The sequence below is a fragment of the Acinetobacter suaedae genome (assembly GCF_008630915.1).
GTDB classification, from domain to species: domain Bacteria; phylum Pseudomonadota; class Gammaproteobacteria; order Pseudomonadales; family Moraxellaceae; genus Acinetobacter; species Acinetobacter suaedae.
Genome location: NZ_CP043909.1, coordinates 2651711 through 2709381, shown reverse-complemented (window position 1 = coordinate 2709381; position 57671 = coordinate 2651711). Strand labels below are relative to the sequence as shown.

51 protein-coding genes, 6 tRNA genes and 3 rRNA genes (2 of these 60 running past the window's edge) are annotated in these 57671 nt (G+C 40.2%); 43 read left to right on the top strand and 17 right to left on the bottom strand.

Annotated elements, in window-relative coordinates; all coding sequences use genetic code 11:
- The 6 genes from F2A31_RS12520 to F2A31_RS12495 form a co-directional block, all read right to left on the bottom strand.
- A protein-coding gene (locus F2A31_RS12520) for an organic hydroperoxide resistance protein (protein ID WP_150026639.1) crosses the window boundary here: on the bottom strand, positions 1–431 show its 5' portion. The gene continues 1 nt to the left of window position 1, outside the view; only the first 431 of its 432 coding nucleotides appear in the window; it begins with the start codon at positions 429–431; its stop codon straddles the left edge of the window (only 2 of its three bases are visible, at positions 1–2).
- Between the two features lie 324 nt (positions 432–755).
- The gene (locus F2A31_RS12515) at positions 756–1121 is read right to left on the bottom strand and encodes a DUF4951 domain-containing protein (RefSeq protein ID WP_150026638.1); all 366 of its coding nucleotides are present in this window, start codon (positions 1119–1121) and stop codon (positions 756–758) included.
- 187 nt (positions 1122–1308) lie between these two features.
- Complete coding sequence (locus F2A31_RS12510) at positions 1309–2133, bottom strand: carbon-nitrogen hydrolase family protein (protein ID WP_150026637.1); 825 nt, start codon at positions 2131–2133, stop codon at positions 1309–1311.
- 28 nt (positions 2134–2161) lie between these two features.
- Complete coding sequence (gene gigB / locus F2A31_RS12505) at positions 2162–2683, bottom strand: anti-anti-sigma factor GigB (RefSeq protein WP_150026636.1); 522 nt, start codon at positions 2681–2683, stop codon at positions 2162–2164.
- A gap of 102 nt (positions 2684–2785) precedes the next feature.
- A complete protein-coding gene (gene gigA / locus F2A31_RS12500) occupies positions 2786–3754 on the bottom strand; it encodes an RsbU family protein phosphatase GigA (RefSeq protein ID WP_150027811.1) in 969 nt (322 codons plus the stop codon).
- Between the two features lie 131 nt (positions 3755–3885).
- Positions 3886–4785, bottom strand: coding sequence for an MlaA family lipoprotein (locus F2A31_RS12495; RefSeq protein WP_150026635.1), 900 nt, complete (start codon positions 4783–4785; stop codon positions 3886–3888).
- Between the two features lie 567 nt (positions 4786–5352).
- Between F2A31_RS12495 and F2A31_RS12490 the strand changes: the two genes are divergently transcribed.
- The 11 genes from F2A31_RS12490 to hisG all read left to right on the top strand — a co-directional run bounded on the left by F2A31_RS12490 (position 5353) and on the right by hisG (position 15777).
- Positions 5353–6889: ribosomal RNA gene (locus tag F2A31_RS12490) — 16S ribosomal RNA — on the top strand.
- A gap of 59 nt (positions 6890–6948) precedes the next feature.
- Positions 6949–7025 (top strand) — tRNA-Ile (locus F2A31_RS12485).
- 71 nt (positions 7026–7096) lie between these two features.
- A tRNA-Ala gene (locus tag F2A31_RS12480) sits at positions 7097–7172 on the top strand.
- Between the two features lie 330 nt (positions 7173–7502).
- Positions 7503–10394 (top strand): 23S ribosomal RNA (locus F2A31_RS12475).
- Positions 10395–10635: 241 nt separating this feature from the next.
- A 5S ribosomal RNA gene (gene rrf, locus F2A31_RS12470) occupies positions 10636–10750 on the top strand.
- The 16S, 23S and 5S rRNA genes sit together here with 2 tRNA genes alongside, the layout of an rRNA operon.
- Before the next feature lie 142 nt (positions 10751–10892).
- Complete coding sequence (locus F2A31_RS12465) at positions 10893–11228, top strand: hypothetical protein (RefSeq protein WP_150026634.1); 336 nt, start codon at positions 10893–10895, stop codon at positions 11226–11228.
- A 251-nt stretch (positions 11229–11479) separates the two neighbouring features.
- The gene (locus F2A31_RS12460) at positions 11480–12928 is read left to right on the top strand and encodes an RNA polymerase factor sigma-54 (protein ID WP_150026633.1); all 1449 of its coding nucleotides are present in this window, start codon (positions 11480–11482) and stop codon (positions 12926–12928) included.
- A 171-nt stretch (positions 12929–13099) separates the two neighbouring features.
- A complete protein-coding gene (gene hpf / locus F2A31_RS12455) occupies positions 13100–13441 on the top strand; it encodes a ribosome hibernation-promoting factor, HPF/YfiA family (RefSeq protein ID WP_150026632.1) in 342 nt (113 codons plus the stop codon).
- 138 nt (positions 13442–13579) lie between these two features.
- On the top strand, positions 13580–13831 hold the full coding sequence (gene ibaG / locus F2A31_RS12450; RefSeq protein WP_004637997.1) for a BolA family iron metabolism protein IbaG: 252 nt from the start codon (positions 13580–13582) through the stop codon (positions 13829–13831).
- 6 nt (positions 13832–13837) lie between these two features.
- Entirely contained in the window at positions 13838–15097 is a 1260-nt protein-coding gene (gene murA / locus F2A31_RS12445; protein ID WP_150026631.1) for a UDP-N-acetylglucosamine 1-carboxyvinyltransferase, read from the top strand.
- Positions 15094–15777 (top strand): ATP phosphoribosyltransferase, encoded by a 684-nt coding sequence (gene hisG, locus F2A31_RS12440; protein ID WP_004799890.1) that lies wholly within the window; start codon positions 15094–15096, stop codon positions 15775–15777. The genes murA and hisG overlap by 4 nt, the downstream gene beginning before the upstream one ends.
- Positions 15778–15820: 43 nt before the next feature.
- Here hisG and F2A31_RS12435 read toward each other — a convergent pair whose 3' ends face one another.
- Together F2A31_RS12435 and F2A31_RS12430 are read right to left on the bottom strand one after the other, a co-directional pair.
- Positions 15821–16690, bottom strand: a complete 870-nt coding sequence (locus F2A31_RS12435; protein ID WP_150026630.1) for a sigma factor — start codon at positions 16688–16690, stop codon at positions 15821–15823.
- A 6-nt stretch (positions 16691–16696) separates the two neighbouring features.
- Positions 16697–17128 (bottom strand): carboxymuconolactone decarboxylase family protein, encoded by a 432-nt coding sequence (locus F2A31_RS12430; protein WP_150026629.1) that lies wholly within the window; start codon positions 17126–17128, stop codon positions 16697–16699.
- Between the two features lie 272 nt (positions 17129–17400).
- Here F2A31_RS12430 and hisD point away from each other — a divergent pair, with 272 nt between their 5' ends.
- Positions 17401–18690, top strand: coding sequence for a histidinol dehydrogenase (gene hisD / locus F2A31_RS12425; protein WP_150026628.1), 1290 nt, complete (start codon positions 17401–17403; stop codon positions 18688–18690).
- A gap of 142 nt (positions 18691–18832) precedes the next feature.
- Positions 18833–19918 carry a histidinol-phosphate transaminase gene (gene hisC / locus F2A31_RS12420; protein WP_150026627.1) on the top strand — a complete coding sequence of 362 codons (1086 nt, stop codon included), beginning with the start codon at positions 18833–18835 and terminating at the stop codon, positions 19916–19918.
- An 8-nt stretch (positions 19919–19926) separates the two neighbouring features.
- On the opposite strand, the gene pabB is transcribed toward hisC, so the two are convergent.
- Positions 19927–21270, bottom strand: coding sequence for an aminodeoxychorismate synthase component I (gene pabB / locus F2A31_RS12415; protein WP_150026626.1), 1344 nt, complete (start codon positions 21268–21270; stop codon positions 19927–19929).
- Between the two features lie 513 nt (positions 21271–21783).
- Between pabB and filA the strand changes: the two genes are divergently transcribed.
- The 6 genes from filA to filF all read left to right on the top strand — a co-directional run bounded on the left by filA (position 21784) and on the right by filF (position 29802).
- Positions 21784–22638: a putative pilus system protein FilA gene (gene filA / locus F2A31_RS12410; protein WP_150026625.1), complete on the top strand. Its 855-nt coding sequence runs from the start codon at positions 21784–21786 to the stop codon at positions 22636–22638.
- A 271-nt stretch (positions 22639–22909) separates the two neighbouring features.
- On the top strand, positions 22910–23743 hold the full coding sequence (filB, locus tag F2A31_RS12405; RefSeq protein ID WP_150026624.1) for a putative pilus system C39 family peptidase FilB: 834 nt from the start codon (positions 22910–22912) through the stop codon (positions 23741–23743).
- A 43-nt stretch (positions 23744–23786) separates the two neighbouring features.
- Positions 23787–24893, top strand: a complete 1107-nt coding sequence (filC, locus tag F2A31_RS12400; RefSeq protein ID WP_150026623.1) for a putative pilus system protein FilC — start codon at positions 23787–23789, stop codon at positions 24891–24893.
- Positions 24894–24905: 12 nt separating this feature from the next.
- On the top strand, positions 24906–26570 hold the full coding sequence (filD, locus tag F2A31_RS12395; protein WP_150026622.1) for a putative pilus system OmpP1/FadL family transporter FilD: 1665 nt from the start codon (positions 24906–24908) through the stop codon (positions 26568–26570).
- Between the two features lie 41 nt (positions 26571–26611).
- The gene (gene filE, locus F2A31_RS12390; protein ID WP_407643280.1) at positions 26612–27772 is read left to right on the top strand and encodes a putative pilus assembly protein FilE; all 1161 of its coding nucleotides are present in this window, start codon (positions 26612–26614) and stop codon (positions 27770–27772) included.
- 20 nt (positions 27773–27792) lie between these two features.
- Positions 27793–29802: a putative pilus system protein FilF gene (gene filF / locus F2A31_RS12385; RefSeq protein ID WP_150026621.1), complete on the top strand. Its 2010-nt coding sequence runs from the start codon at positions 27793–27795 to the stop codon at positions 29800–29802.
- Between the two features lie 36 nt (positions 29803–29838).
- On the opposite strand, the gene F2A31_RS12380 is transcribed toward filF, so the two are convergent.
- Entirely contained in the window at positions 29839–30387 is a 549-nt protein-coding gene (locus F2A31_RS12380; RefSeq protein ID WP_150026620.1) for an NUDIX hydrolase, read from the bottom strand.
- Positions 30388–30517: 130 nt separating this feature from the next.
- On the opposite strand from F2A31_RS12380, the gene F2A31_RS12375 reads away from it, so the two are divergent.
- From F2A31_RS12375 to fghA, 7 genes are all read left to right on the top strand, one after another.
- Positions 30518–31123 (top strand): CoA pyrophosphatase, encoded by a 606-nt coding sequence (locus F2A31_RS12375; protein WP_150027807.1) that lies wholly within the window; start codon positions 30518–30520, stop codon positions 31121–31123.
- A gap of 31 nt (positions 31124–31154) precedes the next feature.
- On the top strand, positions 31155–31682 hold the full coding sequence (locus F2A31_RS12370) for a gamma carbonic anhydrase family protein (protein WP_161419651.1): 528 nt from the start codon (positions 31155–31157) through the stop codon (positions 31680–31682).
- A gap of 139 nt (positions 31683–31821) precedes the next feature.
- Complete coding sequence (tsaB, locus tag F2A31_RS12365) at positions 31822–32490, top strand: tRNA (adenosine(37)-N6)-threonylcarbamoyltransferase complex dimerization subunit type 1 TsaB (RefSeq protein ID WP_150026619.1); 669 nt, start codon at positions 31822–31824, stop codon at positions 32488–32490.
- 2 nt (positions 32491–32492) lie between these two features.
- A complete protein-coding gene (locus F2A31_RS12360; RefSeq protein ID WP_150026618.1) occupies positions 32493–33317 on the top strand; it encodes an undecaprenyl-diphosphate phosphatase in 825 nt (274 codons plus the stop codon).
- Positions 33311–34120, top strand: coding sequence for a class I SAM-dependent methyltransferase (locus F2A31_RS12355; protein ID WP_150026617.1), 810 nt, complete (start codon positions 33311–33313; stop codon positions 34118–34120). Before F2A31_RS12360 ends, F2A31_RS12355 begins: the two co-directional genes overlap by 7 nt.
- 193 nt (positions 34121–34313) lie before the next feature.
- Positions 34314–35756, top strand: coding sequence for a C13 family peptidase (locus F2A31_RS12350; RefSeq protein ID WP_150026616.1), 1443 nt, complete (start codon positions 34314–34316; stop codon positions 35754–35756).
- A complete protein-coding gene (gene fghA / locus F2A31_RS12345) occupies positions 35725–36564 on the top strand; it encodes an S-formylglutathione hydrolase (protein WP_150026615.1) in 840 nt (279 codons plus the stop codon). Before F2A31_RS12350 ends, fghA begins: the two co-directional genes overlap by 32 nt.
- Before the next feature lie 30 nt (positions 36565–36594).
- On the opposite strand, the gene F2A31_RS12340 is transcribed toward fghA, so the two are convergent.
- Positions 36595–36870, bottom strand: coding sequence for a DUF2218 domain-containing protein (locus F2A31_RS12340; protein WP_150026614.1), 276 nt, complete (start codon positions 36868–36870; stop codon positions 36595–36597).
- Positions 36871–37052: 182 nt separating this feature from the next.
- Here F2A31_RS12340 and rpe point away from each other — a divergent pair, with 182 nt between their 5' ends.
- From rpe to F2A31_RS12260, 16 genes are all read left to right on the top strand, one after another.
- Positions 37053–37739 carry a ribulose-phosphate 3-epimerase gene (gene rpe, locus F2A31_RS12335; protein WP_150026613.1) on the top strand — a complete coding sequence of 229 codons (687 nt, stop codon included), beginning with the start codon at positions 37053–37055 and terminating at the stop codon, positions 37737–37739.
- A gap of 508 nt (positions 37740–38247) precedes the next feature.
- Positions 38248–38664 (top strand): hypothetical protein, encoded by a 417-nt coding sequence (locus tag F2A31_RS12330; protein ID WP_150026612.1) that lies wholly within the window; start codon positions 38248–38250, stop codon positions 38662–38664.
- Between the two features lie 63 nt (positions 38665–38727).
- Positions 38728–40614 carry a copper resistance system multicopper oxidase gene (locus tag F2A31_RS12325; RefSeq protein ID WP_150026611.1) on the top strand — a complete coding sequence of 629 codons (1887 nt, stop codon included), beginning with the start codon at positions 38728–38730 and terminating at the stop codon, positions 40612–40614.
- The gene (locus tag F2A31_RS12320) at positions 40601–41467 is read left to right on the top strand and encodes a copper resistance protein B (RefSeq protein WP_150026610.1); all 867 of its coding nucleotides are present in this window, start codon (positions 40601–40603) and stop codon (positions 41465–41467) included. The genes F2A31_RS12325 and F2A31_RS12320 overlap by 14 nt, the downstream gene beginning before the upstream one ends.
- A gap of 95 nt (positions 41468–41562) precedes the next feature.
- Positions 41563–42066 (top strand): cobalt transporter, encoded by a 504-nt coding sequence (locus tag F2A31_RS12315; RefSeq protein ID WP_150026609.1) that lies wholly within the window; start codon positions 41563–41565, stop codon positions 42064–42066.
- Positions 42067–42073: 7 nt separating this feature from the next.
- Positions 42074–42616: a hypothetical protein gene (locus F2A31_RS12310; RefSeq protein WP_150026608.1), complete on the top strand. Its 543-nt coding sequence runs from the start codon at positions 42074–42076 to the stop codon at positions 42614–42616.
- A 154-nt stretch (positions 42617–42770) separates the two neighbouring features.
- Entirely contained in the window at positions 42771–43088 is a 318-nt protein-coding gene (locus F2A31_RS12305) for a DMT family transporter (RefSeq protein WP_005081305.1), read from the top strand.
- Positions 43089–43143: 55 nt separating this feature from the next.
- Positions 43144–43632: a methylated-DNA--[protein]-cysteine S-methyltransferase gene (locus F2A31_RS12300; RefSeq protein WP_150026607.1), complete on the top strand. Its 489-nt coding sequence runs from the start codon at positions 43144–43146 to the stop codon at positions 43630–43632.
- A gap of 350 nt (positions 43633–43982) precedes the next feature.
- Entirely contained in the window at positions 43983–45203 is a 1221-nt protein-coding gene (gene argJ / locus F2A31_RS12295) for a bifunctional glutamate N-acetyltransferase/amino-acid acetyltransferase ArgJ (protein ID WP_150026606.1), read from the top strand.
- A gap of 143 nt (positions 45204–45346) precedes the next feature.
- Positions 45347–46411 (top strand): quinolinate synthase NadA, encoded by a 1065-nt coding sequence (gene nadA / locus F2A31_RS12290; RefSeq protein WP_150026605.1) that lies wholly within the window; start codon positions 45347–45349, stop codon positions 46409–46411.
- Between the two features lie 142 nt (positions 46412–46553).
- Positions 46554–46630: transfer RNA gene (locus F2A31_RS12285), tRNA-Pro, on the top strand.
- A gap of 69 nt (positions 46631–46699) precedes the next feature.
- Positions 46700–46776: transfer RNA gene (locus F2A31_RS12280), tRNA-Arg, on the top strand.
- A gap of 34 nt (positions 46777–46810) precedes the next feature.
- Positions 46811–46886, top strand: a tRNA-His gene (locus tag F2A31_RS12275).
- 3 nt (positions 46887–46889) lie between these two features.
- Positions 46890–46966: transfer RNA gene (locus tag F2A31_RS12270), tRNA-Pro, on the top strand.
- 288 nt (positions 46967–47254) lie between these two features.
- Positions 47255–47722 (top strand): DMT family transporter, encoded by a 468-nt coding sequence (locus tag F2A31_RS12265; RefSeq protein ID WP_150026604.1) that lies wholly within the window; start codon positions 47255–47257, stop codon positions 47720–47722.
- Positions 47723–47990: 268 nt separating this feature from the next.
- Positions 47991–49595: a GMC family oxidoreductase gene (locus tag F2A31_RS12260; protein WP_150026603.1), complete on the top strand. Its 1605-nt coding sequence runs from the start codon at positions 47991–47993 to the stop codon at positions 49593–49595.
- A gap of 24 nt (positions 49596–49619) precedes the next feature.
- Here the strand turns inward: F2A31_RS12260 and ntrR are convergent, their stop codons facing one another.
- The 3 genes from ntrR to prs form a co-directional block, all read right to left on the bottom strand.
- A complete protein-coding gene (gene ntrR, locus F2A31_RS12255) occupies positions 49620–50387 on the bottom strand; it encodes an ADPR responsive transcriptional repressor NtrR (RefSeq protein ID WP_150026602.1) in 768 nt (255 codons plus the stop codon).
- Between the two features lie 358 nt (positions 50388–50745).
- Positions 50746–52233: a nicotinate phosphoribosyltransferase gene (locus tag F2A31_RS12250; protein WP_150026601.1), complete on the bottom strand. Its 1488-nt coding sequence runs from the start codon at positions 52231–52233 to the stop codon at positions 50746–50748.
- A 24-nt stretch (positions 52234–52257) separates the two neighbouring features.
- Positions 52258–53136, bottom strand: a complete 879-nt coding sequence (gene prs, locus F2A31_RS12245; protein WP_150026600.1) for a ribose-phosphate diphosphokinase — start codon at positions 53134–53136, stop codon at positions 52258–52260.
- A gap of 336 nt (positions 53137–53472) precedes the next feature.
- Here prs and F2A31_RS12240 point away from each other — a divergent pair, with 336 nt between their 5' ends.
- Positions 53473–54648, top strand: a complete 1176-nt coding sequence (locus F2A31_RS12240; RefSeq protein WP_113997693.1) for a zinc-binding dehydrogenase — start codon at positions 53473–53475, stop codon at positions 54646–54648.
- Between the two features lie 49 nt (positions 54649–54697).
- Here F2A31_RS12240 and F2A31_RS12235 read toward each other — a convergent pair whose 3' ends face one another.
- The 3 genes from F2A31_RS12235 to betB form a co-directional block, all read right to left on the bottom strand.
- Positions 54698–55489 carry a TorF family putative porin gene (locus tag F2A31_RS12235; RefSeq protein WP_150026599.1) on the bottom strand — a complete coding sequence of 264 codons (792 nt, stop codon included), beginning with the start codon at positions 55487–55489 and terminating at the stop codon, positions 54698–54700.
- A gap of 63 nt (positions 55490–55552) precedes the next feature.
- Complete coding sequence (gene betA, locus F2A31_RS12230) at positions 55553–57247, bottom strand: choline dehydrogenase (RefSeq protein ID WP_150026598.1); 1695 nt, start codon at positions 57245–57247, stop codon at positions 55553–55555.
- 80 nt (positions 57248–57327) lie between these two features.
- A protein-coding gene (gene betB / locus F2A31_RS12225) for a betaine-aldehyde dehydrogenase (RefSeq protein ID WP_150026597.1) crosses the window boundary here: on the bottom strand, positions 57328–57671 show its end. The gene runs 1126 nt beyond the window's last position; only the last 344 of its 1470 coding nucleotides appear in the window; the start codon falls outside the window, past its right edge — the gene reads right to left on this strand; its stop codon occupies positions 57328–57330.

Below are 57671 nucleotides of genomic sequence, written 5' to 3'. Positions count from 1 at the left end.
TAAGCAGTTACGACATTAAAATTCACATCGATATTATTGCGTGTCGCATTTGAGTAAGGGCAAACGATATGTGCAGCAGCCACGAGTTGTTCAGCTTCGGCCTGTTCTAAACCAATTAGATATACATTCAATGTAACTTCGATCCCAAAACCATTCGGAATGGGGCCAATCCCAACTTCACCCTCGACATAAGCATCTTGGGTAATTTTTAATTTATCTCGGTTTGCGACAAACTTCATAGCACCTAAGAAACATGCTGAATAACCAGCAGCGAAAAGCTGTTCAGGATTGGTCACTTCACCACCAGCACCGCCCATTTCTTTGGGAACACCTAATTTGACATCCAATACACCATCAGAAGAGGTGGCACGACCATCACGACCGCCAGTCGCTTTTACTTTTGCGCGATAAACAACTTGTTCAAGAGACATAATTCTTATTCCTAATAATACTATTCAATGCTATTTGATCGTACTTGATCTACATTAAAGTACAAGTCAGGAAGCGTTGTGTATCCTGTCATCTTTGGTATGTATGGTTGTAAGGGAGCTTTCTATCTTTTGTAGACTTTTTGGGCTCCTAGTATTCTGGTGCTTCAAAGTTAATACAGAGATAAGCATCAAGAGTTTGAATATTCGGAATTTTATACTTTCAATGTTATCAATCGATTTTTACTAACTTTACTCATCATTTAAAATACAAAAGCATAAGTGCTGAGACTTATGCGCATACCAAAAACTTAACTCAATATTAAATTACCAGAGTTCCGCAATCTTTTTCATAAGGCGAGCACGATAACGTGCTGTTGGATTGTTGGTGCTATTCTGAGCTTCATTTTCATAATATTGTTGCCATGCACGAATCATTTCTAGTGTTGTGCCTTTTTGCTTCATAATAGCCACATCTTCACGTTGAATATAATCTAGACGTTGTCTTGCGCCTTCTGGGCCAGTACCCCAGCCAATAACCCATTGACCAAATGCATTTAATGACAGATTTTGTGGTGTCATAGAGCGGTTGGATATTTGTGTTAACTCTTGGTGTTGAGTTTCCTCTGCAGATGTTGCATGTAGTTGTGTAGTTGCCCCTAAAAATAAAAATGCTGCAATCAATCTAAACATGAATAAAAGCTTAAAATAAAAAAGTGATAGGAATGGGTTATTAAACAAAGAACATTTTACTTGGGTTCTATGTCATTCAATACTTTGTATTAAATCACGATTTGAGTCCTATTCTATAATTGAAAGTTGACCAGTTCAGTCAGATAAAATCTGATCAAGTCTATTGTCAGTATTCTAAAGCAATAAGTTAATAAGTTAATAATCGACGATGTTGCATCAATGGCATTGAGAGACGAACGGTATTTTGTTCTGTTAGATCAATTGCACTGGTAATTAAAGCATGACCTTCAGTGTTCACCATTTGTAGGAGTTGCCCACGACTATCTGTTATTGCTGCATGGCCCCATGTTTGGCGTTGTTGACCATGCCAGCCTTGTTGTGCTGCACCTAAAACATAACATTGGCTATCCATTGCACGTGCCTGAAGTAGCAGTTGCCAATGCAATTGACCCGTCGTATGAGTAAAAGCCGCAGGTGCTGTTAGAATATTAGCTCCTTGTTGGCGTAGCATTAATGCAAGCTCAGGAAAACGTATGTCATAACACACCATAAGACCAATATTACCAAAAGGGGTTTTGGCTACAACAACTTGATCACCTGGCTCAAAAAACTTTGATTCTTGATAGCCGCCGACAGCATCACCGACTTGAACATCAAACAAATGAATCTTGTCATAACGTGCTTCAGTACCTTCAGGACTAATGCATAAACTTACCGTACGAACCCGACCATCAGAAATGATTGAACCATCAGGGCGGTATGGACAAGGAAGAGTGCCAGCGATAATCCAAATCTGATGACGATGTGCTAAATTCTCTAACCGTCTTTGAATACTTTCAAATTGTTCTGCGGTTTGACGTTGTTTACCCGCAGCAAAACAAACAAAGTTTTCTGGAAAAACGATCAGTTCAGCAGCTTGGGCCTTACTTTGTTGAATTAATGATTCGATGACAGAGAAGTTTGATTCAATGTCATCTTGAGAATTCATTTGTGCAACGGAAAGTAGGTTCATAAGCAAGCCTGAATATGTAATTTAACGATCAAGCATTTTGCTTATGATCGTTGTTACTTAAGCAATCTTGTTCTTTTTGCAACTGTTTAACCAGTGGTTCAAACATATTTTGGTTATTTTCATTTAAACGCATCAAGGTTTTATGCGCATCAAGTACTGTGTTTAACATGGCGCTGTGCGTAACTTGCTCATCAGTAAGTTCCAATGTACATACATTAGGATCACCGCAATAATTCAAAATCACAAATACTTGTCCTAAGCCCATACTGTTGGCTAAAGTTGTAATATCTGGATTCGTTGAAAGCATGACGGCTTGTATATGGTGAACTTGCTTAAGTTTTAAACCTAATTTTGCCAGTATGCCTAAAACAGTACTGTCAATAAACGTGGTTTGGGTTAAGTCAACGATTGCACCAACAACATTCTGTTGCTGTTCAATTCGGTTGAGTAGTTTGTCTAGACTTATACAAGAGTGAGCACGCACTTCGCCAATAAGCTTGAAAATATGCGTTCCGTTCAAACTTGCATATTCAACATGACCTGTTGACATATAAATGCCATTTTCAGAGAAAGGATATAAAATTATCCCATAGTGATATTCTAGACACAAGTACTTGGATGCTGATATCTAGTTAAGATATTGATTTTAAAATTAATTCAATCGGCATAAACTTAAGATTGCAATGTCGTCAGCAACATGTTCTGGAGCTTTGAAAGCATTGTTTTGAAGGTGTTCAACCAATTGATTAAATTGGTCATTGAGTCTGCCATCAAATGGTTCTAATGCGCCATCTGAACATAAAATAAAGCGTGCATGAGGGGGAAGGAAGCAATGGTGCTCTTCCACTTCTAGTTCTTCAGTAAGGCCTAAAGGGAAGCTACTAGTGGTTAAAATTTGTGGTGGCTGATTAGGTTCAAAAATAATTGGTGGTGGATAATGCCCAGCACTAGACCAACGAACTTCATGGGTGGCTAAATTTAAAATACCTGCGACCATAGTAATATGTTTTTCGATATTTTCTTGCATCAACATTGCATTAAGCTTTTGGATTAACTGACTTGGTGTTTTTGAACGACCATGGAAGGCTGCCATCCAGGAAGTCAATAAACTACTCGTCACACCATGTCCAGAAACATCAGCAAGATAAAATAAAACCTCATTATCATTTAGACGCCAATAGTCATACCAATCCCCAGATAAATAGGCAGAAGGTTGAAAAAAAGATTCAAACTGATAGTTGGGAAGTTCGATAGGATTCGGTAGTAGGCGCTTTTGTAATTCAGCAGCTGAGGGCAAATCGCGGCTATCTTGATTCCGTTTATATTGCGCATCAATTTTAAATAAGGCTTGCTTGGGATTTTTGGGTAAATTATCCCACATCCAGCCAGCTAATGCTCCCATTTCCCATGCCTGTGCCAATGCTGCACCTTCATGTTCAAAAGCTAAAACGATTGTTGGGAGTTTCCATTGAAAATTTAAAAAATCTTGTACATCAGCAATGGCAATAATTGTTTGATCATATAAATCCAAATCGTGAACTTGAATGACTTGTAGATTTGGTAACTCGGTTAAAGCTTGATCTAAATAAGGTATTGAGCGCGTGGGCTGGATGAAATACATAGACGAATAGTCAATCCTTTGGGTGATCATTTTTTAATTCATCATAGATGAAAGATGACCTAAAACATAGTGTTACTAAGGTCTAAATAACGTAGTAACACTAAAGTTTGTAAAACAATATTATTAATCAATTACTCAGTATCACTATCAAGTGAGGAATCATCATCAAAATCATCTTCACCATTCACAAAAGAAATATCATTCGAATCACCACGTTTTTCCGCGATTTGGAACGCTTTGCGTTGTAAATAGAAGTCGCGAATCATTGAGTATTTATCGCCTTTGAGTGTTTCCTCAAGATCTAGAATTTGTGAACGTGTATCAATAGCTTGTAGTACATTGGTTGACCAATAAATACCTTCTTGATCATCTAATAAGTATTTTTGTGGGCGACCAAAACTATCTGCAGCTAAACCAAAACCATCACGGAATGTACTTGGACCGAAAAAAGGTAACATGACATACGGACCAGATGGGACGCCATAATAACCAAGAGTTACACCAAAACTTTCTTCTTCAGTGTCTAGACCCAAGCGACGTGCGGGATCTGCAAAACCTAATGTTGTTAATGTATTAATAGTGAAACGCCCTAAAGTTTTTGCTGCACGGCTAGGTTTGCCTTGAATGATTTGGTTGACTGCATTCCAAGGTTCTCCTAAATTTTTTCTAAATTGACGATAGGGACTACGTACCGGTTCTGGAACTTTAGCCGTGTACTGTATAGCGACAGGTTTGAGTAAATTACGATCTAGAGCGTCATTAAAGGTAAAGATTTTACGGTTTAAGCCTTGTAGAGGATCTTTTACTTCATCTGGTTGGGCTGCATTTGCATTTACTTTTAAATCATCTTTAGTTAAATGTTTAAGTTCTTTGATTGCTTGAATTGTGGATACTTTTTGAGTTGTGGTTGTTGGCGTTGATTGCACATCTGTGGTTGAGCTTGTTGCGTTTGCCAATTCATTCTGAGCAAATACGGATGAACATGCTCCAGCAGTTAATAACCCAAGCAAGATAAAATTGGAGTAATGCATATAAATCCTTAATCGCTTTGAGCGAAATACTGTCATAAAGTGATTGCGTCACTTAACGCAATAGCTATGTAAAAGAAATACGATTTAATTATTCATCCTTTATTAAAGCAAATTCACTAACAAAATATAAGAAGAAATGTAAATTTGATCTAAAAACGTTCGCTTAGTAATAAAAAGAAAGAAAAGGGGTTGTGTTGTTATGTGAATGCTGTAGAATGCACATCCATCGGCGGTGATGCAGATAAAAACTTGTTGATAAACAAGGATTTGGCTTAAAGTAGTTAGATTCTTGGTGTGATTGATAAGTTGATAAAATATCTAAATTACCAGTTGACTTTAAAGAAATTTAGAGTAATATAGCCGACCTAGCTTGATGATGACGAATCATCGAGAAGATCATTAAGAGAATAGAAGAACAACTTGTGTGGATTTTTACTGGTTGATCGATCGAATATATTTTCATTGATTAATTGGTTTAAATTTCTCGAAGTTTATTTGAGCGAATATTAAGTCAGTAATTGATGAGCCAGAATTGGCACCTTGTCTTAACTAAGGTGCAAATGATTTTAACTGAAGAGTTTGATCATGGCTCAGATTGAACGCTGGCGGCAGGCTTAACACATGCAAGTCGAGCGGGGGAAGGTGCTTCGGTACTGGACCTAGCGGCGGACGGGTGAGTAATGCTTAGGAATCTGCCTATTAGTGGGGGACAACATTCCGAAAGGAATGCTAATACCGCATACGTCCTACGGGAGAAAGCAGGGGATCTTCGGACCTTGCGCTAATAGATGAGCCTAAGTCGGATTAGCTAGTTGGTGGGGTAAAGGCCTACCAAGGCGACGATCTGTAGCGGGTCTGAGAGGATGATCCGCCACACTGGGACTGAGACACGGCCCAGACTCCTACGGGAGGCAGCAGTGGGGAATATTGGACAATGGGGGGAACCCTGATCCAGCCATGCCGCGTGTGTGAAGAAGGCCTTATGGTTGTAAAGCACTTTAAGCGAGGAGGAGGCTTACCAAGCTAATATCTTGGATAAGTGGACGTTACTCGCAGAATAAGCACCGGCTAACTCTGTGCCAGCAGCCGCGGTAATACAGAGGGTGCGAGCGTTAATCGGATTTACTGGGCGTAAAGCGTGCGTAGGCGGCCATTTAAGTCAAATGTGAAATCCCCGAGCTTAACTTGGGAATTGCATTCGATACTGGATGGCTAGAGTATGGGAGAGGATGGTAGAATTCCAGGTGTAGCGGTGAAATGCGTAGAGATCTGGAGGAATACCGATGGCGAAGGCAGCCATCTGGCCTAATACTGACGCTGAGGTACGAAAGCATGGGGAGCAAACAGGATTAGATACCCTGGTAGTCCATGCCGTAAACGATGTCTACTAGCCGTTGGGGCCTTTGAGGCTTTAGTGGCGCAGCTAACGCGATAAGTAGACCGCCTGGGGAGTACGGTCGCAAGACTAAAACTCAAATGAATTGACGGGGGCCCGCACAAGCGGTGGAGCATGTGGTTTAATTCGATGCAACGCGAAGAACCTTACCTGGCCTTGACATACTAGAAACTTTCCAGAGATGGATTGGTGCCTTCGGGAATCTAGATACAGGTGCTGCATGGCTGTCGTCAGCTCGTGTCGTGAGATGTTGGGTTAAGTCCCGCAACGAGCGCAACCCTTTTCCTTACTTGCCAGCATTTCGGATGGGAACTTTAAGGATACTGCCAGTGACAAACTGGAGGAAGGCGGGGACGACGTCAAGTCATCATGGCCCTTACGGCCAGGGCTACACACGTGCTACAATGGTCGGTACAAAGGGTTGCTACCTAGCGATAGGATGCTAATCTCAAAAAGCCGATCGTAGTCCGGATTGGAGTCTGCAACTCGACTCCATGAAGTCGGAATCGCTAGTAATCGCGGATCAGAATGCCGCGGTGAATACGTTCCCGGGCCTTGTACACACCGCCCGTCACACCATGGGAGTTTGTTGCACCAGAAGTAGCTAGCCTAACTGCAAAGAGGGCGGTTACCACGGTGTGGCCGATGACTGGGGTGAAGTCGTAACAAGGTAGCCGTAGGGGAACCTGCGGCTGGATCACCTCCTTAACGAAAGATTGGTGACTGGTAAGAATCCACAACAAGTTGTTCTTCGAAGATGTATCTGAGGGTCTGTAGCTCAGTTGGTTAGAGCACACGCTTGATAAGCGTGGGGTCACAAGTTCAAGTCTTGTCAGACCCACCACTACTGACGAAGTGATGAATAATCACAAGCTGCTAGATAAAAAGATATATCGTTCATGATGATTGTAAGCTGGGGACTTAGCTTAGTTGGTAGAGCGCCTGCTTTGCACGCAGGAGGTCAGGAGTTCGACTCTCCTAGTCTCCACCACGTACTTTACGAAGTACGAGCTAAAGATTACAGAACTTAGTAAGTTAAACGCTTATTAACTTCTGTGATTTATCACAGTTTACTGCAAGCTGACGAGGCTGTAGTTAATCATTAACAGATTAGTAGAATTGAGTCTGAAATAAATTGTTCACTCAATTCATTCGAAAGAATGAAATTGAGAACTAGCAAAAACACTGAATCAAGCGTTTTGGTATATGAATTTAGATTGAAGCTGTATGGTGATTAAGTTCACAGACAACAAACCAGTAGCAATTAAGTTTGCAACGATAACACTCACTTGTATGTGTTAACGACTGTTTGGGGTTGTATAGTCAAGTAATTAAGTGCATGTGGTGGATGCCTTGGCAGTCAGAGGCGATGAAAGACGTGATAGCCTGCGAAAAGCTCCGGGGAGGCGGCAAATATCCTTTGATCCGGAGATATCTGAATGGGGGAACCCACCCGCTAAAAGGCGGGTATCAATAACTGAATACATAGGTTATTGAAGCGAACGAGGGGAAGTGAAACATCTCAGTACCCTTAGGAAAAGAAATCAATTGAGATTCCCTTAGTAGCGGCGAGCGAACGGGGATCAGCCCATTAAGTTGTGTGTGTTCTAGTGGAACGCTCTGGGAAGTGCGAACGTAGAGGGTGATATTCCCGTACACGAAAGGGCACACACAATGATGACGAGTAGGGCGAGGCACGTGAAACCTTGTCTGAATATGGGGGGACCATCCTCCAAGGCTAAATACTCCTGACTGACCGATAGTGAACCAGTACCGTGAGGGAAAGGCGAAAAGAACCCCTGTGAGGGGAGTGAAATAGATCCTGAAACCGCATGCATACAAGCAGTGGGAGCACCTTCGTGGTGTGACTGCGTACCTTTTGTATAATGGGTCAGCGACTTATATTCAGTAGCGAGGTTAACCGCATAGGGGAGCCGTAGAGAAATCGAGTCTTAATAGGGCGTATAGTTGCTGGGTATAGACCCGAAACCAGGCGATCTATCCATGAGCAGGTTGAAGGTTGGGTAACACTAACTGGAGGACCGAACCCACTGTCGTTGAAAAGCCAGGGGATGACTTGTGGATAGGGGTGAAAGGCTAATCAAGCCTGGTGATAGCTGGTTCTCCCCGAAAGCTATTTAGGTAGCGCCTCGGACGAATACCATTGGGGGTAGAGCACTGTTTCGGCTAGGGGGTCATCCCGACTTACCAAACCGATGCAAACTCCGAATACCGATGAGTACTATCCGGGAGACAGACTGCGGGTGCTAACGTCCGTAGTCAAGAGGAAAACAATCCAGACCGCCAGCTAAGGCCCCAAAATCATAGTTAAGTGGGAAACGATGTGGGAAGGCATAGACAGCTAGGAGGTTGGCTTAGAAGCAGCCACCCTTTAAAGAAAGCGTAATAGCTCACTAGTCGAGTCGGCCTGCGCGGAAGATGTAACGGGGCTAAAACTATGTGCCGAAGCTGCGGATTTGACTTTTAGTCAAGTGGTAGGGGAGCGTTCTGTAAGCCGATGAAGGTGTATTGAGAAGTATGCTGGAGGTATCAGAAGTGCGAATGCTGACGTGAGTAACGACAAAACGGGTGAAAAACCCGTTCGCTGAAAGACCAAGGGTTCCAGTCCAACGTTAATCGGGGCTGGGTGAGTCGACCCCTAAGGCGAGGCCGAGAGGCGTAGTCGATGGGAAATTGGTTAATATTCCAATACTTCTGTGTAATGCGATGAGAGGACGGAGAAGGTTAAGTCAGCCTGGCGTTGGTTGTCCAGGTGGAAGGTTGTAGGCATGTATCTTAGGCAAATCCGGGGTACTCTATGCTGAGAACTGATAGCAAGCTGTACTTGTACAGTGAAGTGGCTGATACCATGCTTCCAGGAAAAGTCTCTAAGCTTCAGTTACACAGGAATCGTACCCGAAACCGACACAGGTGGTCAGGTCGAGTAGACCAAAGCGCTTGAGAGAACTCTGCTGAAGGAACTAGGCAAAATGGTACCGTAACTTCGGGAGAAGGTACGCTGCTGACGGTGATGGGACTTGCTCCCTGAGCTATTGGCAGCCACAGAAACCAGGCCGCTGCAACTGTTTATTAAAAACATAGCACTCTGCAAACACGAAAGTGGACGTATAGGGTGTGATGCCTGCCCGGTGCTGGAAGGTTAATTGATGGGGTTAGCGTAAGCGAAGCTCTTGATCGAAGCCCCAGTAAACGGCGGCCGTAACTATAACGGTCCTAAGGTAGCGAAATTCCTTGTCGGGTAAGTTCCGACCTGCACGAATGGCATAATGATGGCGGCGCTGTCTCCAGCAGAGGCTCAGTGAAATCGAAATCGCTGTGAAGATGCAGTGTACCCGCGGCTAGACGGAAAGACCCCGTGAACCTTTACTGCAGCTTGACATTGAACTTTGACCTTACTTGTGTAGGATAGGTGGGAGGCTTTGAAGTTGGAACGCTAGTTCCAATGGAGCCGTCCTTGAAATACCACCCTGGTAATGTTGAGGTTCTAACTCTGTCCCGTAATCCGGGACGAGGACCATGTCTGGTGGGTAGTTTGACTGGGGCGGTCTCCTCCTAAAGAGTAACGGAGGAGTACGAAGGTGCGCTCAGCGTGGTCGGAAATCACGCGTAGAGTATAAAGGCAAAAGCGCGCTTAACTGCGAGACCCACAAGTCGAGCAGGTACGAAAGTAGGTCTTAGTGATCCGGTGGTTCTGTATGGAAGGGCCATCGCTCAACGGATAAAAGGTACTCTGGGGATAACAGGCTGATACCGCCCAAGAGTTCATATCGACGGCGGTGTTTGGCACCTCGATGTCGGCTCATCTCATCCTGGGGCTGAAGCAGGTCCCAAGGGTATGGCTGTTCGCCATTTAAAGAGGTACGCGAGCTGGGTTTAGAACGTCGTGAGACAGTTCGGTCCCTATCTACCGTGGGCGCTGGAAATTTGAGAGGATCTGCTCCTAGTACGAGAGGACCAGAGTGGACGAACCTCTGGTGTACCGGTTGTGACGCCAGTCGCATCGCCGGGTAGCTATGTTCGGAAGGGATAACCGCTGAAAGCATCTAAGCGGGAAGCCTACCTCAAGATAAGATTTCCCTAGGAATTTATTCCTCTAAAGAGCCGTTCGAGACTAGGACGTTGATAGGTTGGGTGTGGAAGCACGGTGACGTGTGAAGCTGACCAATACTAATTGCTCGTGAGGCTTGACTATACAACACCCAAACAGTTGTTGTATTCAAGATAAATTCAATACATAACTTGATTTAGTGTTAAAACTAGTTACAATACAGACTCATGAGCGAGGATAAGCAAAGATTAATAATCTTTGCCCGAGCGCAAGACATAAAGCTATGCTTTATGTTCTACTAATCCGTTAATAACTCTTTCGGTACTAAGTGGCATGAACTTAATAATAAGTTTAAAAGTAAGACCACCCAAAGCCAAAACAGTTTGCTGGCGACAATAGCAAGAGTGAACCACCTGATCCCTTCCCGAACTCAGAAGTGAAACCTCTTCGCGCTGATGGTAGTGTGGCACTTGCCATGTGAGAGTAAGTCATCGCCAGCTTTTAAATTCAAACACCCCCAACCTAATGGCTGGGGGTGTTTTTTATGGCCAGTGGAAAAAGAAAAATAGAAGCCAATATTTAACGAGTCGTGCTATTTTTATCCTAATTAGATGCTAAATAAGAAATGCTATTAGGAGTGATATGATTCTCTATGAACTTTTATCTGCTATTGGAATTGTCTATTTAGGTTTTTTAGTATGGAAGTCGTTAGAAAAACCTAAGAAAAAATATCAAGCACCTCGAGTTATTCGCGAATGGATATTGGGTGATCCTGAAGGTGAGCTATATGTAGCGTATATTACATCAGATCAAAAGGTCTGGTCTGCTTGTGGACGATATGCAATGTCTTCCGGTTCAACGAGTACGACTTGGTCTAACTTTCTAGCAGGCGACCTAAATGATCTTGTGCGAAGAACAATGGGGCAGAAAGTGCTCGAAGAAATGCATGAGTGTCTTAAGCAACAAAATATAAAGTAGTTGATATTTCTTCACTATAAAAGATGTCGTCTGCTCTGATAAGCGTTTCTATTTAACTTGAACTATTATTTTTTAAGAGAGTACTGAGGTAAAGGTTGACTCGGTATTACAATAAATATTTATACTTTCGCTAGTTTTTTGAACAGATAAGTCATTAGAAAGGAATTTTCCTTGTATGCGTAAACATTACTTTATGTTATAAATATTTTTATGGGCATGTTTTTTGCTTGTTTAATTAAAAGGAAGGCTCTATGAAATTATCTGTTGGATTGAAAGTTGCGAATAGTTTGTCGTTAACTCCTCAATTACAGCAGGCGATTCGTCTTCTACAGCTATCAAGCTTAGAGCTGGAACAAGAAATTCAAATTCAGCTTGATAGTAACCCCTTACTGGAAAAAATAGAAGAATCAGGAACAACAGAAAGTCTTTCTGCACTGGAAAGTAAAGAAAATGCTGATTTGACGACGGAGTTAAATGCAGATCATTTGCCAAACGATTTGCCTGTTGATACAGAGTGGGATGATGTTTATACACACCAATCAACAGCACTGGGATCTCCTGAATATGAAGAGCGAGAAGATAATCGACAGGTTCAACATAATTTAAAAGAACATATTTTAGAACAAGTTAATTTATTGCATTTTTCCTCTATTGATAAGTTAATCGCTTATTGCATTGTTGACTCTCTTGATGAAAAGGGCTTTTTAGATGCTGAACTTGAAGATATTCAATTGGCAACTACACGCTTTTTAGAGGAGATGGACAGCGATGAAGAGATTGAATTGGATGAAATTATCGTTGTTCTTAAACATATTCAACACTTAGATCCGATTGGGGTAGGCTCGAGAAATTTAGCCGAATGTTTAAGAATTCAACTTGAAGCATTGAATGAGCATGCGCCCTATGTGAGTGAGGCGAAGAATCTTCTTAAATATTACGAGTTGCTTATTTCAAATGATTTGAATAAATTATTGAAACAAACTGGCTTGTCAAAAGAACAATTAAAGTCGGCAGTTGATTTGTTAAGAACATTAAAGCCTTATCCTGGTCTAGAATTTAATCAACAAGAGTCGGATTATCAAGTTCCCGATGTGGTCGTTGCGAAAAAGGATCAGCATTGGCAAGTACAGCTCAATCCAGATGTTATGCCAAAATTACGTATTAATTCTTTTTACTCTGGAATGATTCGTCGTGCGGATCAAAGTGATGATAATGTCTATTTACGTAATCAAATGCTTGAGGCAAAGAATTTTATAAAAAGTATCGATGAGCGCCATAAAACATTATTAAAGGTTGCGACCTGTATTGTTGAGCATCAACGGGCATTTTTAGAGCAAGGTCCTGAAGCGATGAAACCTTTGGTTTTACGCGATGTGGCGGAAGAGGTGGAATTGCATGAGTCCACCGTTTCCCGTGTGACGACCAATAAATATATGCTTACGCCACGTGGTCTATTCGAATTGAAATACTTTTTTTCTAGTCATGTGGGAACAACCACAGGTGGGGAAGCATCTTCTACTGCAATCCGCGCTATGATCAAAAAGCTAGTTTCAAATGAGAATCCATGTAAGCCGTTGTCAGATAACGCAATTGCTGAACTGTTGAAAGTGGAAGGGATTGAGGTCGCACGACGCACGGTCGCAAAATATCGAGAATCGTTACATATTCCATCATCTTCTGAAAGAAAAGTCTTGATCTGAATTTCAAGGTGTGACTATTCTAGGGATTCATTATTACGAAATAATGAATCTTTTAATGATCACTAGAGGAGTCGCTGAAAATGATTTAATGGATATTGAACCAACAAAATGTGCATTAAATTTGCTTAAGCGACGGTCTTGAATCCTGAGAAAAAGGTGAGGGATAGAATTATGCAAATAACAATTCGTGGACACCATTTAACTATTACACCAGCAATTGAAGAAAATATAAAAGCGAAGTTCAGCCAAATGACCAAGCATCTAGATCAAGTGAATAGTATGCAGATCAAGTTGGCCAAAGATCATCAGGTAGATAAACGATCACATAAGGGGAGTGCAAATCATATTGCAGAGGCGATTATCCGTCTTCCTGGGGTGGAATTATTTGCACAAGCAACAGCTGATGATATGTATACTTCGATTAAGAAATTAACAGATAAATTAAAAAGACAACTTGCAAAACATAGAAAAATACAATGTTCTTATCAACATGAGCTTGCACTTTTAAGTTGATTTTTATTTTTATAAAGAGGCTTTTTGTTGAGCCTCTTTTTTTTATTGATAAAAAAAGAAGCTGTGTACTGAATTATGAGAAAAAGTTATAGTAAAATAACGCGTTTTACACCAATGGTTGTATAAGAGGTCTTGGTAATGAATAGTGAGCAGCTCACGCAAATTTTAAAAGAAGCTTTCCCTGAAGCAGAAGTAGCAGTGAGCGGACAAGCTGGAAAATTTGACCTACGTATTGTTGATGATCAGTTTGAAGGTAAACGTACCGTTAGTCGTCAACAAGCCGTTTATGCACCTTTAAATTCTTATATTGCGAGTGGTGCAGTCCATGCTGTAACGATTCGTGCAATGACAAAAGACGAATGGCGCAAAGCAAGCCTTTTCGGAGCTTAAATATTAATGGATAAATTTTTAATTACGGGCGGTGTTAAGCTCGAGGGTGAAGTGCGCATTTCTGGTGCTAAAAATGCAGCTTTACCTTTACTTGCAGCGATGATTCTAGCTGATTCTCCGATTACGCTTACCAATGTTCCAAATCTAAAAGATGTAAATACATTAGTAAAATTAATTGCTGGTCTCGGTGTGACCATGAGTTATGAAGGTGATACTGTTCGAGCTGATGCTTCAACATTAGACAATCAGTTTGCACCTTATGAACTGGTAAAAACCATGCGTGCTTCAATCTTGGTGCTTGGACCATTATTGGCGCGCTATGGAAATGCAAAAGTATCATTACCAGGTGGTTGTGCAATTGGCTCACGTCCTGTGGATCAACATTTAAAAGCTTTAGAAGCTTTAGGTGCACATATTGAAGTTGAAAATGGTTATGTTCATGCATCAGTTGATGGTCGCTTGAAGGGTGGCGAAGTCATTTTTGATATGGTTACCGTGGGTGGTACCGAAAATATCTTGATGGCAGCAGCATTAGCAGAGGGTGTAACCACGATTCGTAATGCAGCGCGTGAGCCTGAAATCACTGACCTTGCGCAAATGCTGATCAAAATGGGTGCTAAAATTGAAGGTTTAGATACCGATACGCTTGTAGTTACAGGTGTTGAAAGCTTGCATGGCTGTGAATATGCTGTGGTTGCTGATCGTATCGAAACGGGTTCATATTTAGCTGCTGCTGCGATTACAGGCGGTCGAGTCAAAACAACACATACTGATCCTAGCTTGCTTGAAGCTGTGTTGGATAAGTTTGAGGAAATGGGTGCAGAAGTCACGCGTGGTGATGACTGGATTGAGTTGGATATGCTGGGTAAACGCCCTAAAGCAGTGAGCTTTAGAACATTACCTCATCCTGAATTTCCAACTGATATGCAGGCACAAATCATGGCAGTTAATGCGGTTGGTCGCGGTTTTGCCACAATTTCAGAAACGATTTTCGAAAACCGTTTTATGCATGTTCCTGAACTTTCACGTATGGGTGCTAACATTCAAGTCGAAGGACATGATGCGGTTGTAACAGGGGTCGAAAAACTTCAAGCAGCGCCTGTAATGGCAACTGATTTACGAGCTTCTTTCTCTTTAGTTCTTGCTGCATTGGTTGCAGAGGGGGAAACGTTAGTTGATCGTATCTACCATATAGATCGTGGTTATGAACACGTGGAAGAAAAGTTGCAAAGTTTAGGTGCTCAGATTAAGCGAGTAAAAGGATGAATGACTTAAGAAACGATGATCCAAATTTTGATGTGATGGGCAATTTTGATCATGGTTTAACTTTAGCACTCAGTAAAGGTCGTATCTTAAAGGAAACATTACCGTTACTAGAAAATGCAGGTATCAATCTACTTGAAGATCCTGATAAATCTCGTAAATTAATTTTTCCAACCACTCATAAGAAAGTTCGTATTTTAATTTTACGTGCTTCTGATGTACCGACTTATGTCGAAAATGGTGCAGCTGATTTTGGTGTGGCGGGCAAAGATGTATTGATGGAACATGGTGCACAACATGTTTATGAGTTGCTTGATCTAAAAATTGCAAACTGTAAGTTAATGACTGCAGGTAAAGTGGGTATGGAACGTCCGAAAGGTCGTTTAAAGATCGCGACTAAATATGTCAATTTAACCCGTCAATACTATGCAAGCTTAGGTGAGCAGGTTGATGTGATTAAACTTTACGGATCAATGGAACTTGCACCTTTGGTTGGTTTAGGTGATTACATTGTTGACGTGGTAGATACAGGTAATACTTTACGTGCCAATGGTTTGGAACCTTTGGAAGAAATTTGCAAAGTATCATCTCGCTTGATCGTCAACAAAGCAAGTTTTAAGCGTAAACAAGCTTTACTCAATCCAATTCTGACGCAGCTTGAGCAGGCGATTAATAATCGCTAAAAATCTCGAATGAATGTTGAAGGTCAACTAAGGTTGGCCTTTTTTATTTGAGTTTTTCTGGGTTGCGCAAAACATAAATGTTGGAGATGTGTTGTTGATCAAAATGAAAAGTTAGTACGATCACACAATGATGTTGCTGATCATATAGTTTGAAACCGATATTGCCATTCAAATAACACATTTCCCAAGATAACTCAGTCCATGCTTGAAATAGTAAACGTTCAAAAAAGCGTAGTACACTGGTCAGATCTGTAAAGGGTTGTCGAATTGCGGAAACTTTACCACCGCCATCGGCTGCAAATAAAATATCTTCACTTAAAAGTGCTTTAAGTTGATCTAGATCGTGTGAATGAATCGCATCTTTGAATGCATTCAGTAAAGTTATCTGATGAGAAGTCGGTATGGTCGAAAGTACTTTGGGCTGCTCTGCAATCCGTTTCTTACTGCGAGTCACCAATTGGCGACAATAATTTTGCTGTTCTAAAAGTATGTCTGAAATTTCAGCGTAATCAAGATTGAATATCTCATGCAATATATAAGCGGCACGCTCTTTGACAGACAGTTTTTCTAAGATGAGCAGAAAGGCAGTGGAAAGGGTGTAATCGGATTCGACCAATAACTCTTCAGTATGATGATAGGGTTCAGGCAACCATGTTCCGATATAATCTGTCCGAGATTTGTGATGAGAGCGCAATAGATCGATACAATGTCTTGTGCATATGGTGGTAAGCCAAGCTTGTGGATGGATAATTTCATGTTTGGGTTGTTGTTGCCATTTGATAAAAATATCCTGTAATGCATCCTCTGCATCACTTGTTGAACCTAAAAGTCGATAGGCAAGACCAAACAGAAATGTTCGGCTTGCCTGAAATAGATTTAAGTCGTCTTGACTAAAATTGGTTGATTTATTCATTTAATTTTAGTGTTGAGAAATGCCGATACGATTCCATAAATTAATCATGCCAATCAATAAAGTTAAAGCAGAGATTTGCTGTTCATTGAAGTATTTAAGTAACTCGACACGAAGTGGTTGGTAATCTGTTTGCGATTGTAAATGGGTGAGTGCTTCTACCCAAGCAAATGCAGCTTTCTCTTGCGCACTAAAATCCGAACAATGACGCCAAACAATCAAGCGATCTAAACGTGTTTGTGTTTCCCCGTCGGCTAGCGCCTCAGCAATGTGCATTTTGATGCAAAAGGCACATTGATTGATTTGTGAGGCTTGTAGCAGAACAAGATGATAGAGTGATCGTTCAAGTAAAGCAGAATCGTCAATATTTTGATGTACTTGATAGAGAGACCGAATTGCTTCTGGTAAATGTGTTTTCGGATGAGTATTTAGCGTTGCCATTTTTAATATTCCTCGTATAAATCAATAGCGCTACTAAATTGACGACTCAGAAAGTGAAGTTGTGACAGAAAATTAAAAATATTTTATAAGTTATTATTTTTATTTAATAAATTTTATTATTATTTATTGATATTTTGTCTGGATGAAATGGTGTGCATGATTTATCGAAGAACTCGCTTTTTACTATTGATTTTTTAAGCAGATATTGCCCCCACAAATCTGATTAAAAAGAGTAAACTTAGCGTTCTCTTTTTCACCTTGTGGGTAAATTGATGCGACGTTTATCGACTCAGGATCAGAATTTTAAACAAACATTTGCTGAGCTTTTGGCATTTGAAACTGTGAATGATCCTCAATTAATTCAAACTGTAGACCAGATTATTGCAGATGTTCGTCAGTATGGCGATGATCATGTACTTAAGTTAACGCAGCAGTTCGATCGACATCCAGCGCATCAATTTTCTGATTTAGAACTGACACAAGCACAACTTAAGACTGCCTTTGATGGTTTAAGTACTGAAATTCGTGAAGCCTTAGAGTTGGCAGCAAAACGTATTCGTTCATTCCATCAGGCGCAGAAGCAAGAGGGTTGGACTTACGTAGATGAACTAGGTAATACCTTAGGACAGAAGGTTACTCCGCTTGATCGAGTGGGAATCTATGTGCCTGGTGGATTAGCATCTTACCCATCCTCTGTGCTGATGAATGCTTTACCCGCACATGTAGCGGGTGTACCTGAAATTATTATGGTGGTTCCAGCACCGAATGGTGAACTTAATCCCTTGGTTTTAGCTGCAGCGCATTTGGCTGGTGTTAGTCGAGTTTTTACCATTGGTGGTGCGCAGGCTGTTGCTGCGTTGGCGTATGGCACACAGACCATTCCTCCTGTAGACAAAATTACTGGACCAGGCAATCGATTTGTTGCAGCAGCGAAACGTGCTGTATTTGGTCAAGTCGGTATTGATATGATCGCAGGGCCTTCTGAAATTTTGGTCTATGCCGAAGGTGAAAATAATGCCGATTGGTTAGCGATGGATGTGTTATCTCAAGCTGAACACGATACAGTTGCTCAAGCGATTTTTATTACACCTGATGAGGCACTTCTCAATGCCGTTGAAGCTGCGATTGAAAAACATTTAAATGAATTACCAAAAGCAGAAATTGCGCGAACTTCAATTCAAAATCGCGGTGCATTGGTATTGGTCAAAGACCGTGCTGAAGCGATTGAACTGATCAACCAAGTGGCCCCTGAGCATTTGGAGCTTTGTTTGGATGAGGCTGAATTGATGAGTCAAGACATTCGTCATGCAGGTGCGATCTTTATGGGACGTTATACACCAGAAGCAATCGGAGACTATTGTGCGGGACCAAACCACGTCTTGCCAACATCGGGCACCGCACGTTTCTCATCACCATTAGGTGTGTATGATTTTCAAAAGCGTTCAAGCTTGATTATGTGTTCAAGAGATGGGGTTAAAACCTTGGCAAAAACTGCTGATGTACTCGCAGTACAAGAAAATCTTGATGCTCACGCACGTTCAGCACGTTACCGTTACCAATAATGTAAATAAAAACCTCTCCCTAGCTCTCTTCTAAAAAGTAGAGGGCGTAGGCCACATGAGCAAACTGAATCAAATGATGGCTTAAGTCGAAGATTCCTCTTCTTTGGGGAGAGGTTAGGAGAGGGCTGAAAGAGAAATTAAAATGACATTTACTACAGAACAAATGCGTTTTTGGAGTCCTGAGGTTCGTGAATTAGAGCCCTATGTGCCTGGTGAACAACCAAAAATTCAGAATTTACTTAAACTGAATACCAATGAAAATCCATATCCGCCTTCACCAAAGGTGGTGGAAGCCGTTCAAGCTGTATTATCCAATCAAGCCGATGCTTTACGTCTATATCCTGATCCAGATGCAACTGCATTAAAACAAGCGATTGCAAAACAGCAAAATGTGGATGTTGAGCAAGTTTTTGTTGGTAATGGTTCGGATGAGGTGTTGGCTCATATCTTTAAAGCATTCTTTATTCAAAAAGAACCGATCCTTTATCCTGATATTACTTATAGTTTTTATCCTGTTTATAGTCAGTTTTTTAGGATTGAAACGAAGCAAATTCCATTGAATGAAATGTTTGAAATAGATGTTTCAGATTATCAACAAGAAAATGGAGGCATCATTATTACCAACCCCAATGCGCCTACAAGTATTGCGTTAGGATTGGCGGAGATAGAAAAAGTATTACAGGCAAATCCAAATCGTGTGGTTGTAATAGATGAAGCTTATGTCGATTTTGGTGCTGAGACAGCTGTTCAATTAGTCAGTCGTTATGACAATCTCGTTGTTTGCCAAACGACATCTAAGTCACGTTCGCTTGCGGGTCTGCGTGTGGGTTTTGCGATTGCACAAAGTCATTTAATTGCTGCACTTGAAGCGGTAAAAAATAGTTTTAACTCTTATCCAATTGATCGTTTCGCGATTGCAGCAGCAGTCGCTTCATTTGAAGATCAAGGTTATTTTGAAGCACAATGCCAAAAAGTGATTCAAAGTCGAGAGAAATTGGTTAATGATTTAAATACGCTTGGCTTCAACATTTTACCGTCAAAGGCAAATTTTATTTTTGCTACTCACCCTCAACATGATGCAGCACAGCTTGCTCAGCAGCTTCGTGAACAGGGAATTATTGTTCGTTATTTTAATAAACCAAGAATTAATCAATTCTTGCGTATCACGATCGGTACGGATGAGCAAAATCAACGTTTGGTTGAGACGCTCAAAACAAAGATATTATAAACCGATATTTATTTTTCGGATTGCTGCCATGTATTGAGTAAATCAAGCATGGCAGAAATTTTATCAAAACATTCTTGATACTCTGCTTCTGCATCTGATGCGATCGTAATACCGCCTCCAGCCCACATCGATAATTCATTTTGATATTTTTGAATACTACGAATCAAAATATTCCAACGGCCCGTCCCATCAAAATTAAAATAACCGAGACTACCGCAATATGCACCACGCGGAGCACCTTCTAACTCCTCAATGATTTGCATAGCACGAATTTTAGGTGCACCCGTAATCGAGCCCCCAGGGAGGGCGGACAGCAACATTTGCATTGGGTTGATTTCCTCTTTTAATGTTGCCGTGATTTCACTGACCATATGATGAACTTGGTTAAAGCTTTCGATTTCAAACAGTTTTGTTGTTTCTACTGATCCTGTTTCGGCATATACACTTAAATCATTTCGCAGTAAATCTACAATCATCACATTTTCAGCTTGATCTTTTTCAGATTGGCTCAGCTTATTCTTCGAAATTTGATCCTGTTTAGGGTCATTAAAGCGTGGCATGGTGCCTTTGATTGGGCGTGTTTTGACTTTTCGCTCGGCTTGAAACTCAATAAATAGTTCTGGAGAGCAACTCAGTAACTCAAAATCATTTATATTAAGATATCCAGCATAAGGCGCATGCGTGAGTTCCCATAAAGCATTGGCCTGACCTAATAATGATCCTTCGACTTTCGCTTTAAATTCTTGTGTTAGATTGATTTGATAACAATCACCAGCTTTAATATATTCTTCGACTTGATCAAAAGCATCCATATATTGTTGCTTTGACCAGCGTGGATGACATTTTGAAACTAAGTTAAGTTTCACATTTTTTTTGGGTTGTTCTAAGCGATGACAAATTTGATCATAAATGTACTGTGCTTCGTCTTCATCGCTATGAAAATACCAAGCATTATTTTGAAACTTTAAGAACGTTTGATATTTTCCTAAGAAAAAACAAGGTTGTGAGCGGATAGTGTTATTAATATTTTGTTGTGCGGCATAGTCATAACTAAAAAAACCAATATAGCCGCCTTGGAAGTTGACATTATTTCCCTTTGCTGGTGTGGTTGGGTTTAAATTGGTGAATTCTATAATAGATGTTGCAATTTTCTTTTGATATTGGTCAAACTCGATGCGATCAAATTGTTGTAGTGTTGAATGTTCAATAATCAGGAATGCTTTTGGCGAAAATGCAATAACTGGATTGTTTTGATCATGCAAATAGGTTAAACCAGTCAGCCCCTTTAATTGCAAGAGTAAGTCAAATGCAGATGTAAATTGCGTGTTAAGCTTGTGATTAAAAGAGGGCATAAAACAACAATGACTTCATCTATATTTGAAGTATCGAATTGTACTACAACCAATGGAAATCTACCGATACGTCAGATTAAAAAAACATCGGATATTTGCTTAGATGAATATTGAAAATAAATTTTAATCGAACTAATTTTTATGTGTATCCTAGATGCTGTTTTGTATTTTGTTACATCCATGGTATTGAGCTTCTGTCGGTAGTTTAGAGCAATTTTCTTGAAAATGTCCACTTGAAAACAGGTATCTATTTTTATAAATAATTATATATTTCATTGGCTTATTTGTGTTGTGTGCTTTTAAGTTGTTTTCTTAATGATTCAGCCGTTTATCGGTTTATTGGTAAAAAACATTTAACAGGAGTTGAACATAAAATAACAAACGAGTAATTTAGTACTTGCTAAGCGAACTACTCAAGGATTGGAAGTTCAGGTTGTCATTAAAGAAAAAACGACAGTGGACAGTTTAGAGTAGTGAAAGTCAAAAAAATAAATGCTCTTGGGAGAGTGCTCAATGAAAATGTTTACTAAACTAGTTTTAGTTTCTTCAATGGCGATTAGCGCAAATGCAATGGCTATGCAGTCAATGGACGATGCTGCACTAAGCGCTGCAACAGGTCAAGATGGGATTAATATCGGTATCGCTTTAGGTTCTGCTGGTATCTCTATCGATAAATTATATATTCACGATAATGATGGTTTGGATACTGCAACAGGCATTACTGGTGCAACAGGTGTAGCAGGTGCGATTGCAATTGATGGCCTTTCAATCACTCAAGTTGATCCAAACACAAATTTACTTGATTTAGTGATTGATACAGATGCTGGTACATCTGGCGAAGCATTCCTCAACATCGCTGCAAGTGTTGGTGCAGTAGATATTAGCATTGGTTCAATTGGTGTTGCACCATCAAACGGTGCTAGTTTGACTGATACTACGACAGCTGTTCGTGGTGTAACAGGCACACCAACTGAAATTTTGACAGGATTAGACCTATCTTTAGGTGCGATTTCTGCCAATGTTCAATTGGGTGCTACACCACAAGGTGCGATGATCAAGTTAGATTCAACTCTACAAGGTGGTTTAACGATTTCTAATCTTGGTATTAATGATGCTGCTGGCGGTGGTCAAATCTATCTAGATAATATCTATGTACGTGGTACGGGTAACACTACTGGTGATCTTAACATCGATACAGATATTTCTGTGACAACTTCAGGTCTTCAGTTGAAAAACAACAGTACTCAAGGTATGAATGTTTACTTACAGGGTGTACGTTTAGGTAGCAGTGCTGCAGCGTCTATTGGTGATGTTGAAGTACAAGGTCTTAATGTCGGTTCTTCGACAATTACGATTTCTGGTCACTAATCAGTTTCCAAGCGAAAAAAGCGCACTATGCGCTTTTTTTGTATCTGAAGAATAAATTTATGTGGTGATCACGTTTTAGATATGTTGTATTTGGTATGTAAAGCTCTTTGTGTTAAAGAAAATATACATTTCGTCAAAAAAAATAAAAAAAAGCTGTATTTTTTCATAAAAAAAGGTATCTTCAACAGGCAGGGACGTAGTGTTTTAATGATTAAAACACTAAAAATAAAATGAATAAGGCAAGTGCTGCCACAGTTAGAAAAAGAGACTTATGTTAGAGATCGCTTTAGGCTCGGCATTGATGTATTACTTTACAACGCAAGCCTTTGAAATAGAAAAAAAACCAGATGGGACTGTGTATTATACAGAAACTTTGGATTCTCGAAACCCTTCCTTTACACGGAATCACCGTGAAGTTGTCACTATTAAACCTGCTGTAGAAGATCAGTTCCGCGGTATTGTGCGTCAAGCTTATGACTATAGTTGTGGCTCGGCGGCATTGACGACGCTATTAAATGGTTACGCAGGTTTAAGTTTAACAGAACAGCAAACAATGTCTGGTTTACTACAGTACGGTGAGTATCAGCGAATTATTGAGCGCCGTAGCTTTTCACTACTCGATATGAAGCGATTTGTGACAGCACTCGGATTGAACAGTGGGGGGTATCGAGGGCAGTTTTCTGATCTTATAGCATTAAAACAACCTGCAATTGTTCCGATTACTTATGCAGGTTTCAAGCACTTTGTAGTTTATAAAGCATATAAAGATGGACGTGTATATGTCGCTGATCCTGCTTTAGGTAATATTAGTTTCGATGAAACGCGCTTCAAAGAGGTCTGGGATAACAATACGCTGTTCTTAATTGATGTGCCCGAGCCTTATCGTAAAGATCTTTTGGCCTTGCAGGATGCAGATATGCGACATGTTGAAGATGCGACAATTAATAAATATGCACTCGCTGATATTCAATTTCAAACGCCGCGTTTTGAGCGTTTAGCCGATCGTGCTTCGACGATGCGTCGAGTTTTGGATAAGAATACTGATTCAACGACCTATAATCAACCGGTTACGACTTATATGCGGATGTACTATAAACGCAAATAGTTCTTAAGTTTTAGTAAATTAAATGCATAAGTAGGATGTTATAATGAATAATCAATGGATGAATATGAGTGTGCTTGCCTTAAGTTTAAGTGCAATCACAACAACGCTTTATGCTGAAGAACAATCTCAAGTGGATTATGCTGAGCAACAAGTACAAGCCGGGCAAGAAGCACCATCAAATAGTGAAATAGAAACTGTTGTAACAGCAGATAGTGATGCCAATGAAGCAGCCAGTGCTTTGCAACAACAAGAAGGTGATGCATCACAAGAAGCAAATTTACAAGAGGTCTTTACAGCAAGCGAGCGTCAATATTCTTTGATCAAGAAGGGGACTATATCCTCATATTATGATATTGATTATACCTATTATAGAGATAGTCGTATTGATGCATCATTGGAAGATGGAAGTTTAAGAAATTTTCGTGTTGAAGAAGATGCGAACCATACTCTCACCAATACTTTTACGCTTCAGTATGGTGTATTAGATAACTTAACTTTATCTGCATCATTGCCTTTTATGGCAAAAAAACAACTATTAGATGATAAAACTGCAGCTGGATTAGGGGATATTTCTTTTGGAGCTCGTTGGGAACCGTTTCCTCTTAAACAAGGTCGTCTTCCTTTAATTATATTCGGTAGTGCATCAACCAAAACAGGCGATAGTCCTTACGAAATTGGGATTGATGAGTTATCAACAGGTAAAGGTTACTATTCTGTTGGTGGTGGTGTTAGTACACGAAAATATATTGACCCGGTTGTTTTATTTGCTTCAGTTTCAACCAGTTATGGTTTTAAAGAAAGTGGTCTAAATCAGGTTCGTGGCAGCCGTATTTTAGAAAGCTTTGATCCTGGTTTAAGTGGTGGCTTCTCATTTGGTTTTGCTTATTCATTTAATTATGACGTTTCATTGACGATGTCATATCAGCAAAGTTTTAATACGGGAGCAAAATTTTATTTTAATAATGGGGAAAGCTTTAAATCTGCAGACCAAAGTAGTTCCATGTTGTCATTTGCATTAGGCGTTCGTGTATCACCATCAACAATTGTTAATGGAACTGTTGGAATAGGATTGACTGAGGATGCTCCAGATGTGTCATTAGGTTTATCATTCCCTCTTGATATTATAGGTTTCGGCAAGAAACTGCGTTAAGGAGACGTAAAGGTGAAATATCCTAAATTATGTCCCTTAACGATTAGTATTTTAATTGCGGGACTATCCAATATTACTCATGCTCAATTAGGGCAGGATTTATCTGTCGATCTAAGATCTTTGGCTTTGGGGAATGCAGTAACAGCTGATCCACCAGGAATTAGTGCAGTACATTTTAACCCAGCTGCTTTGGCAAAGTTAGATGGTTTGCAAACTGATGTTCAGGGGATTTTAGCCAATTTCTCGATTAAACGAGATTATGCAGCACCTGCAGGTTATAACGTTTTTGGTTACTCTGATGATCCATTGGTTTGTAATGATGGTCCAGAGATTGATGCACGGATCTGTACTGATTTTAAGGGTACTGTTTCTGGTGATGTTGAGTATGCGAGTATTTATGTTCCAATCCTAAAAAAAATCGTTGACCTAGGACCGAATATGCCTTTGGCTGCTCCTACAGCAGGTATTTCATATAAACCGCCAGGTTCTAAAGTTACTTATGCAACATCGATTTATGCGCCGTTAGTAGCAGGGTTTGGGGCAGAAGATGGTAATCCAAGTAATTATATGGGGCAACAAGTCGCATTAGAGCGTATTACTTATTTATCTCCATCATTTGGCTATCAGGTGAATGACCATTTGGCAATTGGCGCCTCATTTGGGATGTCTTATCAAGCAATCGCAATGAAAACAGATTTGCGCTTTCCCAATGAAATGATTGGCGTGCTGAGGATGGTGGATGAGGTTGTTTGTGCACCATTTAAAGGTAATGGCGATATTATTACGGACCTGCTGCTTTTTGGTATGTGTAACTCAAAAGTAGGAATGAATCCGTTTAATAAAATGGGTTCACTTGATCTTGCATTAGAGCAATCACTTAGCCCGAGTTACAATTTAGGGATTTTATGGGAACCAACGGATGATTTTAGCTTTGGTATGGTTTATCAAAGCGAAGCAAAAATGCGTTTGCGGGGCAAATATTTAATTAATAATGCCACTGCTCCACAGCAATTGGTTGCTGGTCTAAATTCATCAGCAACAGGACAGATTTTAGCGGCTATTCTAGGATTGCCAGGTTACGTCCCAGATGTAGAGTCTGGATTGGTTGCTATGGACTTTAAGTATCCTCAACATTTTAAAGCAGGGATAAAATACAAAATATTTCCAGACTTGCAGATGAATTTTGATGTTGGTTGGACTGATTTTTCCGCATGGGATAAATTCAAATTTGAATTTGATCGACAGATTTCTTTGTTAAAAGTTGCGAAGTTATTGTCAGCTGATGTAACTGATCGATCACTCGCATTGCCATTACGTTTTCAGTCAGCATGGCGATGGGGGATCGGTTTTGAATATTCAGCAACAGATCGTTTAAAACTACGAATGGGCTATGAGCCTCGAACGAGTTCTATTCCTGATGATAAGCGGAATACCATGGTTCCAATTAATAATGCTCAATTATTTGGTTTAGGTTTAGGGTATCGATTTGATCAGGATACAGATTTAGATTTATCGATTGGTTTTTTGCGTAGCCGTGATGATATTCCAGCCAATTCTAGTAGCCTTGCTAATAAAACAGGGGTTGATAATATCTTACTTAATCCATATGCAGGCCTCAATATTAAAACCAATACTAAAGTAACTCTACTTGGTATTAACTATAGAACAAGATGGTAATGCAAAAGATAATGAAAAAAGGCCCTAAACTTGCGATTTTAATGTTGACTATTGCATGTGTAAGTGGCTCAAATAGTTACGCAGATGGCTTTTATACAATCATTGGACCCGATGGTCGTCCAATGATTGTTCCTACACGGAATGTAAAACAGGATGTTGCTGTAAAAAAACAAATAAACAAGTCGGTCTCTAGTCAAAACAAAGTTAAAGATATTGATACAGCGCAACCATCTCCATCTGCAGAAACAAACTTAAGTACGATTAAACAGCCAAAATCCCCACAAGTTTATGTAGAACCTCCTTCCTCCAAGATTGATAACACGAGGTCAAAGCCTTTAGAAACCTCGAATCAGATTGAGCGAGTGAATCCTGTTGTACAGCAAAAACATACTTTGCCCTCCACAGTTGAAAAAACAGAAGTTAAAGCTTCAGTTGTACAAGAGCAAAAATCTTCTTCTATGACAGATACAGCCAATCCTGCTGTTGTACAGGATAAATCAATCTCTAAAGAAAAGTCTCTTAGTGCTTTTGAGAAAATTGATGGTATCGAATATGTAAATAGTGATTATCTAGAGGATCAGGAATTTAATTTAGACGGAAAAAAGCGATTTTATATGATGCCGGATGGGAGTGGTCGTCTCGAAACGATTGAGCGCAAAAAAGGTGTGAGCCGTTCGGTTTTAGATAAATTATTAAATCGTTCTGTGCAATCCGCCGAACCCATTGTTTTATCTGAAAACTATATACGGTTGTCGACACAAGATCTTGCACTTGCTTTTGAAGATGAACAATGTTTTTTAAATGGTTATTCTAAATCAATTAAAACAGTGGCTTACCAAAAAGATATAGGATTATGGCCGAGGAAGCCTTTAAAAGAAAAATTTGAATATGATTTAGTAAAATTGGATCGCTCAATCCAATATTTACAGATTGATTCATATGCTGTGAGCAATCAAAAACCACTATATTATTGGCCGTTGGTTGTATTTTTAGATGAAAAAGGATGTATCAAAGAAGGTGTAAGTGGTTTCAAAAGTGGCACTACAAATGCAAACTTTTTACAACACGCTGCGATCTATGGGGTGGTTAAGGTCCCAACAGATGCTCATTATGTCATGATGACACCGTTAGCATCCGCAGTAGATGTTCCTGAGTATGAACTTTCGAATCAAGGTCAAATCAAGATATCGGTAATACAGTAATAATTTAGGATAAATGAATTATGAAAAAAAGGATTATTTTACCATTTGCATTATCAGCTTTAACTGTTTTGTTAAATGGATGTGGTGGAGAAAGTGCTAAAATTAACGAGGACCCGACAAAAGGAATTAAGGGGGTTACATCAAGCACCAGTTGTGATATTAGGCAAGAGAACTGCTTACAGTTTGCTTTAGATTATCCAATTGCAGGTATTAATTTTGATTGTAGTAGTGATAATGTTAATCATTTTGTGACAAAGCTTGATGGTAATGCTGTGACCGGGGCTTGTAAGTTAGGTGATAAGGTTAGTTTTTATATTCAAGGTGAAGAGTCACCTAGAATTAGTTTAGGTACGATTCATTTAGATAATATAACGAAAACAAAAGTAGGTGTGCCAGCACGTATTCGAGTTATTGATTTAGCGATGGCTTTAACAGGCAAAAGTCCTACAGAATTGGACGTGAACGATGACACTACGCTTGTTGCTATAGCACTAGTTAAGATTTTCCAAAGTATCGGTGCTGAAAAGAAAGATAATGTGATTGGTGATATTCAGCCTACAGAAATCACACAGGAAAAAAGAAATCAACTCAAGGAGATTACTCAGGAGATTGGAGCTACAGAATTTAATAATGGTCGATATGCTAGTCTCATTAAACCATGGTTAGATGTTAGTAAAATCAATAATGAGCAGGCATTGGAAATTATTAATCAATTACTCAGATTGAGTAATATGGGGGTATGGTATGCTGAGCTGCCAATTTTTAAAGCAGGAAGTAATGGCGTTATTGAATTGCCGGATGAGGGGAGTGGCGTTTTCCCTGATGGTCTATTTGGATGTAATCGGGAGCTTTATAAAGATTGCCTCAATATCGGTGAGGATAAGGGGGCCAGTTTACGGCACTCGATGGGGCGTTTTGAACTATTGACAGATCGTCAAGGCTATATCTTAGGTTATGGACAACAATGGAAAGGGGCTCCAACCATAACGAATGATATTATATCTCCCCCACTTGCATTAATTACAAAAGTTAAGCCTGAAAAGCTACAAATCACTGCACAAAAAAACTGGTTTAATTTAATTCGTCAGGAGATTAATCCTGATCAACCATTACGCTTTAAATTAGATACGGACAATCCTGCTGAAGACTTATTGATCACACAAGGTAAGTTGATAAATGGATCAAATATTGTGAGCACAGAAGCTGTTTATCGACAATTGACGAAAGCGAAAGCGACTGACCCATTTAATAATGCTAAAGATTTGGGAGTGTGGAAGCAGAGCCTTAATAGTGTAAATTATAAAGGTGTAACTGACGTCTTTAAGATTAACCCTGCAAGTTACTTACCAAAAGATGTATTTACTACAGAAAAAAATGTTCAATCAGGACAACGTTATGCATTCCCATTGTATGCAACCTTAACGTTTAGATTCCAGGATAGTAGTATTTCACCTGTTGATTTAGGTATAGTGATTGATGAGTATGGTGATATTCGTACTGACATTAAAAAAGATGCAACAGCTACAGATATGTCTGGTGTTTGTGCTAAAGCGGAACCACAAGCGGATGGTACATTTATTGATGAGTACAATGTAACACAATATCGAATTGGTACGACCGGTGGAGCTTTGTATTCAGCAAATGATAAATCCATTACTGTGCGTATGATCCTAGCAAATCCAAGATTTGGCGCGCTAGAAGGAGTATTGCTTGGTCTAAATTTCACTTCTTTAGATGGACAGTTGAATATTGGTGGCGCAAAAATTAATGTGCACAACCTATTAAATGGGCAAGCAAGTGGTATCAACCTCACAAACTTTTCAAATAATACCGCTTCATGGTTAAATAATTATGCTTTATATCTAACAACATATATTAATGTTTACGATCATAAAGATACGGACAAGAGCAAATATGTTGAACCAACAGCTCAAGAACGTGAGTTTGCAAAAGGTTATCGAGGCACTGCAAGTATTCGAATCGCAAATCAAAACATTCCTGCCTGCAATGCGATAAAAATAAAACCTTAATTTGTTTAAAGACCGCAATTTGCGGTCTTTTTTTATTCAGCCTGTATGATCTAAGCGAGTGCCGAGTGTTTCTAAGTGAGTTGGAAATAAGCCTTGTTTTCTATCAGAAAAATAATGTCTTAATGTTTGTTCAACACTAGGGAAAGCGAGTTCGGTCCAAGGAATTTCATGTTCTTCAAATAAACGACATTCGAGACTTTCTTCGCCTGCACCAAATAAACCCTGTTTTAATTGTGCTTTGAACAGTACATAGATTTGTCCAATACGTGGAATATTGTACATACAGTATAATTGTTCAATTTCAACTTCTGCCTCAGCTTCTTCACGAGTTTCTCTGGCGGCACCTTGTTCCATGGTCTCAAAAAGTTCCATATAACCCGCAGGTAATGTCCACAATCCATAACGTGGTTCAATCGCTCTGCGGCATAATAAAACCTTATCATCCCAAATGGCTAAAGCTCCACAAATCACTTTGGGGTTTTCATAATGAATGTTGCCACAATTTGTGCAGACCCATCTTAACTTATGATCACCTACAGGAATTTTTTGTTTGGTTTGATGCCCACACGCAACGCAAAAGCTCATAATTATCATCAGCGATAGAGATAACTCAGCATAACTGAATTTTAACGACTTCGCATCATCATCTATGATTGCAGCTAAAATTTCGGCTATGATGATGAACTATGAAAAACGAGAAGAAGAGATGAGTTATATGGGAGAGCCATCGTTAATACAACTTTTAGAACAACGGTTGCGTTTTTCCAAAAGAATCCAACAAGCAGATGCAGCTGTTTTAATTGCAATCACACAAGAAGCGCAACCCAAAGTGTTATTGACACGTCGTTCTATTCATTTATCACAACATGCAGGCGAGGTGTCCTTTCCTGGTGGTAAGCGTGATCCGAGTGATACCAGTAATATCGTGGTTGCGCTGAGAGAAGCGCAAGAAGAAACAGCTTTGAATCCATTTGATGTAAAACTTTTAGGTGATCTCCCGATTCAGCGTGCACGTAGTGGCTTATCTGTGAAGCCTATTGTTGGTTTGATTCCCGCGCATGTTGATTTAATTGCTCAGCCAACTGAGATCGAACGTATTTTTTTTGTTCAGTTGCAAACTTTAATGGAAGCACCACCATTACCCTATGAGGTCCGTTTAGCTCGACAGTCGATTTATTTCCCAAGCATGCAAGTCGAGAGTGAAATTGTATGGGGATTGACTGCACGGATGCTGGTTTCTTTATTTCAATATGGATTGGGGTATCAAAAGAATTGGCCTTTTCTTGTTAATCCACCAAATTTTGGTTTGTCTAAGTTCTAATTTTGTCTAACTAAATGAGTTTTTTATCATGATGTATAAATATCAGGGATTGAGTCCAAAAGCATTACATGAACCTTGGGATGGTTGGGCTGCGCCTAATGCAACTGTAATCGGACAGGTTGAGCTCGGACGACAAGTCAGTATTTGGTTTGGTGCTGTAGTACGCGCAGATAATAGTGTAATCCGTATCGGTCATTTTTCTAATATTCAAGAGAATGCTGTTTTACATACCGATGCAGGTATTGAACTCAATATCGGTGAATACGTGACAGTTGGGCATCAGGCAATGTTACACGGTTGCACGATCGGGGATAATTCACTGATTGGTATAAATGCTGTTGTTCTGAATAATGCTGTGATTGGTAAGAATTGTATTATCGGAGCAAATGCATTGATCCCAGAAGGCAAAGTCATTCCTGATAATTCTGTCGTAATGGGGTCACCAGGGAAAGTGGTAAAGACCATAGATGAACAAGGCGCAGCACGTTTACGGTTGAGCGCATTACATTATGCAGAGCATTATAAAAACTTTTTAGATTTAGAGCCGTTTAGCTTTTAATCTCTGTCTTTATTTGAAATAAAAACCAGCCAAACAGAAGTTTGGCTTTTTTGTATCTAAATAGAGAACAACTCGAATATGAGAATAGAGTGGGGTATGATATCGCTCGTTTTTCATCATACTTCGCTTAAGGTTTTGCATGAAGTTGCTTGCGTTGGAAACTGCAAATGAACAGTGTTCCGTATCATTGGTTGATATGACTCAAGAGCTCTATTTTCAATTAGATAGTCGTGCGAAAGCACAAACTCAAACGATCTTACCGTTAATTGAAGATGCTTTATTACAAACAAATACACAATTGAAAGATGTCGATGCAATCGCATTTAGTCGTGGACCTGGCTCTTTTAGTGGGGTAAGAATTAATGCTGCAGTCACGCAAGCATTAGCGTGGTCACAAGACTTACCCGTGATTCCTGTTTCAAGTTTGCAAGCTTTGGCTCAAGCAGCATTTCGTCATTCAGGTCTACAGCAAGTAACAGCCGTACTCGATGCACGTATGCAAGAGGTTTATATAGCCAACTTTAGCCTCGATGAACATGGAATTATGCAGGCAATTGATGATGAGAAACTATTAAATTACGAGCAAGCTACGGCATATTGTAAATTTATTGCGGTCGGTTCTGGCGCAGCACTCATTCAAGCTGATCAGGATGGTTTGCAAGCAATTGTGGCAACTGCACAAGATATCGCAAGTATTGCAAAAGTTTATGCGGCACAACATAAATGGGTTGATGCAGAATACGCACTTCCTGTTTATTTGCGTGATGATGCATGGAAAAAAATTCCAGAACAAGGTAAAGCGGGTTAGGTATGGATTTGTTACTGCTGCTCAAAGCAGCGATCATGGGTATTGTCGAAGGTATTACTGAGTTCTTACCAATTTCAAGTACTGGTCACTTGATTTTGGCATCGGAATTGATGGATTTCTGGACGACAGAGAAAAGTGCAGTATTTGTTGTCGCAATTCAGATTGGGGCAATTGCAGCCGTGATTTATGAATACTGGTCGCGTTTGTGGAATGCTGCGACAGGTATGGTGACTGGTGAAGAAAAAGGTCGTCGTTTAGGACTAAGCCTTATTTTTGCTTCGATTCCAATTGTTTTAGTTGGTTTAACTTTCGGACAAGTCATTAAAGAGGTGCTTTTTAATGATGTTATTGTCGCTTTAGGTCTAATTATTGGTGGTCTAATCATTATTTGGGTTGAGAAAAATCCACCAAAAATTAAAGCTGTTGAAGTTGAGAATATTACTTTTAAACAAGCGGTCTGGATTGGTTTAATCCAAGTACTTGCCTTGATTCCTGGGACATCGCGTTCTGGTGCAACGATCATCGGTGCGATGTATTTAGGGGTGTCTCGTAAAGCGGCAACAGAGTTTTCATTCTTCTTGGGTATTCCTGTGATTATTGGCGCAGGTTTATTAGATTTATATCAGAGTTATCATGTCTTTGATGGTCTAGAGGATTGGACTGTCATTACGGTTGGTCTCGTTGTTTCCTTTATCTCTGCTTTACTTCTGATCCGTGCATTGGTTGCCTATGTAGCTAAACGGGACTTTATGATTTTCGCATGGTACCGCATTGCTTCTGGCTTATTGATTTTATTATTATTCTTTACTGGTTGGAAATTATGGTAAGCGGGTTTCGCTTATTTTATCAAGCCACAGATATTGAAAAAGCACAGCATTATCATGCTGTGCTTTCTTTACGTGGTGTTCAGGTCGAACTTTGTTTGATTGAGCAGTTAAATGCTCGATTTTTACGTCTGAATCCTGAATTAGGTCTTTGCGTTGATGCATCTGGATTATGGCTATGTGCAAATGGCATGAAAATGAGACCAGATTGGCAGGCGGAAATTCCTCGTTTAAAGCGCGCAAGTCTAAAGTCGGAAATGCTTGCGCGAGCATGTCAATTGTCTGAAAAACCAAACTTGCTTGATGCAACTGCAGGATTGGGACATGATAGTCTTTTAATGGCACATTTAGGTGCGGCAGTACATTTGGTTGAGCGAAATCCAATTTTGTTTAGCCTATTAGAAGATGCGCATCATCAAGCAAAACAAGATGCTTTCCTTCAATCAGCAGCATCAAGGATTCAACTGGTATTTGCAGATTCTGCATCTCACTTACAACAACTTAAACTACAGAATCAATCTATTGATGTTGTGTATTTAGATCCGATGTTTCCACAGCGTGATCAAAACCAACAGGCAATCAAAAAACAGGCCCAAGTTAAAAAGCAAATGCAGCTTTTACATTTATTGTTACCTGAAGATGGTGAAATGGATTTAGGCGATGAGTTGCTTGATTTGGCTCGTCAAGTCGCCAAACGTGTGATTGTTAAGCGTCCTCGACATGCGGTTTTCCTTGCCGATCAAACTCCAGATCATCAGTGGCTAGGTGATGCTTGTCGTTTTGATGCTTATTTTTCAAGAGATTAACTTTAAATTATGTTCAAATGATTGTGTGCCTTAGGTCATTGCTCAGTAAAGATTTGTGATATAGTGCCAAAGCATAATTGCTAAAAAAATCTGCTCTAGAATACACTAGCATTGCATACTACATTTCATTGGAAAAATGAGATTCATTCTATAAAAAGAATGACATATTTTGAGTTTAGTCCTGAAGAATTCTATGATAGACCTCAAACCATCGATAAATATCTGGCATGATTTTAAAAGTAACCAAATTGCTGGAATGTGGTTGTTTCTAGGGTCTCGTCGATCTTTACAAGTGGTTCACCCTTCGATTGCCCAGTTAATTCTATGGGGGTTTTTAGGCGCTTGTACGAATTCACTTTATAGTTGGTTGGTCGCAGGTCAGGTCGGAGACTTTAACTCTCAAGGTCTAATTGGTTATGCACTTTGGCCATTTATTGCATTGATTGTTGGGATATTCTTATCTCAACGGATGAATCAGCCTCGTTTGATGCTTGTACCAGCATTATTGTGGTTAGTGCTAGATACCAATATTCTACTTTTACAGTGTTTAGTTCAGTATCTCGGTTCCAACGGTTATCTCAACTTTATCCCAGATAGTATCTATAACGGTTTTTTACCGCCATTATTTGCGGCTCTTTTTGTTTGGCAGAGTTTAGCCGTGATTTGGGTGATTTCTCGGGCATTGAATTGGCCATGGTGGGAACGCGCCTTAGTTTTTGTGGCAACGATTGCAACCTTGGTTGTTTGGCAGCTTTCCGTAAAAGATCAACCGATTTGGAAAGTTGAAGAGAGACCCGCAAGTTTTGCTGAAGATGCTTTTTATGCTCAAAGTCATTTGTTAAATAATGCATTGGATCAAATTCAGTTTAGTGATCTTGCGACAAGCCATTGGTATTTTTTAGGCGTAGCTGGAGATAGTTATGCTGATGTTTTCCGTTCTGAAATTGAACGAATAAAAGAACAATTTGATACCCGTTTTGGGACTTTTGGTCGTTCGATTATGCTGGTGAATAATCCAGCAACACGTTTAGATATCCCGATTGCTTCAAAAACCAGTATCGAGTTGGCCTTGCGCCGTATTGGTCAGCAGATGAATCGTGATAGTGATGTTTTATTTTTATATATGACGTCACATGGGGAACGTAACCATTTTGAGCTTGAAAATGCACCATTGGATTTAGGGCAGGTTGATCCTAAATGGTTACGTGAGACGCTAGATAAAACAGGCATTCGTTGGCGTGTTATTGTAATCTCAGCATGTTATTCAGGTAGTTTTATTCCTGCGTTACAGTCACCTGATACCTTAATTATCACCGCATCTGCTGCAGATAAGACTTCTTTCGGCTGTAATAGTGAAGTGGATTATACTTATTTCGGTCGTGCATTTTTTGACTTAGCCATGCGTGAACAAGACTCAATGAAAATGGCATTTGAGCAAGCTAAGCAAACAGTGACTAAATGGGAAATTGCACAGGGCGTTGAACCTTCTGAGCCACAATGGTCGATCGGTCGGAATATGGAGTTAATGTTGCCGCAATTAGAGCCATACTTATTTCCTAACCAGCGTTTAGCATCTGAACCAGTAAAAACACAGGATAATGAACATGCAACTACTGCAAAAAAATCGTTGTTTTGACGGTGAACAACAAATTTATCAGTTTGAGTCCCAATACCTTAAAGGTTTGACAAAAGTTGGGGTTTACCTACCGCCAGCAGCGTTGGATGGAAAACCATGTTCAGCATTATTTTATCTTGCGGGTTTGACCTGCACTGAAGAAACTTTTGCCATTAAAGCACATGCACAACGTATGGCTGCTCGCTTAAATCTGATTTTGATCATGCCCGATACTTCTCCTAGAGGTGATCAAGTTGCACAAGGTGATCATTGGGATATTGGCCAGGGGGCTGGCTTTTATATCAATGCAACACAACAACCTTGGGCGGAACATTACCAAATGGAGTCTTATTTGGTAGATGAGTTATATGCGCAGGTATTGCAAAAGTTCCCAATTATTGAAAATCAAGTGGGAATTTTCGGGCATTCAATGGGTGGCCATGGCGCATTGACTTTAGCATTTAAGTATCCTGAACAATTTAAATCCGTGTCTGCTTTTGCACCGATTTGTGCTCCAAGCGTATGTGCTTGGGGAGAAAAGGCTTTTAGTCAATATTTAGGTGATGATCGAAACTCTTGGTTGGCGCATGATGCGACGGCATTAGTACAGCAAAAAGGGAAATTGTTTGATGAAATATTAATTGATCAGGGTAAAGATGATCAGTTTTATGCTCAACTCAACCCTGAAAAATTTAAACAAACATGTTTGGATGTAGGGCAACCGCTGACTTTACGGTTACACCAAGGTTATGATCACGGTTATTACTTTATTCAAAGTTTTATTGATGACCATTTGCAGTTTCATGCAATACAGCTAGAAAAAGCCTAGGGTTAGAAGGAACGTTTTGGGCGTTCTTTTTTAGTTATGTTTCCATTCAACAATAAATTCTTGTTGAGCCATGCGGTTTAAATGGTCAATCACCACTTGCTCTAAATGTGTAACATCATCTTGTTGATTCTCAATCAGCACATCTAAATGTTGTTCTTGAGGTGTTAATGTCACTGTTGCAGTGGGCATAAATATTTTCGAATATGCTTCGGTTTCAGACACCTCAAATTTATGTTTCCAATGATTTACTAAACGTTTGCTGATACGTTTACCTTCGTTTGTTGTCAATTGTGTTGAACTATTCATGATCTAAAATCTTTTGATGATAGGCAAATAAAAATAACAAATCGATTTCGCTTTAGAAATAGTATTCCTGCAACGGGATGTTGCATCTTTGCAATGCTATCTTGATCACTTTATAACAGACTTCACTGTGTTGAATTTGTTATACTTGATCAATCATTTTTTCAGAGTTTGCCAGGTCACCCATGTCCAAGCCTTATTTAATTGCACCTTCGATTTTATCTGCTGATTTCGCACGTTTAGGAGAAGATGTAGAAAAAGTGCTAGCTGCAGGTGCAGACGTTGTACATTTTGATGTAATGGACAATCATTATGTGCCAAACCTGACTTTTGGTGCACATATTTGTAAGGCACTAAAGAATTATGGAATCAAAGCACCGATTGATGTTCATCTTATGGTGTCACCTGTTGATCGAATGATTGGTGATTTTTTAGAAGCAGGTGCAGATATTATTACTTTCCATCCAGAGGCTACTGAGCATATTGATCGTTCTTTGCAATTGATCAAATCTGGTGGAGCAAAAGCGGGATTGGTATTTAATCCAGCAACACCATTGCATTATCTTGATTATGTTTTAGATAAAGTCGATCAAATCTTGTTAATGAGTGTAAACCCAGGTTTTGGTGGGCAAAAATTCATTCCAAAGACTTTAGATAAACTGCGTCAAGCTCGTAAAATTATTGATGCGAGTGGTCGTGATATTCGTTTAGAAGTCGATGGTGGCGTTGGTCCTGCAAATATTCGCGAAGTGGCAGAAGCTGGTGCTGATATGTTTGTTGCGGGCTCAGCAATTTTTGGTCAACCAGACTATAAAACGGTGATTGACCAAATGCGTGCAGAGTTAGCTAAAGTTGGTGCGACAGAAGTTTAGTATTTTCATACTATTGTCGGGCTATGCGTAGCATTGAACGCTACGCGACATAGTTTTTGTCTTCCTACGGAGCTTTAATCTCTCCTTAGGGCTGAGCGTTATTTTTCTTGTATTTGTTCTCGAGCGTAGCTCTTGCGTAGTGCAAGCTAAAAAGCTTTGCTTTTCTTAATGCTGCCCATGTGGATAACTTTGTTTATAACTCGGTGGATAACCGTGTTGATAACCAGGTGGATAAAGTGTTGTTAAAATAAACAAAATGATTTCAGTTGTTTATATATACAGCAAAAAGGACAATTTTTTGTCCTTTTTTTGTGCGCTAAATTGTTTATTTTGCTCTGTTTTTACTCATTTTTTTATTTGAGTAATGTTGTTGAATAAATCAGCATTAATATAAATAAATCTATTCGATATTGCAGAATCAAAACATAAAGAGGATTGTGCATAAGTCAGAAAGAACTTATGCTAAGTCTATCTGTAAGAAATTAATTTGCTTTAAAAGGATGATTTAGTGCAGCTACTGAGAAAATGCAAACAAGTATGGTTTGTATTCCTGATGATATTTTTCATTGGGGGAAGTAGTGTGGCTGTTGCTGCGGCCGAAGTATTTCATTCTGATCATAATTCATCAACAGTTCAAACTATGCCTTGTCATGATCTGGAAATGATAGATCAATATCATCATTTACAGCAGAGTGATATGAGTAATCTACTCAAATGCCATGATGGGAAAATGCAGAGTGAACAGCACTGTCAGGACTGTAATCATCCTTCTCATTGTCAATCTGTTAATTTTGCATTAGATCAACAACTTCTTGATCTGTCGATACTGGTGTCTGTTGAGTTAAGTATAGATAAGAAAACAGACTATCAAGCTCGCCATCTTGCGGGCTACTGGCAGGAAATTCTACGCCCACCGAAAGCCTGATCTGTTGAATTTTACCCCTCTTTCAGGAAGAGGGATTGTTTTTTAACAGATTAGGAAAAGATCATGTCTACCAAAATTTATGCGAGTGTTATCGCAAGCATCAGCTTATTATTTGCACCTTATAGCTGGGCTGCAATTAAAGAATATCATCTGAATATCAATCAAGAGATAGTCAATATCACAGGAAAGCCAGTTAAGCGAATTACGGTAAATGGTAAATTTGTGGCGCCTCTTTTAGAGTTTGAAGAAGGGGATGAAGCGGTTATTCATGTACACAATCAATTAAAAAATCAAGATACGTCTTTGCATTGGCATGGCTTACTTCTACCTGGTTTGATGGATGGTGTACCAGGTTTTAATGGCTTTCAAGGGATAAAACCCAATGGAAGTTTTGAGTATCGTTTTAAGGTTCGTCAGAACGGCACTTATTGGTATCACGCCCATAGCAAAGGACAAGAACAAGATGGTTTGTATGGTGCATTGGTTATTTATCCTAAAGGTAAAAAACCTGTTGCAGCTCATGAGAACGCAGAGCGTGATTATGTGGTGATGCTTTCGGACTTCCATGAAACAGGAAGTGATCAGATCATGGCAAATCTTAAAAAGTCTGCTGAGTATTATCAAAATCAACGTGAAACAGTTGGAGATGTTTGGAAACAGATCAAGCAACAAGGCTTAAAAGCGACATGGCAAGACCGTTCGATGTGGAATCAGATGCGGATGCTTAAAACAGATTTATCGGACGTCACTGGTTATACCTTCTTGGTCAATGGTAAAACGCCGCAACAGAATTGGACTGGTGCATTTAATACAGGTGAAAAAGTTCGTTTGCGTTTTATTAATGCATCAGCAATGTCATTTTTTGATGTTCGGATTCCAAAATTAAAAATGACGGTCGTTAGTGCGGATGGTCAGCCTGTGCAACCTGTACCTGTAGATGAGTTTCGTATTGGCGCTGCGGAGACTTATGACGTAATTGTTGAGCCACAACAAGCACATTATCAAATTGAAGCTGAGTCGATCGATCGATCTGGTTTTGCAATCGCATCTTTACACAACGAAATGCATTCTCAATCACAGCACAAGATTCATATACCCACATCTCGTCCACGTGCTTTATTGACCATGGAAGATATGGGACATGGATCACATGATCAAATGGATCATAGCGCACATCAGCAGGTGGACCACAGTATGCATGATCAAATGGATCATAGCGCACATCAGCAGATGGACCACAGTATGCATGGTCAAATGGACCATAGTGCACATCAACAGATGGATCACAGCAAGCATGGTCAAATGGACCATAGTGCACATCAACAGATGGATCACAGCAAGCATGGCCAAATGGACCATAGTGCACATCAATCAAGTCAATCATCTATTGCTGAGCAAAACGCAAAATCTAAAACAGTGGATGGCTGGGCGAATGCAGCAACGCCAATCGGGCACAAAGCTCTACAGTATGCTGATCTAAAATCTTTAACGCCTCAACCAGACACGCGTCCAGCAGAAAGAGAGTTAGTTATTCGTCTTGGCGGTACGATGGAACGGTATATTTGGACAATTGATGGTAAGAAATTTAGCGATAAAGACTTTGAACCATTGAAAGTGAAATATGGTGAGCGTATTCGTTTGAAGTTTGTGAATGAAAGCATGATGGCTCACCCTATGCATTTACATGGCATGTTTATGCAACTGGAAAATGGGCAAACAGCGGCGAATATGCCTAACAAACATACCATCGTTGTTCAACCTGGGCAAACCGTCACAGCAATGTTGACTGCAGATGAATTGGGGGAGTGGGCGATTCATTGTCATTTACTATTTCATATGTCAGCGGGCATGATGAGTAAATTGATTGTCGCAAATGTCGATGATTCAAATGTAGCGCCACAAAAAACATCTATTCAACCTTCTCAAGGAGCGAGCCATGCACATCATTAAGCGATCTTCTGAGATGAAACGATTGATTCAAAAGGCTCTTATTGGGGGCGTACTTTCATCAATCAGTTTATTGACTTATGCTCTTGAAGAGCATGATCACACATTGTTGCAATCAGATTCTATAAATACGCCATTAAAAGATCATTCACCACATCAGGTTGGATCACGGCTCGCTGTACATGGACAACATGATCATCGTTTAGAACATGGTGGACAAATTTATCAGGCAACCAGTTTGGAAAATGCATGGATACTCAACGATGATGGGCGAGGGCGTACAAGCACCGAGTTGAAAACTTGGGTGGGAACTGACGAGAATAAAATTTTCATCAAAGCACATGTTGAGAAAGCCGAGTCAGAGAAAACCCAAACTGAGGCGAAGGTCTTATATAGTCGAAATATTGCTGATTTTTGGGATGTTCAAGCAGGTCTTCGATATCAGTATGAACCGGAGCAACAGCAAGATAAGGATCAATGGAGTGCTGTATTCGGTTTACATGGATTAGCACCATATTTTTTTGAGACAGACGCCTATATTTATGCTGGAGCAGATCAGCGCTGGCAACTGAATTTGGAAACGAGTCGAGATGTATTGTTTACACAAAAGTTAATAGCTCAGCCGTATTTAAATGCAGATGTCGTGCTGAGTGATGAGTCTAAATATGCTCGGAAAACTGGCTTATCAAAGCTTCAAACTGGTGTGCAACTGCGTTATGAAATCACTAAAAAAGTGATGCCTTTTATCGATGTCGCTTATGCTTATCATCAAGGTGTAAAGCAAACTGAATGGCAAAAGGCTTCTGATAGTGAAAGAGGCGGGCTTTATGGTGTTGGGCTTACGCTAAAATTTTGATATTTCTATCTAAAATATCTGATTAAATGTCATTTTTTCGAGATACTGTTGGTTTATACTAACAGTATCTTTTTTGAGTCATTTATGGTGCATCAATGGCTTTAGAACAACAAAACGATCAAATAACAGCAAAAACAAATCGAAAGAATTTGCAAAAAGAACATACCCAGCATTCGAATCGTTCCCAACTGGAATTGATTCCTACAGATGGTTGCATGAGTGTTAGTTTTTATTATATTCCAGATATGTCGAGTCCCGTTGAGGCACAACGGGTAAGATCAGCCTTAGTTCCATTTTCCGATTTGTTATTGGAACACAGCATCGATTATGAAGCGCGACATTTGTCGCTTTATCATCATTATCCGATTGAGGTGGTCACAGCCGCATTGCAACGTTTGAGTTTAGGTGCTGAACTACAGCAGACAACTACGCATTATGAACCATTGGAGGTTGTTGTACCAAAAACTGATGATACTGATGTGTCTAATCAATCCAAGCTTGATGAAAATGATTTAACTCGAATTAAAAAAATTCTGAGTACTCTTGTTGTGAGATTCAAACAATGGATGGATATATTGTTCAGAAATAACAAAGGATAAATGAGTTATGCCTAGATGGATCTATGGCTTAATGGGGATTGCTTTAATGTGGTTGGTTTGGACCAATTGGCTCAAACCCGTGCCGAATCTAACTCAAGTTACAGCACAAGGAGTACAAATTGTAGAATTGGAAACTTATGAGGGCGCTTTTCGGGTACTTGCTCGTAAGGATTATCATGCTGGTCGTGAGTCAGAGTTCTCTCCCATTGATTTAGCTGTAGGGTGGGGGGATATGGCAAAACCTGAAATTTATAAGCAGGTTGAAGTTTCACAGCGGAATCGTTGGTATTACTGGCGAGTCGATTCTGAGCCACCGATAGCGCTTCGCCAAATCGCTGTGCAGAGTGCCAATATGCATTTGGTACCTGCAACTGAAGAGGTTGCTAAGCAACTTAAGCAGATTAAAAAAGATGATTTGGTTTACCTGAAAGGTGCATTAATTGAGATTCAGGCACCAGATGGTTGGCGATGGCGGAGTTCCTTGTCTCGTGAGGACACGGGCAGTGGCGCGTGTGAGTTAATGCGAGTAGATCGTGTAGTTTGGCATTGAGAGTGTAAAAATTCTTGAACATCACCTGTTTTAGATACATAACAATTCACATAATCATCGTATTTTAAATTACACTAATTCACCGAGTAGGACGACCTCTCGTTAAAGAATCATGTTGGGACGACCCAACCCTTGCTATGTATGAGAGAAAAAAATGGCGTGGGCAATTTTAATTTTGGCAGGCATTTTTGAAATTATTTGGGCGTATTCAATGAAACTGTCAGAGGGATTTACCCGTTTAACACCGACGGTGATTACCCTTGTTTTCATGATTTTGAGTTTTGGCTTACTTGCAACTGCAATGAGAACTTTACCCTTAGGTACAGCTTATACGGTTTGGACGGGTATTGGTGCAATTGGTTCGTTTGTGATAGGAATTGTGGTACTGAATGAACCAATGACGGCAATGCGGATGATTGCAGCCGTGTTGATTGTTTCAGGTCTAGTTTTGATGAAACTTTCCTCAAATTAAGAAGTCTTCTCTTTGTTTAAAAGGGATGAGTAAAATTGCTTAAAGGAGATGGTTGATGCAACTGGTGTATATTTATATGGAATCTCCAGTAGGTACACTAAAACTGGTTGCACATGATCAGGCACTAGTTGCTGTTATGTGGGACAATGAAGATCATAAGCGTGTACGTCTAGCTCAGTTGACTGAAAATAATCAACATCCCATTCTCCTTAAAGTTAAGCAACAATTAGATGAATATTTTGCAGGGCAACGTCAGCAATTTGACTTGCCTTTAGATTTTCAAGGAACTGCATTTCAACAACAAGTTTGGCAAGCATTACTGACTATTCCTTTTGGGCAAACGCGAAGTTATAAGGATATTGCGCTTCAGATTGGTAATGTAAAAGCGGTTCGTGCCGTAGGTGCTGCCAATGGAAAAAATCCAATTTCGATTGTTGCGCCGTGTCATCGGGTGATTGGATCGAGTGGTGCTTTGGTTGGTTTTGCAGGTGGTCTGGATAAGAAGCAAATTTTATTGAGTTTAGAGCAAAACCAAATTCCATAATCTGTATTGTTAATACTCGATTTTCATTTCTTTTTGGAATAAGCTACCAAAGCAGATATGAATCAACATATTTTATGACTTGAACCGTAACTCAGTTATTAGCGAGGCGGTGTCTTGCTTAGTGTAATCCAATGTTAGGAATAACCTTCGGTTCGAGTTGCTTTGGTTTCTCCCAAAGTAACCAAAGGCATTGTCATCTACAAAACCTGTTCACTTATTGCATTTGTTTTATCTATCGCAGAAACGGTATATTACAAACACCACGCAGGTTGTAGATGACCTTTCCGAGTCTCATATATAGGGTATGTATTCATTTTCTTTTTCATAACAAATTGAATGGAAGTTTAAAAATGGCTGTTGGTGACGTAACGATGCCACTTATGCATGTGGTGCAGGGTGTAAAAATTGGCTCAACTGAGGCGTATGTACGTTATCCAAATCGACGAGACCTAGTCATTTTTGAATTGGCAGAAGGCTCAAATGTTGCGGGTGTATTTACCCAGAATGCATTTTGTGCTGCACCTGTCCATGTTTCCAAAGCTCATCTCGCACAAGGAAATCCTCGTTATTTAGTGATTAATACTGGTAACGCCAATGCAGGTACGGGACCAACGGGCTTGAAAAATGCTCAAGATACTTGTGCGCAGTTGGCTGAACTGACTGGGGTAAACAGTTTTGAGGTTTTACCTTTTTCTACCGGTGTTATTGGTGAGCAGCTTCCGATGGAGCGCTTGTTGGCTGGACTTCAACCCGCACTAAATACATTACAACCGTCTGCTTGGGCGGATGCTGCTTCTGGCATTATGACCACAGATACTGTGCCAAAGGGTGCATCTGAACAATTTGAAATTGATGGGATCACTTATACCATGACGGGGATCAGTAAAGGCGCTGGAATGATCCGTCCAAATATGGCCACCATGTTGAGTTTCGTTGCCACAGATGCGCCGATTAGTCGTGATTTGGTACAAAGCCTATTAAAGACCACAGTTGAACATTCATTTAATCGAATTACGATTGACGGTGACACCTCAACCAATGACTCTTGTATTCTTGTAGCAACGGGTCAAGCAGGTGGAACTGAAATTACCTCAAAAGATGATGCACGGTATACCAAAGTGTTAGAGGTACTGGCACGTATCATGAATCGTTTAGCACAGTTGATTGTTCGTGATGGTGAGGGAGCAACCAAGTTTATTACCGTTGCTGTAGAAGGTGGTGCAAATACCCAAGAGTGTTGTGATATTGCCTATAGTATTGCCCATTCACCCTTAGTGAAAACCGCGCTTTTTGCATCAGACCCGAATTGGGGGCGTATTTTGGCTGCGATTGGTTATGCGGGCGTCAAAGATTTAGATGTCTCAAAAATTCAAGTATGGCTAGATGATGTACAAATCTGTAAAGATGGTGGTGCAGCCGAAGACTATACCGAAGAGGCCGGCGCACGGGTTATGGCGCAAACCGAAATTATGATTCGTGTTGATTTAGGTCGTGGTCAGTCTAAAGATACGGTGTATACGTGTGACTTATCTTATGACTATGTGAAAATTAATGCCGATTATCGTTCGTAAATTTGCGCTATAATGCAGCCTCCACAGTGAGGCTTTTTTTATATCGCTTGTTTGTGGACGATGTGATTTATCCCAAATGATCACCAGATACCCACGTTATAAGTTTGCAGTAATGCAAGCACGCAGGATAGAGAAGACGTTTTATGAATGATGCGAATTTAATTGCGAACGAAGCCAAAAACATTGTGCAGGCGCATTTAGATCGTTTGGGTGAGCCAAAGGACCATAGCCTCAGCCCAGAAGTGAAACAAGAAAAATTTGCTCAAATCGCAGCTGAGCTGAAAAAGCGAGATGCAGTGCTTGTCGCGCATTATTACTGTGATCCTGATGTACAGGAGCTTGCAGAGCTAACTGGTGGTTGTGTTTCAGACTCTTTGGAAATGGCTCGTTTTGGGCGTGATCATCCTGCAACAACACTTGTGGTCGCTGGGGTGAAGTTCATGGGCGAAACCGCAAAAATTCTATCACCAGAAAAAACGGTTCTCATGCCAACATTAGAAGCAACCTGTTCACTCGATATCGGTTGTCCTGTAGATGAGTTTACTGCTTTTTGTGATCAGCATCCTGACCATACAGTAGTCGTTTATGCGAATACTTCCGCCGCAGTAAAAGCACGAGCAGATTGGGTGGTGACATCAAGCTGTGCAGTTGAAATCATTGAACACTTGGATAGCTTGGGTGAAAAAATCATTTGGGCACCTGATCAGCATTTAGGGCGTTATATTCAAAAGAAAACAGGCGCTGAGATGTTGTTGTGGGATGGTGCTTGTATCGTACATGAAGAATTTCGTGCACGTGGTATTGCTCAGATGAAGGCGCTTTATCCTGATGCTGCTGTGTTAGTGCATCCAGAATCTCCAGAGTCTGTGGTTGATATTGCTGATGCAGTCGGCAGTACCTCACAATTGATTAAAGCGGCACAGACCTTGCCACATAAGCAAATGATTGTGGCAACAGATCGTGGTATTTTTTATAAAATGCAACAAGCGGCGCCAGATAAAGAGTTATTTGAAGCACCGACAGCAGGTGAAGGTGCAACCTGTCGTTCATGTGCGCATTGTCCTTGGATGGCAATGAATGAACTAGATGGAATTTTGCATGTATTACAACATGGTGATCAAGAAATACACGTTGATCCAGCTTTGTCAGAACGTGCGAAATTACCATTAGATCGTATGTTGAACTTTAGTGCTTCATTGAAGCGTTAAAAACAACCAAAATGCTTGTTAAATATACATTTGATAAGGATTTTTAATATTTTTGAAAAATAGGTGTTGACGTTCTAGGGCGTCGCGCCTAGAATGCACACCGTACCGCACGATGTGCGATACAATAAAAGCTGAGAGAAATCGGAGCATAGCACAGCCTGGTAGTGCACCTGGTTTGGGACCAGGGGGTCGTAGGTTCGAATCCTACTGCTCCGACCAATTAAAAGATGTTGAAAAACATCATTTTAAAATCGGCGAAGTATCGCTTGATAGTATTATCATCGTTATGCGCCTGTAGCTCAGTTGGATAGAGCATCCGCCTTCTAAGCGGATGGTCACAGGTTCGAATCCTGTCAGGCGCGCCATTTTGGTGGCTTGGTACATAGAACCAGAACTATGGTGGATGTAGCTCAGTTGGTAGAGCCCCGGATTGTGATTCCGGTTGTCGTGGGTTCGAGCCCCATCATTCACCCCAATTCGGAGCATAGCACAGCCTGGTAGTGCACCTGGTTTGGGACCAGGGGGTCGTAGGTTCGAATCCTACTGCTCCGACCATCATCTTAAAGATGAAATAAAATTCCGCTAATATAGCGGTTTTTTTATGCCTGTTATTTATAATAAATACCTTCTATTTTCATTTTATTTATTAAGATGTTAATCTATTTTCTAAATTCGTTTCCTGTATTTCATCTTGAACATTTGTTGATATTGTTTGCATAAATAAAATGATGTATCTACTATTAAATCGTTCCCTATATTAAATATTTATCGAATAACGAAGATCTAAATTTTTGATCACCTAATTATAAATATGCGTTGAAAACAACAAAAGAGAGTCGATGAGTGCAAAATATTCATTACGTTTTTGTGAGCCTTCTGGGTGGTCTAATCGTACCGTTACAATTAGCCATGATTCATGCTTTTCGTAGCACAAGTGGTGCGAGTCAAATACAGTCAACTTTCTTTTTATATGTTGGTGGAGCCATTGCATCCTTAATTATTGCCTTATTTATTGATGGCAGTATTAAGCCACCCACGTATCAGCAAACCTCATGGTGGATGTGGTTATCCGGACTGTTGGGGGCATTTTATATACTTTGCATGTTTCTTGCCGCGCCGCATATTGGTATCACCAATACATTATTATGGGTGTTTTTAGGACAAATGATTTTTGCCACTGTTATGGATAGTAGTGGTTTTCTTGGGCTGCAGGTTAAAAAGCTTGATGGTTTTAAATTATTGGGATTAGGGCTTATTTTTATTGGTGGTTTGATCATGATTTATAGTGAAAATAGAAATGCAATTTCATAAAAATATTATAGATAAGTGAGATGACTAAGTTGATGAAATACTGTATTTTTGAATAGAAAGTTTAGATACAAAATATAAGTAATAATTGAGTATGCTTCTTTCGAAAGGTTGCAATTTATTACAAATGATTTGCATATTTTTGCGCTTGCCGTGAGTCTATCCCATCTTGCTTTTCAGGACATAGGTTTGTTAGACAAATACAACAGTATTTAAATGCCATGATAGGCATAATGCGAGCACTTTTTAAAAAGAAAAATTGAGTATAGTAATGACGCAAACAACTTTTGATTTTGTAATTATTGGTGGTGGCTCGGCAGGTTCCGTACTTGCTGGACGATTAACTGAGAATCCGAATATTTCAGTATGTTTATTAGAAGCAGGTGGGGATGGCAACAGTTGGTTGGTGAATACACCAGCAGCAGCCGTTATCAGTATTCCGACTAAATTGAATAACTGGGCATTGGAAACCATTCCTCAAAAGGGGTTAAATGGACGCAAAGGCTATCAGCCGCGTGGCAAATGTTTAGGGGGGAGTTCTGCAATTAATGCGATGGTCTATATTCGAGGACATCGAGATGATTATGATCATTGGGCTGCTTTAGGGAATACGGGGTGGTCGTACGATGAGGTCTTACCATACTTTAAAAAATCAGAACATAATGAAAGAATTAAGAATGAATATCATGGTCAACATGGTCCACTCAATGTAAGCGAACTACGTTCAGATAATCCATACCAAAAAACATTTATTGAAGCAGCTAAACAAGTGGGCTATCCACTGAATGATGACTTTAATGGCGCAGAGCAAGAAGGTGTAGGTGTCTATCAAGTTACCCAGAAAAATGGTGAACGTTGGAGTGCTGCACGTGGATATTTATTGCCTTATATCGGTAAGCGCCCAAATTTACATGTGATCACACAAGCGATGGTATCGCGGATTGTGATCGAAAATGGTCGGGCCGTAGGAGTGGAGTTTAAACATAAAGGGCAAACTACCGTTGTTCGTGCAAATAAAGAAGTTTTACTCTCTGCAGGGGCTTTCCAATCACCACAAGTTTTGATGCTTTCGGGGATTGGTCCTCGTCAAGAATTAGAAAAACATGGTATTCCTGTGGTTAAAGATTTAGCTGGAGTTGGTGAGAATCTACATGATCATCCTGACTTTATTTTTGCTTATAAAACTAAAAAAATAGATGGAACTTTCGGTGTTTCTGTTGGTGGTAGTTTAGATTTAATCAAACAAATTGGGCGTTATCGTAAGGAGCGTCGAGGCTTAATTACAACCAATTATGCAGAGTGTGGTGGTTTCTTAAAGAGCCGTCCTGAGTTAGATAAACCGAATTTACAACTGCATTTTGTGATTGCTGTAGTAGATAACCATGCTCGAACCATGCATACAGGACATGGTATTTCATGCCATGTGTGTTTGCTTAATCCTCGTGCGCGTGGTTCGGTCAAACTCAGTGGTAAAAACGTGGATGATCCGCTATTAATTGATTTTAAATTCCTTGAGGATGAGCAAGACCTTCAAGATATGGTTGATGGTTTTAAAGTCACGCAGAAGTTGATGCAAGCACCAGCTTTGAGTGAAAAAATTAAAGAAGATATGTTTACTGCAAACGTGCAATCTGATGATGAGATTCGTGAGATTTTACGTCAACGTGTCGACACAGTTTATCACCCAGTCGGTAGCTGTAAAATGGGGGTGGATGAGATGGCTGTGGTTGATCCTGAGCTGAAAGTATATGGTATTCAAGGTTTACGTGTGATTGATGCGTCGATTATGCCAACAGTGGTGAATGGTAATACCAATGCACCTGCGATCATGATTGCTGAAAAAGCAGTGGATATGATCCGTGAAACTTGGAAGTAAGTGTTGAGAGCTAAGGCTTTTGCCTTAGCTCTTTACATGTTCAGTTGGGTAGCGTGGTGTTTCCAGCATACGTGGAAAAGAAAAATGATAATCTTCGAGTGCATAGCGAAATAATTGGGCAGGACGTTTGCCTACAATTTTTTGTTGACCTGTTTCTTCAACCGCACCCGCTTCTTGCATACGTCGTCTAAATGATTTTTTTTCTAATGTATGCCCTAAAATTATTTCATAAATACTCTGTAATTCGGTCAAGGTAAATACCTCTGGCATCAAGCTGACTGGAAGAGTGGTATATCGGGTTTTATTACAAAGGCGATCAAATGCCAGTTGTAGTAACTGTTTATGATCAAATGCCAAATCAAGTTGTAATGCCTGATCGATTGGATACCATTGACTGTATTCTGCTGTGTTGGTGGCTTGGATTTCAAATTTTTCAAAATCAATCAGTGCAAAATAAAGTGATGTAATCGACCAGCCTCGAGGGTCACGATGCAGATTGCCAATGGTTTCTACCTGTTCAAGATAGGGCAATTGAATGCCTGTTTTTTCCTGTAGTTTACGGTGCGCTGTTGCCATTAGATCTGGATCAGTTTTTAAATCGACGAAGCCACCCGGTAGCGCCCATTTGCCTTTTTCGGGAAAGTTAGAACGCTGAATCATTAAGACTTGTAATTGACCCTTTGCCACAGAAAAAATTGCCATATCGACTGTAAACAGTGGGGTGTCATAGTCTGTTTTTTGATACTGTGCAAGGTATTCTTGTTCGGAAGTATGGGTAGTTTCCTTACTCATAGAGATATTAAGACATTGGAATAAAGTAACATCATAGCGGAGTCTTATTGGGTTCTCATCATATTTTAGGATAAACAACTACATCTTGCACGTCACTAAAGCTTCAACCGCTTTAGTTTGTTCACGCTCGACCTGAGAAGCGTTTAAAGCTTCGCAAGTGTTTTAGCAAAAATAGGCAAAACTTGAGATACGAATAGCAAACAAAGATTGATAATCTTTGCTTGAGCGTTAACGATGCATTTGCTTTATCTTGCACAACACCAAAGCTTTTGTTGCTTTGGTGTTGTGCAGGTTACGGATGAACTTTCCGAGTATCTAATCAATGGATATGTTTTAAGCATAGAGAGTTTTACTTAATTTAGACCAACCTCTCTCGAATTTGCTCAAGAGAGCATTCTCTTAACAATTGTCCATTTTCAAATACCGTTTGCAGTACCCCCGTATTTTCCTGTTCAAAGCTTTGTTGATCAAATAACTCAAAGCCATTCTCAGTTTGTTCAACCCTTAATAAACCTTTGGCCGATTTTTTAATACCTGAATCTGTCATAGGGTCTTTAAACAATTCACGACCTACGCCGTTGACTTGACCCCAAGTGGCTTTTACGGCAAAGCCAAAAGTGTCGCGAGTCAAATAGTTATAGGTATAGCTGCCGATGCCAAAGACTAGATTATTCGAAGCAAAACCTTTGGCTTCTAAACCTTTTAGGATATTTTGAGCACGTTCTAGGGTAATCGAGTCACCATAGATCAAACCAACACGTTCGTTGAGTACTTTGTAGCCTTGCGCTGTTTCTGTGCCGCCAAAAATCTCCCATAAACACTGAACTGCACCTTTGTAAGCGGGACTATTAATTTCTGCGTCAGGATCACCGCAGATAATTTTCACTGGATCACCTGAGTCAGGACGAAACACCACTTTTGCGAGTCCGAGGGCATTCGGTTGACGATTTAAAATCTCTGATTTTAATTCCACGCTAAACTCAGTAATCACACGCCAAAAATCCCAAGTATCTGAAACGATACTGACCACGCCACTCGGATAGAGTTCACAGATCAGACGTCTAAAGGTCTTGATTTCACTTTCTTCACTACCCATACACATCACACTGTGTTCTGTTGCAGGCACTGAAACGCCCACTACACCTGCTGCATTGTAGTACTCTTCGGCATAGTCAATCGAAGCGACTGAATCTGTCCCAATAAAGCTGGTTAAGTGTCCGACGCCTGATTGGGCAGCATCATAGATGCCACTCATACCACGACTACTAAAATCATGACCCTGAACAGGAACAAAGTCTAAAGGTGCACCTGTTTTTTCTGCATATTGTGTCAACAAGCGTTTGTATTCATAAGCAATTGTCGCAGTGGTGCAACTTTTCCATAACTCGGCACTCAGCACTGTTTCGATATAGTTGGTTAACCAAAAGAAATTCGGATCAGTATTGATAATGGTCAATACAGGCACTTTGATATTGACTCGGCTACCTTCTTCTAGTGCTTTAATCTTTAATGGTAAATAGCCAAGATCGTGCAATGCTTCGATGTGTTCGACCGGGACAGCACCTTCACCTAGAGAATTGTCCATGCGACGTTTATAGGCTGCGACTACTTTGGCTTTAGGTTGATTAAAGAAGCCCTCGTTCCAAGTTTCAATTAAAAAATGTTTGATAAAACCTTGTAAACCGAAGAACACAATCTTGTCATCAAAATCAGGCAGCATTTTGGCTAAACGTGATGAGCGAGGGGTAAAGTTAGCATAGACGTATTCAGTTCCCACTGGATACTGACGACGGTGATCTGCTTTGTAGAAATCAATTGTATTAAGTGGATTTATTTTAATACTCATTTTACAAGTCTCTTGCTTTAAATCTTAATTTTGAAAATTGATGATGTTGAGTTTGCTTGCTTCTGCTTGTGGCAGACTATTACTGGTAAACACTTGATCGACCAAGCCATCAAATACCTCCAAGCCCTTACTAAAAATGCCATGAGTGACATACAAAATAATGTTTTTGCAGTTTAGGCTACGTAGTTGTTTGGCAATACCAATAAAGGTTGCACCACCGTCACAAATATCATCTGTGATCACTGCTGTTTTTCCTGTCAAATCAGGACTATCCACCGCAGTTGTTCTAATTTTGCCAGTGCTTGGATCACGTTGTTTTTCACAGTAAATGACGTCAATAGTCTGTTGGCGTTGTGAATTAACACCATTGGCAATCGCTTGAGTGCGTTGTGTTGCACCAGCATCAGGACAGATCAACACAGTATCGTCTGTGCTTAAGATCTGCATCAATGTTGGGCTTTGCTGGATGATCTCTATCGGTTCAATATTGATCACCTCTTGGAAGCTAGTATTTTTGCGTAACAGCTCAAGGGTCACTGGGCTATGACAATCCCACACCACAATTTTCTGACGTTGTCCTGCAAATTTTTCGCTATTGCTATTCAATAATTTGGTCATTAAATCCAGTGAAAAGGCTTGACCTTGTGCACAGATACGATCTTGACGTGCGTAAGGAAAATAAGGGATTTCCACCGAAAGGCGCGTGCCTCGTTCCAATAACACATTTTCCAGTAATAGATAGTCCATCACATCTGTACTGTTATTCAGTGAGGCTGTGATCTGAGCGTGTGTTTGTAATTGGTTCAATAACTCAGGTTGTAGTTGAATATGACGTTCACCACCTGAAAACTGCAAAAACTCGATGGGAACATTCGCTTGAGCTGTCATAAGTTGGATCGTCATTTTTTCATTTCTCTTTATAGTGGCTCAAAGCCAGTAAATATATATTGGCATAATGACACTATTAAATGCAAGTGTTAAATTTGATCTTTTTAATAAAAATAGGGAGTTATTAAAAAAAATAGATTCATCTATTTGAAGTTAAAAGAGAATGATTTTTAACTTGTCGCATCGGGTGATTTATAAAGCTGACCCCATTTGATAAAGATATTGATATTTGGGTCATGGATTCTGACAATATGGTTTGTCAAAATTAGGATGAAATATGTTGGTCAGATGATTTCAATCGAAAAAATTGAAGGGCTAACAAATGCAATAAAACAATAAGGAAAGCATCCTATGAAATCGCTAGTTTGTCATAACACTGAGCTGAAGTTGGAAGATAGCCTTCAATTAGTTCCGGCTAAAGGACAAGTATTACTTGAAGTAGTACGTTGTGGAATTTGTGGCTCGGATTTACATATGCAACATCACTGTGATCATATGCATGATTTGGCAGCACGTGTCGGTTTTAATGGGGTGGCTAAATCTTCTGATAAACTTGTTTTCGGGCATGAGTTTTGTGGAAAAGTTTTAGATTATGGGCCAAAAACACGTCGTAAATTAAAAGCCGACACTTTGGTTTGTGCGATGCCATTGTTAAATGTTGAACCACAAGGTTATGTGCCAACAGGGCTTTCACCGAGTGCATCTGGTGGTTATGCTGAACAAATTTTAGTTCAATCCAGTTTAATGTTTGAAGTTCCAAATGGCTTGGATGCCGATCGTGCTGCATTGACAGAACCTATGGCCGTTGCTTTACATGCAGTCCGTCGCAGCAGAATTAAGAAAAATGAGCCTGCAATCGTGGTGGGTTGTGGTCCTGTTGGTTTAGGCGTAATTATTATGCTCAAAGCGATGGGTGTTAAAACTGTCGTTGCCAGCGATTTTTCACCAAATCGTCGTCGGTTGGCTGAGCAGTGTGGTGCAGATGTATTGGTTGATCCTAAACAGCAATCTCCATTTAGTAATTGGAAAGAGCTGGGTTTGTTGGGGAATGTTTCTGAAGCGATTAATATGGGAATGGGGATTTTTGATAAAGTGCAGACTTTCTCATTGCCGTGGGTCAATGCGATGCGAGTGGGAGACAAGCTCGGACTATTACCGAAGCGCCCCGTGATTTTTGAGTGTGTTGGTGTGGCAGGTATCATGCAGCAGATCTTGGAGGGTGCACCATTGTTCTCACGTATCGTGGGAGTAGGGGTTTGTATGCAGAGCGATAAGATCGAACCTGCATTGGCGATCAACAAAGAACTCGAGATCCAGTATGTATTGGGTTATACGCCACTTGAGTTTCGCGACACCTTGCATATGATTGCGGAAGGTAAAATTGATGTTTCACCACTGATTACAGGTGTAGTGGGCTTGGAAGGGGTGAGCAATGCCTTTGAAGCCTTACGTGATCCAGAACAACATGCAAAAATTTTGATTGATCCGAAACGAGCAGGATCGGATATCCAATTGATTAAAGCCTAATTTAAAGGCAATAAAAAAGCTGCATTGAGCAGCTTTTTTATTGCTTTAATTAAAAGCTCTTGGTAATGGAGAATGTTACGGTTGAATCAATTGGATTTGAGACTTTAGCATTTGGATTGCCATTACTATACTGTTGGTAAAAGCCCTCTTTATCCCATGCTTTGCTATAGATCAAGCTGCTAGATAGGTTATAAGGCAGTTCCTTATTAATTGCGAAACTTGCATCCTGAAAGCTTGCGGCCGAAAAGTTTTTAATACGTTGGTTACCATAATGTGCATCTGCAGACCAACCTTGCCCCAATGGTTGATGCCAATTGACATCTAGGTAGCCTGATCCACGAGAATGCTTATTATCACCTATAGCAAGTGTATCCGAGTTATTGCCAAAATAGTCTTGGGTATAGGTCACAGCATATTTGACTGTGAGCGGCCCATAACTAATTTCTGGAATAATTTCTCCATAGTCAAAACGAGTGTGTCCTGTATCTGCTGTGGTTTTTGCACCAGGATAGAAATAATAGGCTGCTGTTATACCTAAAGATAAATCTCCAATACTGTGGCTATAACCTGTATAAACATCCCATTCGATCGAAGCGTCACGAATAAAATCATCACTGACATTTGAAGCCCATGTCCCAGCAAAAAAGCCATCTGGATGATTGTAATCTACACCACCTTGTAATGCGGGTTTGCCCCAAGTTTGTTGGAAACCGCGTGATACATACTGGCTTGCGAGTGTGAGATTGGCACTGAATGGAGATGCTGTTTCAGTAGTTGCTTCTGTTGCATGCGCCGTATGAATCAAAGCGATGAAAGGAAGTGTAAATAAAATTCTTTTCATTTGAATTTTCCTAATGGTTGGCAGCACCTTAAAACTTAAGGTGTTGAACATAACTGGACTAGGTTATGCAAATGGACGTAAAGGTGTTTGACGAGCAGGACTTGATCCTGCTTTGTAATAAGGTGCCTGTGAACGTGGTAATTTTTTCCCACGAATTTGATCAGCAATTTTTTCTGCCATCATAATAGTGGTGGCATTTAAATTACCTGTAATGATCAGTGGCATGATAGATGCGTCGACCACACGTAAACCTTGTATACCATGGACGCGACCTTGACCATCTACTACTGCCATATCATCTTCACCCATCTTACAACTACATGATGGGTGGAATGCGGTTTCGGCATGATTACGTACAAACTCATCCAATTCTGCATCGGTCTGAATGTGTTTACCTGGGCTAATTTCTTCACCACGATATGGATCTAGTGCAGGCTGAGCCATGATTTCACGAGTAATGCGGATCGCATCACGGAATTCTCGCCAGTCCTGTTCGGTTGACATGTAGTTGAACAGGATACTTGGATGCTCAAATGGGTCTTTTGATTTGAGTTTGACTCGACCGCGAGAAGGTGAGCGCATTGAGCCGACATGGGCTTGGAAACCATGTTCTTTTACTGCATTGCTGCCGTTGTAGTTAATCGCCACTGGCAAGAAATGATATTGAATATTTGGCCAGTCGAATTCTTCCGAACTACGGATAAAGCCGCCTGCTTCAAATTGGTTACTTGCACCAATACCTTTGCCCAAGAATAGCCATTCAGCACCAATTGCCGGTTGGTTATACCATTGTAGAGCAGGATAGAGTGACACAGGTTTTTTACATTGGTATTGCAAATACATTTCCAAATGGTCTTGCAGGTTTTCACCCACGCCAGGTAAGTCATGCACTACATCAATATCCATTGATTTTAAGAAGGTGCTTTCACCGATACCTGAGCGTTGCAAGATTTGTGGTGATGCAATTGCACCTGCACAGAGTAATACTTCACGTTTCGCGTGTGCTTGTTTCATATTGGCTTGATCAGTACCAATGATGTACTCAACACCCACCGCTTGTTTATTGTTAAACAAGATTTTATTGGTCATTGCATGGGTTACGATGGTGAGATTTGGACGACCTTTCGCCATATCCAAGTAACCACGAGCGGTACTTGAACGACGACCTTGCGGTGTCACAGTACGATCCATCGGACCAAAGCCTTCCTGCTGATAACCATTTAAATCATCAGTACGCGGATAACCTGCTTGTACGCCAGCTTCAATCATGGCGTGAAACAGTTCATTATTGCCTTGTTTTGGGGTAGTGACTGAAACGGGGCCATCACCACCATGATAGTCATTCTCCCCAATATCGCGGGTTTCAGCTTTTTTGTAATACGGTAAGCAGTCTGCATATGTCCAATCTTCAAGACCTTTCATGCTTGCCCATTGTTCTAGATCCATTGCATTACCACGGATATAACACATGCCGTTGATCAGAGATGAGCCGCCAAGCCCTTTGCCACGACCGCACTCCATACGACGATTGTTCATATGTGGTTCAGGATCAGTTTCATAAGCCCAATTATAACGGCGACCTTGAAGGGGAAAGGCCAATGCGGCTGGCATTTGGGTACGAAAATCTAAACGATAATCTGGACCACCTGCTTCTAATAATAATACTGAGATATCTGCATCTTCAGTTAAACGTGCGGCAAGGACATTACCTGCTGAACCTGCACCAATAATAATATAATCGTATTCTTGCTTATTCATACTTAGCCTTTATTTGTTTGCATGATCAACTGAAAGCATGGTGTTTCAGTTGATCAAGTGAAGATAAAGCGCGATGCTTTTTAGAAAATGCTTTGGTAATCACCAAGCTCAACTTGAATGGATTTAATGCGGGTGTAATGCCCTAAAGTGGTGAGACCATTTTCACGACCAACACCAGACTGCTTATAGCCACCTACTGGCATTTCAGCAGGAGATTCTCCCCACGTATTGATCCAGCAGATCCCAGCTTCGATTTGATGAATAATACGGTGCGCTCGACTAATATCTTGCGTGACGACACCCGCAGCAAGACCAAAGTTAGTGTTATTGGCACGGCGAATCACTTCTTCCTCAGTTTGATAACTGAGGATACTCATGACAGGTCCAAAGATTTCATCTTGAACAATACGCATATCATCGGTGC

Bases quoted from the DNA above. Each gene is read 5' to 3' on its own strand.
- F2A31_RS12515 (WP_150026638.1), bottom strand. From the start codon at position 1,121: ATGTTTAGATTGATTGCAGCATTTTTATTTTTAGGGGCAACTACACAA.
- F2A31_RS12510 (WP_150026637.1), bottom strand. From the start codon at position 2,133: ATGAACCTACTTTCCGTTGCACAAATGAATTCTCAAGATGACATTGAA.
- gigB (WP_150026636.1), bottom strand. From the start codon at position 2,683: ATGTCAACAGGTCATGTTGAATATGCAAGTTTGAACGGAACGCATATT.
- gigA (WP_150027811.1), bottom strand. From the start codon at position 3,754: ATGTATTTCATCCAGCCCACGCGCTCAATACCTTATTTAGATCAAGCT.
- F2A31_RS12495 (WP_150026635.1), bottom strand. From the start codon at position 4,785: ATGCATTACTCCAATTTTATCTTGCTTGGGTTATTAACTGCTGGAGCA.
- F2A31_RS12465 (WP_150026634.1), top strand. From the start codon at position 10,893: ATGATTCTCTATGAACTTTTATCTGCTATTGGAATTGTCTATTTAGGT.
- F2A31_RS12460 (WP_150026633.1), top strand. From the start codon at position 11,480: ATGAAATTATCTGTTGGATTGAAAGTTGCGAATAGTTTGTCGTTAACT.
- hpf (WP_150026632.1), top strand. From the start codon at position 13,100: ATGCAAATAACAATTCGTGGACACCATTTAACTATTACACCAGCAATT.
- ibaG (WP_004637997.1), top strand. From the start codon at position 13,580: ATGAATAGTGAGCAGCTCACGCAAATTTTAAAAGAAGCTTTCCCTGAA.
- murA (WP_150026631.1), top strand. From the start codon at position 13,838: ATGGATAAATTTTTAATTACGGGCGGTGTTAAGCTCGAGGGTGAAGTG.
- hisG (WP_004799890.1), top strand. From the start codon at position 15,094: ATGAATGACTTAAGAAACGATGATCCAAATTTTGATGTGATGGGCAAT.
- F2A31_RS12435 (WP_150026630.1), bottom strand. From the start codon at position 16,690: ATGAATAAATCAACCAATTTTAGTCAAGACGACTTAAATCTATTTCAG.
- F2A31_RS12430 (WP_150026629.1), bottom strand. From the start codon at position 17,128: ATGGCAACGCTAAATACTCATCCGAAAACACATTTACCAGAAGCAATT.
- hisD (WP_150026628.1), top strand. From the start codon at position 17,401: ATGCGACGTTTATCGACTCAGGATCAGAATTTTAAACAAACATTTGCT.
- hisC (WP_150026627.1), top strand. From the start codon at position 18,833: ATGACATTTACTACAGAACAAATGCGTTTTTGGAGTCCTGAGGTTCGT.
- pabB (WP_150026626.1), bottom strand. From the start codon at position 21,270: ATGCCCTCTTTTAATCACAAGCTTAACACGCAATTTACATCTGCATTT.
- filA (WP_150026625.1), top strand. From the start codon at position 21,784: ATGAAAATGTTTACTAAACTAGTTTTAGTTTCTTCAATGGCGATTAGC.
- filB (WP_150026624.1), top strand. From the start codon at position 22,910: ATGTTAGAGATCGCTTTAGGCTCGGCATTGATGTATTACTTTACAACG.
- filC (WP_150026623.1), top strand. From the start codon at position 23,787: ATGAATAATCAATGGATGAATATGAGTGTGCTTGCCTTAAGTTTAAGT.
- filE (WP_407643280.1), top strand. From the start codon at position 26,612: ATGTTGACTATTGCATGTGTAAGTGGCTCAAATAGTTACGCAGATGGC.
- filF (WP_150026621.1), top strand. From the start codon at position 27,793: ATGAAAAAAAGGATTATTTTACCATTTGCATTATCAGCTTTAACTGTT.
- F2A31_RS12380 (WP_150026620.1), bottom strand. From the start codon at position 30,387: ATGAGCTTTTGCGTTGCGTGTGGGCATCAAACCAAACAAAAAATTCCT.
- F2A31_RS12375 (WP_150027807.1), top strand. From the start codon at position 30,518: ATGGGAGAGCCATCGTTAATACAACTTTTAGAACAACGGTTGCGTTTT.
- F2A31_RS12370 (WP_161419651.1), top strand. From the start codon at position 31,155: ATGTATAAATATCAGGGATTGAGTCCAAAAGCATTACATGAACCTTGG.
- tsaB (WP_150026619.1), top strand. From the start codon at position 31,822: ATGAAGTTGCTTGCGTTGGAAACTGCAAATGAACAGTGTTCCGTATCA.
- F2A31_RS12360 (WP_150026618.1), top strand. From the start codon at position 32,493: ATGGATTTGTTACTGCTGCTCAAAGCAGCGATCATGGGTATTGTCGAA.
- F2A31_RS12355 (WP_150026617.1), top strand. From the start codon at position 33,311: ATGGTAAGCGGGTTTCGCTTATTTTATCAAGCCACAGATATTGAAAAA.
- F2A31_RS12350 (WP_150026616.1), top strand. From the start codon at position 34,314: ATGATAGACCTCAAACCATCGATAAATATCTGGCATGATTTTAAAAGT.
- fghA (WP_150026615.1), top strand. From the start codon at position 35,725: ATGCAACTACTGCAAAAAAATCGTTGTTTTGACGGTGAACAACAAATT.
- F2A31_RS12340 (WP_150026614.1), bottom strand. From the start codon at position 36,870: ATGAATAGTTCAACACAATTGACAACAAACGAAGGTAAACGTATCAGC.
- rpe (WP_150026613.1), top strand. From the start codon at position 37,053: ATGTCCAAGCCTTATTTAATTGCACCTTCGATTTTATCTGCTGATTTC.
- F2A31_RS12325 (WP_150026611.1), top strand. From the start codon at position 38,728: ATGTCTACCAAAATTTATGCGAGTGTTATCGCAAGCATCAGCTTATTA.
- F2A31_RS12320 (WP_150026610.1), top strand. From the start codon at position 40,601: ATGCACATCATTAAGCGATCTTCTGAGATGAAACGATTGATTCAAAAG.
- F2A31_RS12315 (WP_150026609.1), top strand. From the start codon at position 41,563: ATGGCTTTAGAACAACAAAACGATCAAATAACAGCAAAAACAAATCGA.
- F2A31_RS12310 (WP_150026608.1), top strand. From the start codon at position 42,074: ATGCCTAGATGGATCTATGGCTTAATGGGGATTGCTTTAATGTGGTTG.
- F2A31_RS12305 (WP_005081305.1), top strand. From the start codon at position 42,771: ATGGCGTGGGCAATTTTAATTTTGGCAGGCATTTTTGAAATTATTTGG.
- F2A31_RS12300 (WP_150026607.1), top strand. From the start codon at position 43,144: ATGCAACTGGTGTATATTTATATGGAATCTCCAGTAGGTACACTAAAA.
- argJ (WP_150026606.1), top strand. From the start codon at position 43,983: ATGGCTGTTGGTGACGTAACGATGCCACTTATGCATGTGGTGCAGGGT.
- nadA (WP_150026605.1), top strand. From the start codon at position 45,347: ATGAATGATGCGAATTTAATTGCGAACGAAGCCAAAAACATTGTGCAG.
- F2A31_RS12260 (WP_150026603.1), top strand. From the start codon at position 47,991: ATGACGCAAACAACTTTTGATTTTGTAATTATTGGTGGTGGCTCGGCA.
- ntrR (WP_150026602.1), bottom strand. From the start codon at position 50,387: ATGAGTAAGGAAACTACCCATACTTCCGAACAAGAATACCTTGCACAG.
- F2A31_RS12250 (WP_150026601.1), bottom strand. From the start codon at position 52,233: ATGAGTATTAAAATAAATCCACTTAATACAATTGATTTCTACAAAGCA.
- prs (WP_150026600.1), bottom strand. From the start codon at position 53,136: ATGACGATCCAACTTATGACAGCTCAAGCGAATGTTCCCATCGAGTTT.
- F2A31_RS12240 (WP_113997693.1), top strand. From the start codon at position 53,473: ATGAAATCGCTAGTTTGTCATAACACTGAGCTGAAGTTGGAAGATAGC.
- F2A31_RS12235 (WP_150026599.1), bottom strand. From the start codon at position 55,489: ATGAAAAGAATTTTATTTACACTTCCTTTCATCGCTTTGATTCATACG.
- betA (WP_150026598.1), bottom strand. From the start codon at position 57,247: ATGAATAAGCAAGAATACGATTATATTATTATTGGTGCAGGTTCAGCA.